The sequence below is a fragment of the Vibrio sp. MMG023 genome (assembly GCF_021654215.1).
GTDB classification, from domain to species: Bacteria; Pseudomonadota; Gammaproteobacteria; order Enterobacterales; family Vibrionaceae; genus Vibrio; species Vibrio jasicida.
Window position 1 is genome coordinate 1 of sequence record NZ_JAKFZP010000011.1, and the last position, 57,671, is coordinate 57,671.

At 45.9% G+C, this 57,671-nt stretch carries 58 protein-coding genes (1 of these 58 running past the window's edge); 32 read left to right on the forward strand and 26 right to left on the reverse strand.

What is annotated here, in order from left to right; translation table 11 throughout:
- Positions 1-278: 278 nt before the first annotated feature.
- From hemG to L1076_RS24150, 3 genes are read right to left on the reverse strand one after another with little or no spacing between them, the layout of a single operon-like run.
- Complete coding sequence (gene hemG, locus L1076_RS24140) at positions 279-806, reverse strand: menaquinone-dependent protoporphyrinogen IX dehydrogenase (RefSeq protein ID WP_045408442.1); 528 nt, start codon at positions 804-806, stop codon at positions 279-281.
- A gap of 9 nt (positions 807-815) precedes the next feature.
- A complete protein-coding gene (locus tag L1076_RS24145; protein WP_042602423.1) occupies positions 816-2,273 on the reverse strand; it encodes a TrkH family potassium uptake protein in 1,458 nt (485 codons plus the stop codon).
- Between the two features lie 46 nt (positions 2,274-2,319).
- Positions 2,320-2,943: a YigZ family protein gene (locus L1076_RS24150; RefSeq protein ID WP_237304637.1), complete on the reverse strand. Its 624-nt coding sequence runs from the start codon at positions 2,941-2,943 to the stop codon at positions 2,320-2,322.
- A 269-nt stretch (positions 2,944-3,212) separates the two neighbouring features.
- Here L1076_RS24150 and fadB point away from each other — a divergent pair, with 269 nt between their 5' ends.
- From fadB to L1076_RS24165, 3 genes are all read left to right on the forward strand, one after another.
- Entirely contained in the window at positions 3,213-5,384 is a 2,172-nt protein-coding gene (fadB, locus tag L1076_RS24155; RefSeq protein ID WP_237304638.1) for a fatty acid oxidation complex subunit alpha FadB, read from the forward strand.
- A 14-nt stretch (positions 5,385-5,398) separates the two neighbouring features.
- Positions 5,399-6,574 (forward strand): acetyl-CoA C-acyltransferase FadA, encoded by a 1,176-nt coding sequence (gene fadA / locus L1076_RS24160; RefSeq protein WP_102389341.1) that lies wholly within the window; start codon positions 5,399-5,401, stop codon positions 6,572-6,574.
- 266 nt (positions 6,575-6,840) lie between these two features.
- Positions 6,841-7,821 carry an MDR family oxidoreductase gene (locus L1076_RS24165; RefSeq protein ID WP_009708064.1) on the forward strand — a complete coding sequence of 327 codons (981 nt, stop codon included), beginning with the start codon at positions 6,841-6,843 and terminating at the stop codon, positions 7,819-7,821.
- 73 nt (positions 7,822-7,894) lie between these two features.
- Here L1076_RS24165 and L1076_RS24170 read toward each other — a convergent pair whose 3' ends face one another.
- Together L1076_RS24170 and L1076_RS24175 are read right to left on the reverse strand one after the other, a co-directional pair.
- Complete coding sequence (locus tag L1076_RS24170) at positions 7,895-8,836, reverse strand: LysR family transcriptional regulator (RefSeq protein ID WP_038870249.1); 942 nt, start codon at positions 8,834-8,836, stop codon at positions 7,895-7,897.
- A gap of 168 nt (positions 8,837-9,004) precedes the next feature.
- Entirely contained in the window at positions 9,005-9,187 is a 183-nt protein-coding gene (locus L1076_RS24175; protein ID WP_038870247.1) for a hypothetical protein, read from the reverse strand.
- A gap of 132 nt (positions 9,188-9,319) precedes the next feature.
- Here L1076_RS24175 and tusA point away from each other — a divergent pair, with 132 nt between their 5' ends.
- Positions 9,320-9,568: a sulfurtransferase TusA gene (gene tusA, locus L1076_RS24180; RefSeq protein ID WP_005426051.1), complete on the forward strand. Its 249-nt coding sequence runs from the start codon at positions 9,320-9,322 to the stop codon at positions 9,566-9,568.
- Between the two features lie 44 nt (positions 9,569-9,612).
- Here tusA and L1076_RS24185 read toward each other — a convergent pair whose 3' ends face one another.
- Both L1076_RS24185 and L1076_RS24190 read right to left on the reverse strand, forming a co-directional pair.
- A complete protein-coding gene (locus tag L1076_RS24185; RefSeq protein ID WP_038870244.1) occupies positions 9,613-9,873 on the reverse strand; it encodes a hypothetical protein in 261 nt (86 codons plus the stop codon).
- 159 nt (positions 9,874-10,032) lie between these two features.
- Positions 10,033-10,587, reverse strand: a complete 555-nt coding sequence (locus tag L1076_RS24190) for a TMEM165/GDT1 family protein (protein WP_237304639.1) — start codon at positions 10,585-10,587, stop codon at positions 10,033-10,035.
- Between the two features lie 485 nt (positions 10,588-11,072).
- Here L1076_RS24190 and glyQ point away from each other — a divergent pair, with 485 nt between their 5' ends.
- From glyQ to L1076_RS24215, 5 genes are all read left to right on the forward strand, one after another.
- On the forward strand, positions 11,073-11,990 hold the full coding sequence (glyQ, locus tag L1076_RS24195) for a glycine--tRNA ligase subunit alpha (RefSeq protein WP_005440855.1): 918 nt from the start codon (positions 11,073-11,075) through the stop codon (positions 11,988-11,990).
- A 13-nt stretch (positions 11,991-12,003) separates the two neighbouring features.
- On the forward strand, positions 12,004-14,070 hold the full coding sequence (gene glyS, locus L1076_RS24200; RefSeq protein WP_237304640.1) for a glycine--tRNA ligase subunit beta: 2,067 nt from the start codon (positions 12,004-12,006) through the stop codon (positions 14,068-14,070).
- Between the two features lie 217 nt (positions 14,071-14,287).
- A complete protein-coding gene (locus L1076_RS24205) occupies positions 14,288-16,372 on the forward strand; it encodes an alpha-amylase (RefSeq protein ID WP_237304641.1) in 2,085 nt (694 codons plus the stop codon).
- Positions 16,373-16,489: 117 nt separating this feature from the next.
- Entirely contained in the window at positions 16,490-17,170 is a 681-nt protein-coding gene (locus L1076_RS24210) for a response regulator transcription factor (RefSeq protein WP_186176098.1), read from the forward strand.
- 3 nt (positions 17,171-17,173) lie between these two features.
- Positions 17,174-18,556, forward strand: coding sequence for an ATP-binding protein (locus L1076_RS24215; RefSeq protein WP_054757014.1), 1,383 nt, complete (start codon positions 17,174-17,176; stop codon positions 18,554-18,556).
- Here the strand turns inward: L1076_RS24215 and L1076_RS24220 are convergent.
- From L1076_RS24220 to L1076_RS24285, 14 genes are read right to left on the reverse strand one after another with little or no spacing between them, the layout of a single operon-like run.
- Positions 18,553-19,188 carry an OmpA family protein gene (locus L1076_RS24220; RefSeq protein ID WP_237304642.1) on the reverse strand — a complete coding sequence of 212 codons (636 nt, stop codon included), beginning with the start codon at positions 19,186-19,188 and terminating at the stop codon, positions 18,553-18,555. The genes L1076_RS24215 and L1076_RS24220 overlap by 4 nt on opposite strands.
- A gap of 11 nt (positions 19,189-19,199) precedes the next feature.
- A complete protein-coding gene (locus tag L1076_RS24225; RefSeq protein WP_054824655.1) occupies positions 19,200-20,525 on the reverse strand; it encodes a pilus assembly protein TadG-related protein in 1,326 nt (441 codons plus the stop codon).
- 1 nt (position 20,526) lies between these two features.
- Complete coding sequence (tadF, locus tag L1076_RS24230) at positions 20,527-21,096, reverse strand: tight adherence pilus pseudopilin TadF (RefSeq protein ID WP_237304643.1); 570 nt, start codon at positions 21,094-21,096, stop codon at positions 20,527-20,529.
- Positions 21,071-21,556, reverse strand: coding sequence for a hypothetical protein (locus L1076_RS24235; RefSeq protein ID WP_009708052.1), 486 nt, complete (start codon positions 21,554-21,556; stop codon positions 21,071-21,073). The genes tadF and L1076_RS24235 overlap by 26 nt, the downstream gene beginning before the upstream one ends.
- A complete protein-coding gene (locus tag L1076_RS24240; RefSeq protein ID WP_237304644.1) occupies positions 21,546-22,310 on the reverse strand; it encodes a secretion protein in 765 nt (254 codons plus the stop codon). Before L1076_RS24240 ends, L1076_RS24235 begins: the two co-directional genes overlap by 11 nt.
- A complete protein-coding gene (locus L1076_RS24245) occupies positions 22,303-23,190 on the reverse strand; it encodes a type II secretion system F family protein (RefSeq protein ID WP_237304645.1) in 888 nt (295 codons plus the stop codon). Before L1076_RS24245 ends, L1076_RS24240 begins: the two co-directional genes overlap by 8 nt.
- Positions 23,190-24,107, reverse strand: coding sequence for a type II secretion system F family protein (locus L1076_RS24250; protein ID WP_237304646.1), 918 nt, complete (start codon positions 24,105-24,107; stop codon positions 23,190-23,192). Before L1076_RS24250 ends, L1076_RS24245 begins: the two co-directional genes overlap by 1 nt.
- Positions 24,108-24,110: 3 nt before the next feature.
- Positions 24,111-25,394, reverse strand: a complete 1,284-nt coding sequence (locus tag L1076_RS24255) for a CpaF family protein (protein ID WP_009708048.1) — start codon at positions 25,392-25,394, stop codon at positions 24,111-24,113.
- Between the two features lie 13 nt (positions 25,395-25,407).
- Positions 25,408-26,631, reverse strand: a complete 1,224-nt coding sequence (locus L1076_RS24260) for an ATPase (protein ID WP_009708047.1) — start codon at positions 26,629-26,631, stop codon at positions 25,408-25,410.
- Positions 26,632-26,649: 18 nt separating this feature from the next.
- Positions 26,650-27,120, reverse strand: a complete 471-nt coding sequence (locus L1076_RS24265; protein WP_237304647.1) for a hypothetical protein — start codon at positions 27,118-27,120, stop codon at positions 26,650-26,652.
- Positions 27,117-28,445 carry a pilus assembly protein N-terminal domain-containing protein gene (locus tag L1076_RS24270; protein WP_237304648.1) on the reverse strand — a complete coding sequence of 443 codons (1,329 nt, stop codon included), beginning with the start codon at positions 28,443-28,445 and terminating at the stop codon, positions 27,117-27,119. The genes L1076_RS24265 and L1076_RS24270 overlap by 4 nt, the downstream gene beginning before the upstream one ends.
- An 8-nt stretch (positions 28,446-28,453) precedes the next feature.
- On the reverse strand, positions 28,454-29,260 hold the full coding sequence (gene cpaB, locus L1076_RS24275; RefSeq protein WP_237304649.1) for a Flp pilus assembly protein CpaB: 807 nt from the start codon (positions 29,258-29,260) through the stop codon (positions 28,454-28,456).
- Between the two features lie 7 nt (positions 29,261-29,267).
- Positions 29,268-29,705 (reverse strand): A24 family peptidase, encoded by a 438-nt coding sequence (locus tag L1076_RS24280; protein ID WP_237304650.1) that lies wholly within the window; start codon positions 29,703-29,705, stop codon positions 29,268-29,270.
- A 4-nt stretch (positions 29,706-29,709) separates the two neighbouring features.
- Positions 29,710-29,928, reverse strand: a complete 219-nt coding sequence (locus L1076_RS24285) for a Flp family type IVb pilin (RefSeq protein ID WP_009708042.1) — start codon at positions 29,926-29,928, stop codon at positions 29,710-29,712.
- 327 nt (positions 29,929-30,255) lie between these two features.
- Between L1076_RS24285 and L1076_RS24290 the strand changes: the two genes are divergently transcribed.
- Positions 30,256-31,509 (forward strand): valine--pyruvate transaminase, encoded by a 1,254-nt coding sequence (locus tag L1076_RS24290; RefSeq protein ID WP_009699313.1) that lies wholly within the window; start codon positions 30,256-30,258, stop codon positions 31,507-31,509.
- Positions 31,510-31,659: 150 nt separating this feature from the next.
- Here L1076_RS24290 and L1076_RS24295 read toward each other — a convergent pair whose 3' ends face one another.
- From L1076_RS24295 to dnaA, 5 genes are all read right to left on the reverse strand, one after another.
- Positions 31,660-32,097, reverse strand: a complete 438-nt coding sequence (locus L1076_RS24295; protein WP_005440850.1) for an Hsp20 family protein — start codon at positions 32,095-32,097, stop codon at positions 31,660-31,662.
- Between the two features lie 468 nt (positions 32,098-32,565).
- Complete coding sequence (gyrB, locus tag L1076_RS24300) at positions 32,566-34,983, reverse strand: DNA topoisomerase (ATP-hydrolyzing) subunit B (RefSeq protein ID WP_038875180.1); 2,418 nt, start codon at positions 34,981-34,983, stop codon at positions 32,566-32,568.
- A 13-nt stretch (positions 34,984-34,996) separates the two neighbouring features.
- The gene (recF, locus tag L1076_RS24305) at positions 34,997-36,076 is read right to left on the reverse strand and encodes a DNA replication/repair protein RecF (protein WP_038870208.1); all 1,080 of its coding nucleotides are present in this window, start codon (positions 36,074-36,076) and stop codon (positions 34,997-34,999) included.
- 9 nt (positions 36,077-36,085) lie between these two features.
- Complete coding sequence (gene dnaN, locus L1076_RS24310; protein WP_038870207.1) at positions 36,086-37,186, reverse strand: DNA polymerase III subunit beta; 1,101 nt, start codon at positions 37,184-37,186, stop codon at positions 36,086-36,088.
- Positions 37,187-37,249: 63 nt separating this feature from the next.
- Entirely contained in the window at positions 37,250-38,656 is a 1,407-nt protein-coding gene (dnaA, locus tag L1076_RS24315) for a chromosomal replication initiator protein DnaA (RefSeq protein WP_038870205.1), read from the reverse strand.
- 430 nt (positions 38,657-39,086) lie between these two features.
- Between dnaA and L1076_RS24320 the strand changes: the two genes are divergently transcribed.
- The 22 genes from L1076_RS24320 to L1076_RS24425 all read left to right on the forward strand — a co-directional run.
- Positions 39,087-39,848, forward strand: a complete 762-nt coding sequence (locus L1076_RS24320) for an amino acid ABC transporter substrate-binding protein (protein ID WP_038875186.1) — start codon at positions 39,087-39,089, stop codon at positions 39,846-39,848.
- A 105-nt stretch (positions 39,849-39,953) separates the two neighbouring features.
- On the forward strand, positions 39,954-40,625 hold the full coding sequence (locus L1076_RS24325; RefSeq protein ID WP_038870202.1) for an amino acid ABC transporter permease: 672 nt from the start codon (positions 39,954-39,956) through the stop codon (positions 40,623-40,625).
- Entirely contained in the window at positions 40,622-41,359 is a 738-nt protein-coding gene (locus L1076_RS24330) for an amino acid ABC transporter ATP-binding protein (protein WP_237304651.1), read from the forward strand. The genes L1076_RS24325 and L1076_RS24330 overlap by 4 nt, the downstream gene beginning before the upstream one ends.
- A gap of 242 nt (positions 41,360-41,601) precedes the next feature.
- The gene (gene rpmH / locus L1076_RS24335) at positions 41,602-41,736 is read left to right on the forward strand and encodes a 50S ribosomal protein L34 (protein ID WP_005378825.1); all 135 of its coding nucleotides are present in this window, start codon (positions 41,602-41,604) and stop codon (positions 41,734-41,736) included.
- Positions 41,737-41,782: 46 nt separating this feature from the next.
- Complete coding sequence (gene rnpA, locus L1076_RS24340; protein WP_009699098.1) at positions 41,783-42,106, forward strand: ribonuclease P protein component; 324 nt, start codon at positions 41,783-41,785, stop codon at positions 42,104-42,106.
- On the forward strand, positions 42,073-42,330 hold the full coding sequence (gene yidD / locus L1076_RS24345) for a membrane protein insertion efficiency factor YidD (RefSeq protein WP_005451046.1): 258 nt from the start codon (positions 42,073-42,075) through the stop codon (positions 42,328-42,330). Before rnpA ends, yidD begins: the two co-directional genes overlap by 34 nt.
- 2 nt (positions 42,331-42,332) lie before the next feature.
- Complete coding sequence (yidC, locus tag L1076_RS24350) at positions 42,333-43,955, forward strand: membrane protein insertase YidC (RefSeq protein WP_039977916.1); 1,623 nt, start codon at positions 42,333-42,335, stop codon at positions 43,953-43,955.
- Positions 43,956-44,087: 132 nt separating this feature from the next.
- On the forward strand, positions 44,088-45,449 hold the full coding sequence (mnmE, locus tag L1076_RS24355; RefSeq protein WP_237304652.1) for a tRNA uridine-5-carboxymethylaminomethyl(34) synthesis GTPase MnmE: 1,362 nt from the start codon (positions 44,088-44,090) through the stop codon (positions 45,447-45,449).
- Positions 45,450-45,548: 99 nt separating this feature from the next.
- On the forward strand, positions 45,549-45,989 hold the full coding sequence (gene mioC / locus L1076_RS24360) for an FMN-binding protein MioC (RefSeq protein ID WP_038870197.1): 441 nt from the start codon (positions 45,549-45,551) through the stop codon (positions 45,987-45,989).
- Between the two features lie 469 nt (positions 45,990-46,458).
- Positions 46,459-48,354, forward strand: coding sequence for a tRNA uridine-5-carboxymethylaminomethyl(34) synthesis enzyme MnmG (gene mnmG / locus L1076_RS24365; RefSeq protein ID WP_237304653.1), 1,896 nt, complete (start codon positions 46,459-46,461; stop codon positions 48,352-48,354).
- A complete protein-coding gene (gene rsmG / locus L1076_RS24370) occupies positions 48,355-48,990 on the forward strand; it encodes a 16S rRNA (guanine(527)-N(7))-methyltransferase RsmG (RefSeq protein WP_038875192.1) in 636 nt (211 codons plus the stop codon). It begins immediately after the preceding gene.
- A 10-nt stretch (positions 48,991-49,000) separates the two neighbouring features.
- Entirely contained in the window at positions 49,001-49,774 is a 774-nt protein-coding gene (locus tag L1076_RS24375; protein ID WP_038870193.1) for a ParA family protein, read from the forward strand.
- Between the two features lie 23 nt (positions 49,775-49,797).
- On the forward strand, positions 49,798-50,679 hold the full coding sequence (locus L1076_RS24380; RefSeq protein ID WP_038875194.1) for a ParB/RepB/Spo0J family partition protein: 882 nt from the start codon (positions 49,798-49,800) through the stop codon (positions 50,677-50,679).
- A gap of 189 nt (positions 50,680-50,868) precedes the next feature.
- Positions 50,869-51,258 carry a F0F1 ATP synthase subunit I gene (locus L1076_RS24385; protein ID WP_038870191.1) on the forward strand — a complete coding sequence of 130 codons (390 nt, stop codon included), beginning with the start codon at positions 50,869-50,871 and terminating at the stop codon, positions 51,256-51,258.
- A gap of 8 nt (positions 51,259-51,266) precedes the next feature.
- Complete coding sequence (atpB, locus tag L1076_RS24390; protein WP_020195196.1) at positions 51,267-52,079, forward strand: F0F1 ATP synthase subunit A; 813 nt, start codon at positions 51,267-51,269, stop codon at positions 52,077-52,079.
- Positions 52,080-52,134: 55 nt separating this feature from the next.
- Positions 52,135-52,392, forward strand: a complete 258-nt coding sequence (gene atpE, locus L1076_RS24395; protein ID WP_005372317.1) for a F0F1 ATP synthase subunit C — start codon at positions 52,135-52,137, stop codon at positions 52,390-52,392.
- A 56-nt stretch (positions 52,393-52,448) separates the two neighbouring features.
- A complete protein-coding gene (gene atpF / locus L1076_RS24400) occupies positions 52,449-52,919 on the forward strand; it encodes a F0F1 ATP synthase subunit B (RefSeq protein ID WP_005451032.1) in 471 nt (156 codons plus the stop codon).
- A gap of 14 nt (positions 52,920-52,933) precedes the next feature.
- On the forward strand, positions 52,934-53,467 hold the full coding sequence (gene atpH, locus L1076_RS24405) for a F0F1 ATP synthase subunit delta (RefSeq protein WP_042602391.1): 534 nt from the start codon (positions 52,934-52,936) through the stop codon (positions 53,465-53,467).
- A gap of 13 nt (positions 53,468-53,480) precedes the next feature.
- The gene (gene atpA / locus L1076_RS24410) at positions 53,481-55,022 is read left to right on the forward strand and encodes a F0F1 ATP synthase subunit alpha (protein WP_038870189.1); all 1,542 of its coding nucleotides are present in this window, start codon (positions 53,481-53,483) and stop codon (positions 55,020-55,022) included.
- Positions 55,023-55,066: 44 nt separating this feature from the next.
- On the forward strand, positions 55,067-55,933 hold the full coding sequence (atpG, locus tag L1076_RS24415) for a F0F1 ATP synthase subunit gamma (protein WP_038870188.1): 867 nt from the start codon (positions 55,067-55,069) through the stop codon (positions 55,931-55,933).
- 35 nt (positions 55,934-55,968) lie between these two features.
- Positions 55,969-57,372 (forward strand): F0F1 ATP synthase subunit beta, encoded by a 1,404-nt coding sequence (gene atpD / locus L1076_RS24420; protein WP_038870187.1) that lies wholly within the window; start codon positions 55,969-55,971, stop codon positions 57,370-57,372.
- An 18-nt stretch (positions 57,373-57,390) separates the two neighbouring features.
- Positions 57,391-57,671: the 5' portion of a F0F1 ATP synthase subunit epsilon gene (locus L1076_RS24425; protein WP_005429758.1), read on the forward strand. The gene runs 142 nt beyond the window's last position; only the first 281 of its 423 coding nucleotides appear in the window; the start codon lies at positions 57,391-57,393; the stop codon falls past the right edge of the window.

Here is a 57,671-nt window from a genome sequence, read left to right on the forward strand (position 1 = left end):
TCCTATTGAGCTTTGCTCAAATCGGACGGCCATTTTAGCGAGTTAAAGTTTAGTGTCAATCACTTTTTTCAAACTTTTTTCAAGCGTTTCCGCTTGGCTAATTGGCTTGCTAACTTGGCTTCTTACTTTCGAAACCTAAGCTTCGAAGCGTTGCCGTGTCAGCGAGGTGGCATTATAGAGATTGCGATCACATTGGCAAGCCCTTTTTCTCGTTTTTTTTGATTTTTTTATCGTTCGGATAAATTTGCGTCAAAAGCGGTCAAAAGAGCACGTTATTTCTACAGTTCTTTGAATTTATCTGCGAAAAGAGCCACTTTTTCCCAATTGGTGTATTCCACTTCTTTGGTCGTATCGGTTTCACCACCTGTCATCGACATAATGAACTTAATCATCGTTTTGTCGAACCATCCGTAACGTGGGTAATAAAGAGCGCCAGCAAAAACACCAATTAAGGTTGGTTTCCAAGGCGACTTCATTAGGAACTTGCGAATGTAAGCGCTGCCTTCTGGCGTATCCTTTCCTTGGTCTTCTTTACGAGCGGTTAGGTTTACGCAGAAAAATGCCACTTTACTTTGTTCAAGCTGATTGAGGTTTCGGTCAATAAACTGGTACAGCTTCTTATTAAGATGACCATAACGAATAGACGCTCCAATCAATACCCTGTCGTATTGGCTAAAATCAATCGTCTCAACATTATGTAAATCCACCAGCTCGCATTCGAAGTCTGTTAGCTTCTCATCTATATAGTGGAGAATTTTTTTTGTCTGCCCTTCACGGGAGGAATATAGAAATAATGCTTTTGCCACGATTTCCCCTTAGCTACGCCAAAACGTCGGCGTAAGTAGAATAAGTAAGGTAAAGATTTCCAAACGTCCAAACAGCATAGAAACAATCAATACCCATTTTGCTTTGTCGTTCACATCGCCAAAGTGAAGCGCAACTTCACCCAAGCCTGGACCTAAGTTGTTGAGCGTTGCTGCAACCGCAGAAAACGCGCTTAGCTCATCCATCCCTGTAGCAATCAAGCCCAACATACAAACCACGAATACCAAAGCGTAAGCAGAGAAGAATCCCCAAACCGCATCAACGACTCTTTGCGGTAGCGCACTGCCACCCACTTTGATGGTGTATACGGCACGAGGATGCACCAAACGCTTCAGCTCACGCGCACCTTGTAAGGTCAGTAGCAGAATACGGATCACTTTCATGCCGCCGCCAGTCGAACCAGCACAACCACCTATAAAAGAAGAGAACAACAACAGCACTGGTAAGAATAATGGCCAATCAGCAAAGCCGGTTGTGGTAAAGCCTGCCGTAGTTGAGATGGACACGGTCTGAAAAAGCGCTTGATCGAATGCATCATAGGTTGAGTCGTAAGAATGGTGATTCAACAATAATAAGAAGCACACCAAGAACAAAACAGCTTGTATAAAGATGAACGCGCGGAACTCTGGATCTTTCCAATAGTATTTAGGATGCACGCCGCCAGACGCAAACGCAGCGAAGTGCAAAGAATAGTTACATGCTGAGATTAACAAGAAGACAACAGTAATCATGTTAATCGCATAGCTATCGAAATAGCCCATGCTGGCATCGTGCGTAGAGAAACCACCGATGGCAATAGTTGAGAAGCTATGGCTAATAGCATCAAATGGCGTCATACCGGCCAACCAAAATGCCACGGCACATGCGATCGTCAGACTTAAATAGATATACCATAGCGCTTTAGCCGTTTCGGCAATACGCGGCGTCATCTTAGTATCTTTGACTGGCCCTGGGATTTCTGCACGATAAAGCTGCATACCACCGATACCAAGCACTGGTAGGATTGCAACGGCTAATACGATGATCCCCATTCCTCCAAACCACTGTAGGAGCTGGCGGTAAAACAAGATTGCTTTGGGTAATTCATCAAGTCCAACGATAACTGTCGCGCCAGTGGTCGTTAAAGCGGAGAAGGATTCAAAAAAGGCGTCAGTCACAGATATATTTGGGTTATCTGAGATAAGAAAAGGGATCGAGCCTGCGCTGCCTAGTACTGTCCAGAAAAGAACAACAATAAGAAAGCCATCACGTGCTTTTAACTCGTGTTTATACCTGCGGTTTGGGAACCAACATATCCCACCACACAATAGAAGTACGAAGAAAGTCGTGACAAAAGGTACACCCGCACCATCTCGATAGATGAGTGCGACCAATGCTGGCGCGAGCATTGTGACACTAAAAAGCGCGAGCAATAGCCCGACGATTCGAATAATTGAACGAAATTGCATGGATTAATTGACTAGCGAAGCTGTCCCTGTGGCTTCCTATATTTCATTATTGTCCGTCTATAGGGGTGACAATTGCCTTTGCACCGCTTTTGTTGATGATAGTTTGGGTAAAGGCGCTCACTTCACGTAGCTCAATTTCCAACACTAATACCACCTGATCGCTGTACTCAGCTTCAACTTCAACCGCACCAAACTGGGGCATGATCGACTGTGCGATAGGCATAAAACCATAGTCTAACTCTAGACGGAGTTTTGTGGTTATTTTTTTCTCAATTGTTTGAAGCAGCTTGAGCGCTTGTTGCACACCGCCACCATAAGCTTTCACCAAACCACCCGTGCCTAACTTAATGCCACCAGAATATCGAGTAACAACAGCTGTGAGTTCTCCTACACCAGAACCAGACAATTGAGCTAGGATCGGTTTTCCGGCTGTCCCCGATGGTTCTCCGTCATCGCTAAACCCCCACTTCATCGAATCTTCTGGTCGACCCGCAACAAATCCCCAGCAGTTATGCCTTGCATCAGAGTTCTTGCTTTTGATCTGCTCTACGAACGCCTTTGCAGCCTCTATGTTCGGCGTATGAGCCAAATAGGTAATAAAGACGCTCTTTTTGATTTCTTCTTCAAATTGAGCAGGAGCGGCAGGGATAAGATAAGGCTGGTCATTCATAGGATTAGGTCACTTTTCTCTTTGTCCAAAGTCTATCACGAGACGGAATTGTGAGTCGCATAAGATCTGCACCAGCGCACAATGTTAAACACTTGTTTAAAAAATGTATTGAAATTAACCAATGCGAGGTCCAAACTAACCTCACTGGTCAAACCAGAACAACAAATATAACGACTTTCCTCTATATCAATTTGCTGCCCTATACGGCGCTCAGCCCGCATCAAATCGGTATACAGACAATCCAAGATTGTATGTCATGGAGATAGACAATGATTTACCAAGCCGAAACCCTACAGGTAAAGGAAGTACAAGATGGCATTGCAGAGCTTAGCTTCTGCTCTCCAAAATCCGTTAACAAGCTCGACCTAGCGACACTAGAGTCACTCGACAAAGCCCTTGATGCACTAAAAGCGCACCAAGGACTGAAGGGCTTGATGCTCACCTCAGATAAAGACGCGTTCATTGTTGGCGCTGATATCACCGAATTCTTAGGTCTTTTCGCTAAGACAGACGCTGAACTCGATCAGTGGCTGCAATTTGCTAACAGCATCTTTAACAAGCTAGAAGACTTACCGGTCCCGACTATCTCGGTACTAAAAGGTCACACGTTAGGTGGCGGTTGTGAGTGCGTACTTGCAACTGACATGCGAATTGGTGACAAGACCACCAGCATCGGTCTACCAGAAACAAAATTAGGTATCATGCCGGGCTTTGGTGGTTGTGTACGTCTGCCACGAGTTATTGGTGCCGATAGTGCGATGGAAGTGATCACTCAAGGTAAAGCGTGTCGTGCGGATGAAGCGTTAAAGATTGGTCTTCTTGATGCGGTTGTTGATAGTGACGCACTTTACGAGTCAGCACTCAAGACACTGACCTCGGCAATCAACGAGAAGTTGGACTGGCAAGCTCGTCGCAAGCAAAAGACATCACCTCTAACGCTAAGTAATCTCGAATCAATGATGAGCTTCACTATGGCGAAGGGTCTGGTGGCACAAAAAGCGGGTCCTCATTACCCAGCTCCAATGACAGCCGTTATTACTATTGAAGAAGGCGCTCGCTTTGCTCGTAACGAAGCACTCGACATTGAACGCAAGCACTTCGTAAAACTGGCTAAGTCTGAAGAAGCAAAATCACTGGTTGGTTTGTTCCTTAACGACCAATACATCAAAGGGCTTGCTAAAAAATCGGCTAAATCAGCGAGTAAAGACACGCAACGTGCAGCTGTGCTTGGTGCGGGTATCATGGGCGGCGGCATCGCTTACCAATCTGCACTCAAAGGCGTGCCGGTGTTAATGAAAGACATCGCGCAACCTTCACTCGATTTAGGCATGACTGAAGCATCTAAGCTGCTAAATAAACGCTTATCTCGTGGTCGCATTGATGGCTTTAAGATGGCTGGTATTTTAGCGTCTATCACACCAAGCCTTCATTACGCAGGCATCGAAGAATCAGACGTGATTGTTGAAGCCGTAGTAGAAAACCCGAAAGTAAAAGCAGCAGTGCTGAGTGAAGTCGAATCGCATGTCGGTGAAGACACGGTTATCACCTCAAACACCTCGACAATTCCTATCAACCTGTTGGCAAAATCGCTGAAACGCCCAGAAAATTTCTGTGGCATGCACTTCTTCAACCCAGTGCACCGTATGCCTCTTGTTGAGATCATCCGTGGTGAGCACACCTCTGATGAAACCATCAATCGTGTTGTTGCGTACGCAGCGAAAATGGGCAAATCACCAATTGTCGTTAATGACTGCCCTGGGTTCTTTGTAAACCGCGTCTTGTTCCCATACTTTGGTGGTTTCAGCATGCTACTTCGCGATGGTGCAGACTTTACGAAAATCGACAAAATCATGGAACGTAAGTTTGGCTGGCCGATGGGACCGGCATACTTGCTCGATGTTGTTGGTATTGATACTGCTCACCACGCACAAGCTGTTATGGCGCAAGGTTTCCCTGAGCGTATGGGTAAACAAGGTCGTGATGCGATCGATGCACTATTCGAAGCAAGCAAATACGGTCAGAAGAATGGCAGTGGCTTCTACAGCTACACCATAGATAGAAAAGGTAAGCCTAAGAAAACCTTCTCTGAAGAGATCTTGCCAGTACTCGCTGACGTTTGTGCCGATAAGCAAGACTTTGACGATCAGACCATCATTCAACGTATGATGATTCCAATGATCAACGAAGTGGTATTGTGTCTACAAGAAGGCATCATTGCCACTCCACAAGAAGCGGACATGGCACTGGTTTACGGTCTTGGTTTCCCTCCATTCCGCGGCGGCGTATTCCGCTACCTAGATAGCGTAGGTATTGCTGAGTTTGTTGCAATGGCAAAACAATACTCAGAGCTTGGTGCTATGTACCAAGTACCACAGATGCTGATTGATATGGCGGCGAAAGGTGAAAGCTTTTACGGTGCACAACAGCAAGGTTCTATCTAAGGAGGGATTCTAAAATGACTAATCAAACAAGAAATGTTGTCGTAGTCGATTGTCTACGTACTCCAATGGGTCGCTCTAAAGGTGGTGCTTTCCGTCATACACGAGCAGAAGATCTGTCTGCGCGCCTAATGAAAGGTATTCTTGCGCGTAACCCACAGGTAAACCCAAGCGAGATTGAAGATATCTACTGGGGCTGTGTACAACAAACACTAGAGCAAGGCTTTAACGTTGCTCGTAATGCGGCGCTACTTGCTGGTCTACCAATTGAGATTGGCGCCGTGACGGTTAACCGCCTGTGTGGTTCATCAATGCAAGCGCTACACGATGGAACACGTGCCATCATGACTGGCGATGCTGAAATCTGTCTAATTGGTGGCGTCGAACACATGGGACACGTACCAATGAATCACGGCGTGGACTTCCACCCAGGTATGTCAAAGACGGTAGCAAAAGCTGCAGGCATGATGGGATTAACCGCTGAAATGCTTGGTAAGCTACATGGCATTAGCCGTGAACAACAAGACGAGTTTGCCGCGCGTTCTCATGCTCGTGCACATGCAGCAACCGTAGAGGGTCGTTTTAAAAACGAAATCCTACCGATTGAAGGCCACGCAGCAGACGGCACGCTATTCACTCTAGATCACGATGAAGTGATTCGTCCTGAAACATCCGTTGAAGGCCTATCTCAACTTCGTCCAGTATTCGACCCTGCTAACGGCACAGTAACAGCCGGTACATCATCGGCTCTGTCTGATGGTGCATCAGCGATGTTGATCATGAGCGAAGAGAAAGCCAATGAGCTTGGTTTGAAGATTCGTGCACGCATCAAAGGCATGGCCATTGCGGGCTGCGATCCTTCAATCATGGGGTATGGTCCTGTACCAGCGACACAAAAAGCGCTCAAGCGTGCTGGTCTTTCAATTGAAGACATGGATGTGGTTGAGCTAAACGAAGCATTTGCCGCTCAATCTCTGCCATGTGCTAAAGACTTGGGTCTGCTTGATGTTATGGATGAGAAGGTCAACCTTAACGGTGGTGCGATTGCATTGGGTCACCCACTTGGTTGTTCTGGCTCACGTATCTCGACGACGTTGATCAACTTAATGGAAGCGAAAGACGCAAAATACGGCCTAGCAACCATGTGTATCGGTTTAGGTCAGGGTATTGCAACGGTATTTGAACGACCATAGTTTGTCTAAGAGAAACTAGGTTGTAGTGATCAATCCAACAATCACGAGCAAATGAACCAATACTGAAAATTTTTAGTATTACACTTAAGGGCGGCATCTGATGTCGCCCTTTGTTTTACGCCAAATATTGCTTACATGCACAAAAAGCATACATTAAATGCTCAAGTTTCATTTTATTCATAGACAAAGAAGACATACACTTAGCAGCAGTTGATATCTTGCTGCATGTGACCCAGAGTCACGCTACCGCACAATCGGAGAACCTTATGTTTAATGCTCTAGTTCTAAATCAAGAAGACAAACGTACTATCGCTAGCATCGAGCAAATCGATGAAACACAACTGCCTGAAGGCGACGTTCTGATTGACGTTGATTACTCATCGTTGAACTACAAAGACGGCCTTGCAATTACAGGTAAAGGTAAAATCATCCGTAACTTCCCGATGGTGCCGGGTATTGACCTAGCAGGTACGGTAGTAAGCTCAGAAGACGACCGCTACCAAGCAGGCGACAAAGTTGTTCTTACGGGTTGGGGCGTGGGTGAAAACCATTGGGGCGGTATGTCTCAACGTGCTCGCCTAAAAGCGGATTGGCTAGTACCACTACCAAAAGGTCTAGACAGCAAGAAAGCAATGATGGTTGGTACTGCTGGTTTCACTGGCATGCTATGTGTTCAAGCACTGCTTGATGCAGGCATCAAACCTGAAAACGGCGAAATCCTAGTAACTGGCGCAAGTGGCGGTGTAGGCTCAGTAGCAGTAACGCTTCTAGCACAGCTTGGCTACAAAGTTGCTGCAGTGACAGGTCGCGTAGAGAAAAACGGCCCACTACTAGAAAAACTTGGTGCTAGCCGCATCATCGACCGCGTTGAATTTGAAGAGCCAGCACGTCCGCTTGAAAAACAAGTATGGGCAGGTGCGGTTGATACCGTAGGCAGCAAAGTACTAGCAAAAGTATTGGCGCAAATGGATTACAACAGTGCAGTTGCAGCTTGTGGTCTTGCAGGTGGCTTCGATCTACCTACTACAGTAATGCCGTTCATCCTGCGTAACGTTCGTCTACAAGGTGTGGATTCTGTTTCATGCCCATTTGAAAAACGTACTGCAGCATGGGAAAAATTGGTTGAGCTACTACCAGACAGCTACTTCGAGCAAGCTTGTACTGAGGTAGAACTAGCTGAAGCACCAAAATACGCTGAAGACATCACAAACGGTCAAGTAACTGGTCGCGTGGTTATCAAGCTATAAGCGTTAACCCTTCGATAGAATAAATGAAGCCGGGTCATTGCCCGGCTTTTTGCTATTTCGATTATCGGAAAAATTAGTCTAATCCCATATCTTCAATTCGCTTAGCAATAAGACGACTACATTCTTCACGAACCACTGCACGCAACCATTCTTGAGCGGGAGAGTGTTCGCAACGTGCGTGCCAAATCATCGAATATTCAAACGGCGTGAATTGGAATGGTAATGGCTTCACTACTAAGTCATAGCGATCAGCAACCAAGTACGCTAAATCGGCAGGAACCGTAATAATAATGGGTAAAGTATCAATGATCGCCAGTGCAGCCTCTAAATGGTAGGCACGAAGCACCATTTTACGTTTTGGCTTTTCCATCAAGGCTTGTTCAATCAGCGCCTTTACCCCATCACTGATAGCAATCATTGCATGCGGGTAACTTAAGTAATCGTCTAAGCTCATCTCTTCATTCGCCAAAGGGTGTTGCTTAGAAAGCATACATAACACACCCACTCGACCAAGTACTTCACTTCGCAAAGGCTCTACTGGGCCAGTTGGACGACAAATCGCTAAGTCCGCGCCTTCATAAGTTAACTGATCAGACAAACGGTCGTGCTGCATCGGCAAAAAGTTAAATGAAACATTCGGCGCTTCTTGATAGATACGTGGCAGAGCAAAAGGCAGAATGGTCTGCATCGCATAATCCGTCGTGGCAATATTAAAAGTTTGATCACAGCTACGCGGGTCAAATTCTCGTGGAGACAGTAATTGGCGCAGTGATTCCAAAGGCTCTCCCAAAGAGCGATCGATTTCCAACGCCTTTTGCGTCGGTATTAAGTGCTGGCCTTGCCGTGTAAATAACGGATCGTCAAGCAAATCACGCAATCGACCGAGTACGCGGCTCATAGCTGATTGGCTTAAATTGAGACGCGTTGCTGCCTTGCTAACACTGCTTTCTTCGATCAACACACGTAATGCGACCAATAAATTCAGATCTCGACGATAGATGTCTTCTAATTCCACGATTTGCCACTTAACATGTAGGGGATTTAGGTAAATTGTACTCTTCAGGCAAAAAAAATCCCGCCTTTCAGCGGGGAAGCCCAAGAAAAATGGGGATAGTGTCGGAATGAAGTGTCGTTAAACTTGGTGAGCGTATATATCAATAGGTTTCGATTACAGCAAGAAGTGCTAATTTTCTTGCTCTGATGCACCTGACCATTTGTGCATCTCAATCCAAATCCCGATAATCGTTGCACTCATGCCTACAAGAGGCATCAATGAGGTTTCAGCTGGCGTTCTAAGCACTAATGCACAAAACGAGATGAAGCATAAAACCGAATAGATAGTCAGTCTGTCTAACGCTGTTAACATCGTCTCTCCTTGCCAGTTGTTACCGAATTGTTAATTTAAAGTAAATCAAAAAATTCGGTTTGCCAAGTGGTTATTGAATATTTTTTCAACGAAAGTAAAATTCACCGCTCAGTTAGTTACGAGAATCACATTATGAGTTTTAATCCTGAACTGGCGACAAAAACCTTAGAGGCGGAAGGATTACGCTGCCCAGAGCCAGTGATGATGGTCAGGAAGACAATTCGAAACATGCAAGATGGTGAAGTATTGCTAGTGAAAGCAGACGACCCATCAACAACTCGAGATATCCCGAGCTTCTGCCGATTCATGGATCACCAGTTGATAGCGGCACAAACGGAACAGCTTCCATACCAGTACCTGATTAAGAAAGGTTTGGAATAATCTCAGCAAGATCAAAAACGGCAGCCAAAAGGCTGCCGTTTGTTTTATTCATCGTATTCTAAAGTGCGAACTTCTGATTGTAGCTTATTCAATTGTTGCTTCATCGCACGCATTTCTTCATGCATAGGAATAATGTGAGCTACCCGAATCCACGCTTCCACCGTCAAACCAGTGAGAATGAAGGACCCTGCCACAATTGGCAACCACATATCAGTCAGCACCATAGCTAACAAGCACAGCGCTAAACCAAAGGTGAATAAATAACTCTGACTCTTTGGGGTCATACCCATGTAACGTGTAAGCATAAACTTGCCCTCTCGCTATCATTCACACCATTAAATTACCATGACAAGTATGACACTAATATGTCATCCGTCACGGTCCTGAATGATTTTGAGCCAGAGTTTGAACTTGTGCATTACTCGACTAGTTATTGATAATTCACACCATTTACAGACAAGAAATCAGAATAACGCGGCACCAATAGCCAAAGCAACAAATAGGAATGCAGTTACTTTACGAATGGCTCTAAGAGGCATCTTGTCGGCGGATAATTTACCAATCAAAACAACAGGCACATTGGCCAATAACATACCGATCGTCGTACCCAGAATTACCCAGCTCAATGCATCGGCGTACTGCGCGCCTAAAATAGAAGTGGCAATCTGAGTTTTATCGCCAATCTCAGCAACAAAGAAAGCAATAAAGCTGGCAATAAATGGGCCGCGATTGGATATCTGCTCATCATCATCCAATTTATCTGGGATCAACACCCACGCCGCCATGGCGACAAAACTGACCACCAGCACCCATTTGAGAACTTCAGGCGAAAGATAATCGGCCACCACCACACCTAACCATGCAGCCAAAGCGTGGTTGGCAATGGTTGCCAAAAAGATTGCTGCAATAATAGGGATTGGCTTGCGGTAACGACTGGCAAGTAATAGAGATAGCAATTGGGTCTTATCGCCAATTTCTGCTAACGCTACAGTAGTAATTGAAATAGCTAAAACGCTCACGACATGCTCATTGGGGCGGGATAATTATTTTTAACCTAAGACAAATCTCACGCCCCACCCCGGTTCATGATGATTTGTCTAAGGTCTTGCTAAACTCATCAGGCTGATGAGTCTCGGACGCCATGGTGATTTTGCACCAATTATGTTGACGAACGAACTGGATGAAACAGACATTTCATCGAGTAAGCTACTCCCCAAAGACAGGCGCAATTCTAGCCATGTTTCCTCATCACCTCAAGAGTGAAAGTCAGTGAAAACTCCCTTTTAGGAAAAATTCAGCAGATAAAGCGGTAAAAATCCATTAAAGGAGAAAATTGCCCACGAATTAATCAAGATTAGCTCTACTCCCATGCTCAATATCTGGGTATACTTGATTGTTAATTTATTCAACCGTAATTACTTTGAATCGCTATTGTTGAGGCAAGAAAACCCAACAAAAAAGAGACGAATTCACAAGTAATAAGAGAATCGCGCGAACCTGACTTATGCAAAAATACGATATCAAAACCTTCCAGGGAATGATCCTCGCGCTGCAGGATTATTGGGCTCAAAATGGTTGTACCATTGTTCAACCACTAGATATGGAAGTTGGTGCGGGTACCTCTCACCCAATGACCTGTCTACGAGCACTTGGCCCAGAGCCAATGTCTACAGCTTACGTACAACCTTCACGTCGTCCTACTGATGGCCGTTACGGTGAAAACCCTAACCGTCTTCAGCACTACTACCAATTCCAAGTAGCGCTAAAACCATCGCCAGACAATATCCAAGAGTTGTACCTAGGTTCTCTAGAGGTTCTTGGTGTCGACCCACTTGTTCACGACATCCGTTTCGTAGAAGACAACTGGGAAAACCCAACACTAGGCGCATGGGGTCTAGGCTGGGAAGTTTGGCTAAACGGCATGGAAGTGACTCAGTTTACTTACTTCCAGCAAGTTGGTGGTCTTGAGTGTAAGCCAGTAACCGGTGAGATCACTTACGGTATCGAACGTCTAGCAATGTACATCCAAGAAGTAGACTCTGTTTACGACCTAGTTTGGAACATCGCACCAGACGGCAGCAAAGTGACTTACGGTGACATCTTCCACCAAAACGAAGTAGAGCAATCGACTTACAACTTCGAGCACGCAGACGTTGAATTCCTATTTGGCTTCTTCGAACAGTGTGAGAAAGAGTGTAAAGAGCTGCTTGAGCTTGAAAAGCCACTGCCACTGCCTGCTTACGAGCGCATTCTAAAAGCTGGTCACGCATTCAACCTACTAGACGCGCGTAAAGCGATCTCAGTAACTGAACGCCAACGTTACATCCTACGCATCCGCAACCTGACGAAAGCAGTTGCAGAAGCATACTACGCATCGCGTGAAGCTCTTGGCTTCCCAATGTGTAAGAAAGAACAAGCGTAAGGGGTAGAGTAACATGGCAAAAGAATTTCTAATCGAGCTAGGTACAGAAGAGCTACCACCAACGCAACTTCGCACTCTAGCTGAAGCATTCGCAGCAAACTTCGAAGCAGAACTAAAAGGCGCTGAGCTTGCTCACGAAGGCGTTAAATGGTTCGCGGCGCCTCGTCGTCTTGCACTTAAAATCGCAGCACTAGCAGACAGTCAGTCTGACAAAGTTGTTGAAAAGCGTGGTCCTGCGGTTTCTGCAGCGTTTGACGCGGAAGGCAACCCAACAAAAGCGGCTCAAGGCTGGGCACGCGGTTGTGGCATCACGGTTGACCAAGCGGATCGCATGGTTACAGACAAAGGTGAATGGCTACTGTTCAAACAAGAAGTGAAAGGTCAGCCAACGTCTGAGATCGTAGTTGAACTTGCAGCGAAAGCACTAGCAAACCTACCTATCGCAAAACCAATGCGCTGGGGTAACAAAACGACTCAATTTATCCGTCCAGTTAAGACGCTAACCATGCTAATGGGCAGCGATCTAATCGAAGGCGAGATCCTTGGTGTCGCTTCAGACCGCACTATCCGTGGTCACCGCTTCATGGGTGAGCAAGAGTTCACTATCGATTCTGCTGAACAATACCCTGCGATCCTAGAAGAGCGCGGTAAAGTAATGGCAGATTACGAAGCGCGTAAAGCAATCATCCTAGCTGACGCACAAAAAGCGGCAGCAGCGGTTGGCGGTATCGCTGACCTAGAAGATGACCTAGTAGAAGAAGTAACGTCTCTGGTTGAATGGCCAGTGGTACTAACAGCGAAGTTTGAAGAAGAGTTCCTAAAAGTGCCTTCTGAAGCGTTGGTTTACACCATGAAAGGTGATCAAAAATACTTCCCTGTTTACGATGAAAACAAGAAGCTACTACCTAACTTCATTTTCGTATCGAACATCGAATCAAAAGAGCCTCGTTACGTAATCGAAGGTAACGAGAAAGTGGTTCGCCCTCGTCTTGCTGACGCTGAGTTCTTCTTCAACACAGACCGTAAGCGTCCGCTTATCGACCGTCTGCCTGAACTAGAGCAAGCGATCTTCCAAAAGCAACTGGGTACGATCAAAGACAAAACAGACCGCATCACTGAACTTGCTGGCTACATTGCTGAGCAAATCGGTGCTGACGTTGAGAAATCAAAGCGTGCTGGTCTACTAGCAAAATGTGACCTAATGACCTCAATGGTATTCGAATTCACGGATACTCAAGGTGTTATGGGTATGCACTATGCTCGCCACGACGGTGAAGCAGAAGAAGTTGCAGTAGCACTGAACGAGCAATACATGCCTCGTTTCGCAGGTGATGAACTGCCATCAAACGGTGTTTCAACTGCAGTTGCAATGGCAGACAAGCTAGACACTATCGTAGGTATCTTCGGTATTGGTCAAGCACCTAAAGGTTCTGATCCATTCGCACTACGCCGCGCATCTTTAGGTGTACTCCGTATCATCGTTGAATACGGCTACAACCTAGATCTTGTTGACCTAGTTGCGAAAGCGAAGTCACTGTTTGGCGACCGTCTAACCAACGACAAAGTTGAACAAGACGTTATCGAATTCATGCTTGGTCGTTTCCGTGCTTGGTACCAAGACGAAGGCTTCAGCGTAGACATCATTCAAGCAGTTCTAGCGCGTCGCCCGACGAAACCAGCAGACTTCGACCAACGTGTTAAAGCGGTTTCTCACTTCCGTGAACTAGAAGCGGCAGAGTCTCTAGCAGCAGCGAACAAACGTGTAGGTAACATCCTAGCGAAATTCGACGGCGAACTAGCAGCAGACATCGACCTAGCACTTCTACAAGAAGACGCAGAGAAAGCACTAGCAGAAAGCGTTGAAGTAATGACGGAAGCGCTAGAGCCAGCATTTGCTACAGGTAACTACCAAGAAGCCCTAAGCAAGCTAGCTGACCTACGTGAACCAGTTGATGCGTTCTTTGATAACGTAATGGTAATGGCAGACGACGAAGCACTTAAGAAGAACCGTCTGACACTACTGAACAACCTGCGTAACCTGTTCCTACAGATCGCAGACATTTCTTTGCTTCAAAAGTAATTCATTACTCTCAGAAGTGATTAAGAAATAAGTAAAAGGGAAGCAGATGCTTCCCTTTTTTGTTGCTTTCAAACCGATGAAGGTGACGCTTATTATTCATTTTGTGAACAAGACTAAAATTTGTAGGGTGAGACGCGTTTAACTTGTTGGTGTAGAGCTCGGATTGTAGAGGCACAGTTTTGCTATAACTGGACTGTTTATTCGGGGGAAGGACACAATGAAAAAAACAATTCTCGCACTCTCTATCGGTCTACTGAGCGCCTGCAGCCAGATTCCAGAAAATGCCATCGTATTAAGCGTTGGTGATGACACCGCTGTTTTTGAGGAAAACTCACAAGGCTTACTTGTCGCCGAGCAAAAACTCGAAAAAGGCAGTTATAGCTTTACCATTGCTGACAGCAAGCAAAGCTGTGGCAGTAGCTTTGCCCTAGCAGAAGAAGATCGCATCAAGTTCAATCGTCCACTAAAAATGGATAACTGCGCCACTGACGCACAAATGCCGCTGCGCATCTTCAAAGCCAATACCTATCAATTTACGCTCAACCCAACCACCAATGAGCTGACGGTCAAAATCAAACCAAAACAGACTCAGGACATCACCTACTCTTGCCCTGTCGCAACTGACGCGCCAAAAACCATCAATGTTGCTCAAACCTTTAATGATGGCACTGTCGTTCGTGATGCCTTAACCGGACAAGAAGCCACTGTCACCAATGGCAGCGTCACCATGCAGCCGGGTCCTATGAGCCAAGGTCTGTTGTTACTAGAAGAGGTTGAGCAACAAGCCAATAAACCGTTCAGCTGGGATAACGCGACGGTGTACTTCGTCATGACCGACCGCTTCTACAATGGCAACCCAGACAACGACAACAGCTACGGTCGCAGCAAAGACGGAAAATATGAGATTGGTACCTTCCACGGTGGTGACTTAGCGGGTCTAACGAAGAAACTCGATTACATCGAATCACTTGGTGTGAATGCTATCTGGATAACCTCACCACTGGAACAAATCCACGGCTGGGTTGGCGGTGGCGATAAAGGCGACTTTAAGCACTACGGCTACCACGGCTACTACCATCAAGATTGGACCAAGCTTGATGCCAACATGGGTACCGAAGATGAACTCAGAACCTTCGTCGATACCGCCCACAAGAAAGGCATCCGCGTGATTTGGGATGTAGTCATGAACCACACAGGTTATGCGACATTAGCAGACATGCAGGAATTCGGATTTGGTCAGCTTTACCTTGATGACCAAGAAGCCAAAGAAGTCCTTGGTGAAAAATGGACCGACTGGCAGCCAAAATCAGGACAAAGCTGGCACAGCTTCAACGACTACATCAAATACGGTGATAGCGAAGCGTGGGATAAATGGTGGGGCAAAGATTGGATCCGCACCGACATTGGCGACTACGATGCTCCGGGCTACAACGACATCACCATGTCTTTGAACTACCTACCGGATCTAAAAACCGAATCGACTCAGAAAACCGGATTACCAAACTTCTTCCGCAATAAAGACACCAATGCGCAAGATGAGTTACAAACACCACGTGAACACCTGATTACTTGGTTATCCGATTGGGTACGTGACTACGGCATTGACGGCTTCCGTGTCGACACCGCTAAACACGTTGAAATGGAAGCGTGGGCAGAGTTGAAAGCCAGCACCACCCAAGCGCTTGCTCAATGGAAGCAAAACAATCCGGACAAAGCCTTGGATGACCTACCTTTCTGGATGACCGGTGAAGTGTGGGCACACAGCGTGGTGAAGAGCCCGTATTTCGATAACGGCTTCGATTCCATCATCAACTTCGAGTTCCAATCTGATGTGGCACCAAAAGCACTGAAGTGTTTCGCTCAACTTGATAATGATTACCGCCGCTATGCAGAGCGCATCAATACCGACCCTGAGTTCAACGTGTTGAGCTACCTGTCTTCACACGATACACAGCTGTTCTGGTCAGCTCGCAGCCGCAGCTTTGATGACCAAGCACGTGCAGCAAATGCTCTGATGCTGGCTCCCGGTGCAGTACAGATCTATTACGGTGATGAGATCGCTCGTGATTTTGGCATTACTGGTTCAGACGCCCACCAAGGCACACGCTCAGATATGCCATGGGATAAGATTCATGGCGAGCGTGAAGATCTACTGCAACATTGGCAAAAGTTGGGCGAATTCCGTAAACGCCACCCAGCGGTTGCTCAAGGTAAGCACATCACTCGTAACCAAGAAGGTTACTACGCGTTCGAACGCCAATACCAAGACGACAAGGTACTGATTGTTTACACCGGTGAGTAACTTGCTCAGCAACAAGAATGTGGTGAATTAACAAGGTTTAAAGGGAGGCATCGCTTCCCTTTTTTTTGTTGAATGCTAAGGTTAATCCAATTATGAAATCCATTGATTAGGTTGTTCATGTTAGTCGTACTGGTCGAAGACAACGAAATTCTCAATCACCATTTAGCTTCGCAGCTCAAAGATCGTGGCAATACGGTATATGCCGATAAAACCGCATCCGCTTGCTTGCAAACCATTCAAAAACACCCCAATGCAGATGCCATGATCATTGACCTTGGCTTGCCAGACTTTGATGGGATTACGTTAATAAAACAGATCCGCCGCAAAGAGATTAATGTACCGATCTTAATATTGACCGCTCGTGGCGATTGGCAAGATAAAGTGGAGGGGCTGAACTCTGGTGCTGATGACTACCTCACCAAACCATTTCAGTTTGAAGAATTAATGGCTCGCTTAGAAGCACTTGTCCGTCGTTATCAAGGCTTCTCCACCAACACCATAAATGCAGGTGAGGTAACGTTAGATACTCAGGCGAAAAGCATAAGCTATGCAGACAACGTACTGGATCTCACCGCGTTGGAATATCAAATCTTTGAGTATCTAATCCGTCACCGCCAAAAAGTCATATCCAAAGAGCAGATTGCTGACTCACTCTACGATGCCGGAGAAAGTGTACAACTGAACAATATTGAAGTGATCATCTCGCGTCTGCGTAAAAAACTTGCTGCACACACCGAAGAAAAAATCATTAGTACCATTCGGGGCCAGGGTTATCGCTTTGAGCTAGAGGCAAAGTAGTCAATGAAACGTTTGATATCCAGTACATTTCGTCGACGCGTTTTATTCATCACCTCTGTTGTAGGAATAAGCTACTTATTAACGATAAGTGCATTTGTCTACCACCTCGAAAAAGATAAATTATTCGAAGAGTATGCGTTAGATGTCGCTAGCCATGTACCTGCTATTACGAATGAAATAATAGCGTCAGGGCAAGTAACTCCCTTAGAAAAATGGAATGAAGAGTTTCCTTTACACTCCTCCCATTTCTCTATGTTCATCTGCGATGAGAACAATAATGAACTTTGGCGCTCCATGAATGAAGAATCTCGACAACGGCTCATCAAGAGAGGAATAAAAACGCCAAAAATAGAAAACTTCTGCCTAGACCCATTATTACCAACCAAAATTAATCAATTTGAGTTAGTTCAAACAAAGCAAGGTTCTGCTTTCATAGCTCATGTTCTGCCCTTAGACAAAACACCTTATAACCCTCAAGGAAGGATCGTATTGCTAAGACGTATGGAAGACAAGGTCGCTTCATTGAATCAACTCAAAGTAAATGTAGCGATATTTTCCATTATTGCCTCACTCATTATTATGTGGCTAATTTTTCTTATTTATCGTTGGAGTTTTAAACCATTCAAAATTCTCGAAAAGGAATTAATTGACGTAAAAGCGAACAGAAAAGAGAAGCTAGCATACTCATATCCAGAAGATTTAATGCCAATCACAGGAGCCCTCAATGAGCTGATGTTCCAGCAAAAAGAAAACGAGCAGCGCTATCGCCGTGCATTAAACGACCTCGCACATAGCTTGAAAACACGAGTCGCAGTATCCCAAGCACTGTTAGATGATATTGAAGAAGGCAAAATTCACGATATCAACCAACAGTTATTAGAAATGGATGATGTGATTCAAGGCCAACTTAAGCGAGCATCATTGGGTGTGAAAGGGATTGTAGAGAATACTACTCCAATCAAACCTATCCTCAACAGCCTCCTGCTGATGTTTGATAAAGTCCACATGGATAAGGGTATTCGCGTCGAACAGTTTATCAATAATGATCAGACTCTGCCGATGAGTAAAGCGGATGTGATGGAAGTGTTTGGCAACATCTTGGAGAACGCGTACCGCTATGCCAATAAGCGTATCGATGTGTTCATCAACAATACCGAAGAAGGCATTATCATTACCTTTAACAACGATGGTCCCGCCGTGGATGAGTCGATAAGCGACACTTTATTTAAACGCGGTGTGCGTGCTGATGAGCAAAACCCAGGAACAGGATTAGGTTTGGCGTTGTGTGATGAGATTGTACACAGCTACAAAGGTGCTATTTGGTTTGAAACACCAACTGACCCATCCATGGGTGCAAGCTTAAAGATACTATTACCTTACCGTTAGCCTTGCGTTGGCAAGCTAATATCAACACGGCGATTTAACTCGCGCCCGTGAGTATTTGCATTACTGCTCACTGGGTGCGTTTCGCCATCAGAGCGTGAAGTGGACACCACTTCATCATACCCTTCAAGATATTGACCCACAGCGTTCGCACGCTTTAAGCCAAGCGTTAGGTTATACCCATTACTCCCCTTCGCATCCGTATTGCCAACCACCAACAATGAAGATTGAGGTCGTTGTTTCAGTTGCTGATTCAACTCAGTGAGAATGAACTTCGATTGAGCATTTAAACTCGCTTTATCAAACTCAAACAGCACTCGGGCAGCAAACTCGCCCTGCTTATTCTCTGTTAGTTGTGCACGGCTCAATAGGTAGGTCGCGCAGGATTTATCAATACCAGCCTGCTCCAATTGAGACAATAACATGGGTTCAAGAGCACTCTGTTCATCATTAACGGTAATCTGCATAAACGGACCTTGATGGTATTTCACTTCCGTTTGATGCCCAAAAGACACCGATTCTTGATACTGATCCTGCCCTTGCTGGCAATAGTAATACAGCGCTTGATTAGTGTTATCTTGTGCGAATGATGGCATAGGTAAGCTCACGACTAATGCCAGAATTAACTTGTTCATTGTATTGATCTCTACAAGGTTAGGTGACCGACTTCTTCGGTGATCAGCGATAAGATTTGATTCAATATGTCGTCGGTATTTTCTGCTTTGTAGACGTTATCCACCCCGACACAATTACGTAAGCCAACATTGGCATCCAGCTCATAATCAAAACCAATAACCGACATACTGGCCGTCATTTGCTCGCCATCTGGCGTCTTCATTCCTTGACTAACGCCATTCACAACATTGATGGAGTCACTAGTATTATCTGCCGTCACTTTGCCGCCATTAATCATATTGAGGATGTTGGTACACATACCTTTTTCAACAAGCTTTGGTGTTTGTTCAGCATAATGATTCCAATCTTCACCATCGGATAGAATAATAATTAGTTGCTTTGGCCTTTTTGCTAGCTGAGTAACAATCTGCCCAGCTCTGATGATTCCCTGTAGCGAAGCAGTACCGCCGTTGGCCTTAAAGCCTCTAACGTCCTTTACAAATCCATCAAACTTATCTGTATAGAAAATGTCATAAAATTCAGCCTCGTCGTCCCCATTTGGTACTCGTTTAGCTGCTCCCTTGACTTTAAATTGTTGTTCTATCGTTTTGTTAAAGTTAACCACGTCATCCTTATCGTATTCACCCATTTTGGTAGTGATACGCTGATCTCGAATAATCAGTTTGTTGTTATTGCCAGTATTGATCGTTCGACGGTTGTACCCTGTGATTGCAACTCTGTGTGTTTGTTCTGGGTTTAACGCATTGTATTGCTCTAATTCATCGGTCACTTTTTCGATGATGTCTTTCAGATCTTCGATTTTAGTTTTCTTACCACCACTCCAGTTTTCATTCATCGAGCCAGAGAAATCAACGATAAAGGTAATGTCAACAGGCTGACCTTGATAACGTCGTGCTTTCGAGCTTCCAGTAACATCGAACGTTTCACCAAAACCAACAATCACACCCTGTCCAGGAAACCAAGATTCATGGCGAGTTTGCCCCGCAACACGATATTCAAAATAACGCGCTTGCCCTTTTGATAACCCAGCTTGGCAATCCGGCATGTCTTCACACGACAAACGCTGCACATTTAGGTTCTCAATACCCTCAACGTCATACACATAGTGCTCAATGTAGTTTTGCGCCAATGTGTGATTTTCTGAATCTTCTGCAGAAACCGCTAGCACCGCAGCTTCTGCCGCCTCTTCTAAACGGGCTTTAGTTTGTAATGCCCTCGCTCCGTCTGAGCCCAGCATGAAGACACCAAAAAGGATGGGAATGATCATGGCGAATAACATGCCGACATGACCGCTTTGTTTTTTCAAACTAGAGTGTCTTTGAATACTATGTGGCATGTTACCTCCCGATCACGACAGCATCAGATTCAACTCGAGTGAACTCAACACCCAACAAACTGCCAATCCAATTGTCGGTTTCATAGCAAACAGAAACACGATACAGCGGCATTTGACGACCTCGGTTACTCACCACAGACAATGAACTCAATGAACTGATGTCTTCCCCAACTTGGCAATCTATCGCGCCACGTTTTTCAATAATCACTGGGTTGGGTTTATCCACAGCGGCGAAGCTTAACTCTTCAACTTGTAAGCCATACTGACTGGTTTGAAAGTTCCCGAACGTACGCTCCAATGAATGGCGAATGATGGTATCGACATCGTCAGCTTCTTCTTTTGAAAGCTCATAATCCGCACCATAAAGCTGGGTACGCTCTTTCACCACATTCACTAGCGAATAAGTCAATCGGTCCAACTTCCCTTTTACCGACAGCTTAATAATTACATCACCACTAAACGCCAACAGTAGGCTGAAGAAGATACCAACAATGGCAAACTCAATACTGAAAGTGCCACGTTGCTTGCTCTGCCCTCGACAGTAATTAAATTGCAAATTGGGAGCGTTCATATTCTTGTACCACCACCATTTCTCGGCTCATCGTGCTTTGTAAGCCCAGGAAGTAACTAAAGATTGGTTGAAAGTTGTAATCGATGTGATAAACAGCCAAGGCTGCATTCTCTGCATCACCGCATTCTCTGCTGGCTTGCTCCGGTGCTAACTCGCATTGCTCGGTATAAGCCGTGAGAGATTCGATGTTATCGAGGTATTGGATAGAAACGCGAAAGCGCTCCACATCCACCGCGGTATTCCAAATACTGCCCTCTCGATTCAGCACGGCTTGCACTGTTTGCATGTAGTCGTCATTACGTTTTTTAGCGGTGCGTGAGATCTCTGAAATGGTCAGATCGTTGATGGCTGAAATGTAAGACATATAGCTCATTTCAACCCACGCCATGCACATCAGCCAGAAAGCGAAGAACCCAATGGCAAACTCAATACTGGCAACACCACGTTGCTTAGCTTTCACGGGTAACCTCTGTTAGAGCTCGCTTTTTCTGTTTCGCTTTCAACGGGTCATAACCGCGCAAAGCACGATAAATATTGTCGATCTGGTGGTTACTGTACTTCTCACTCAATACTTGTTTAACGAACTCATACTGACCTTCTTTGGCCATACTCAACGTCAGGTTGGCCATCACTTGCTCATCCGCTTGACCGTTTTTGTAAAGAGGTAGCAGACGCTGAATCGCCTGTTTGTATTGCCCCTCTGCAATATCAAGGACCGCAAGATTATTGTTGACCGTTACTCCATCAAAGAAGTGTTCGCGTGAACGTTCGAAATAACGGCGAGCCAAGTCATATTGGTAGTTATAGCCGTAGTAAGTACCAAGCAAGTTTTCTGCTTCCGCATTGGTCTCTTCAAGCGCGAGTGCCGCTTTTGCACTGCCAATCGCAGCAGGGTATTGCGCCAATTCACCATAGGCTTGTGCCTGGATTAGCAAGGTATCGACACTCGTTGCTGATTTATTGGTTAATGGCTTGATATAAAACAACGCTGATTCGGCATCACCAAGTGCGAGATAGCTTTGCGCCAGCTTCTCACGCACCTGCGCATCATCGCTTTGTTGAAGCTGCTGTTTGTACAAGGTCACTAATTGAGTGTGATTGTTGGTTTTCTGGTAAATCGCTTCTTTCGAATCTTGTTGTTGCCACGCTTGCTGGGTAGAACTGCACGCTGCGAGCATGGCTGGTAACAAACAAATCAGAATTTTTTTAAACATGGGACATCATCCTCATCACCCCAGGAGCGGTGATTACAAAAACAAGTGGAATCAAGATGAAAACAATCAACGGAATCGACATCTTGGCCGCCAACTTCCCTATTTGCTCTTCAAGCTCCAACATCTGTACTTCACGAATATCGCCGGACAATGTCGTCAACATGGTGTAGATAGATGAGCCGTGCTGCATGCTTTGAGTTAACGTCAGCATAAAACTGCGCATCTCAGACGATGGCACTTGCTGATACAACTCTTGTAACGCACGCTCCATACCCACAATGCGGGCACGCTGGTTGGTGTTATCCAATAACTTGCCCAACTCAGGGTTAAAACTTTGAATCTCTATCGCCAAGTATTTCAACGACGCTTCAATCGACATGCCGGTCTGAACACATATCGCCATGAGATCGATTAAATAAGGCAAGCTGCGGCTGATACGTCGTTGGCGATTGGTCTTACGAACTTCAAGCCACATATCAGGCAATAGAATCACTGCCATCGCCCAAGCAGCAGCAACAGCAACCCAATAGTTGGTTACGATATCTAACGTGAAGACCAACACGGTAATCAACAACTCCCCAAGCAGCAAAGCCGCATACTTTAATGGCGCAAACCAAGTGGCAGCATTGGGGTTATCAATCCCAGCGAGGTGTAAACGCTGTGACAAACTCGCATCTCGCTTCTCTACTAAGTTCGATAACGGGGATAGGATCGACTCTAGTCTTGATGCTTCTTGCTGATCACCTTTGTGTTGGCGCACGATTCTTGCCACACGTCGTTGATAGCCGAAATGGTTAAGCATCCAGTAAATAAGCAGGAGTACGCCGAAACTGACACCAACGAGAGAGAAAAACAGCCAAAACATCGTTTGAGTCATCATTACTTCACACTCTTCATTAGTGCCCAAATGATCGCCATACCAATCGCTTCACTGCTCACCAAGTAATAAAGCAGCGGACGGCCTTCTGGGTTAAACATCACGAACTCAAAGTTCTCTGGACTTAAAAACTGCAAGATAAACAGAAAGAAAAATGGCGTCGCCGAAACGATTTTTGCTGAAATTCGCGCTTCTGACGTCAGAGCAAATTTCTTTCGCTCGACGGCTCGAGCTTCAAACATCTGGCGATTCAAACGCGTCATGATTTCTTTCAACTGACCACCGCGCTGCATATTGGCTCGTAGCGTAATCACGAAGAAATGGAAGTTCGGGTTTGGAAAACGCAGACAAGACTTGCGGAACACTTCATCGATTGACTCACCCATTTTTAACCGCTCCCCCATCAACTTGAATTCACGTCCGACTTCACCCTCGAGATTGTCACTCACGTACATGATGCCGCGGCCAATGCTCTCTCCTGCACTGATGGCGCTTGCCAGCATATTCAATGCATCCGGAAAGGTTTCATCAAACTGCTTTTGCTCACGCTTCTGTAGCCATTGATAACCAAACCACCAGCCAAATAGCACCGCAAAGGGCAATAGCTCATAAGCAGCAAATCGTGTAAATGTGCTATTCACAACCAAAGCCAGCACAATAACCAACATGGTGTAGAGCGCTATTTTAAGCAGAGCTAAACGGCCCAATTGGCGCTTTAGGTTATCCCAGCGTGTTTTCAAACCTTGGCGTAAGCTTCTGTCTGACAAACTGGCAACGTTCACCGCTTGGCGAGTAAGCCTTGTCTCAACACGATCACGTTTTTGATACTGGATGAGATAACTATCAAGATGCTTGTTCTTTTCACTCAACAAGGCGACAGCGACTAAAGCAATGCCACCGATTAAAATGAACCAATACATGCCTTACCCCACTGCTTCAATCGCACTGATGGTGTCAGCGAGATCTTTGTCCACTCCGTAGAAACGTGCTTTTTCAAACAAAACTGAGCGGCTCATAACACCCGTCGTTTCATAACGGCCGGTAATTTTGCCTTCGTAATGATGCGGATCAGATTGGAAGCAAAACAGTTCTTCAAGCACAACGTTTTGCCCTTCCATACCAATCACTTCCGTAATACTCATCACTTTGCGAGAACCATCATGAAGGCGATTGACCTGTATAATGAGGTCCACTGCACTTACCAAAGAGCGGCGTATCGCCTCTAGTGGCAGGTTATTGGTTGCCATCATGACCATGGATTCCACTCGGGCAAGGGCGTCACGTGGGCTGTTAGCATGCAGCGTCGACATCGAACCATCGTGGCCTGTGTTCATCGCTTGCAACATTTCAAACGCTTCAGCACCACGGCACTCACCAACAATGATGCGATCTGGACGCATACGCAGCGAGTTAATCATCAGATCGCGTGAGTTCACTTCACCAGAGCCTTCTATACCTGCTGTTCGAGTTTCCATACGAACCACATGAGGCTGAAGCAGTCTCAGCTCCGCAGTGTCCTCAATCGTCACTACTCGTTCACCTTGCGAGATGTATTGAGACAATGCATTCAACAACGTTGTTTTGCCCGATCCTGTACCACCGGCGACAAGAATGTTCAGGCGACAACGCGCAGCCAATTGCAGCAACTTAGCCATTTCAGGACTCAATGCGCCAAATTCAACTAAGTCAGCAAAGCCAATGCTTTCCTGCCGAAACTTACGAATCGATATTGCAGTGCCATCAATGGCAATTGGCGGCAGGACGATATTTACGCGGCTGCCATCTTCTAAGCGCGCATCACACGTAGGTGACGATTCATCAACACGACGACCGACACGACTGGCAATACGTTTCGCGATATCTGCGAGTTGCTTTTCATCGAGAAAATGCACATCCGCTTGTTGTACTAAACCAAAGCGCTCGACATACACTTGCTGGTGGCCATTGATCATGATGTCGGTAATGGTGTCGTCATCCATCAGGACCTGAAGCGGTCCCAAGCCTACTAACTCGTGAATCATGCTCACGACATATTCGCTTCTCGCCAGAGAAGAAACTGATAGCTGGTCGCGACTGACCAACATATCGACCGCATTACTTAACTGACGTTCTAGGTCACTTTTCGATAAGCTTTCTAGTACTGATGCATCCAAAGCATTAAAAATTTGGTCACGCAGGTGGATGTAGGTTTGTTTAGAATGTTGCATTCCCTACTCCTTTTTAGCGACTAAACAGTTCTTGTACCCAAGAACGTTTTTGTTGTGGCTTATCACCCACCAGCAATGCGACTAAATCACTCAAGCCTTGCTGCATTTCTGATTTGGTATCAATCAGTTGATGACCTTGAAGTAGGTAATGGTTCGCTTTGTGGTCAAACTCTATTTTGCAATCGGCTTTGCGACCGAAATACTTGCTGACATCAGACATACTGATTGAGGCCGCATTGTCTGGACGCGATTGATTCATCACGGTAAGAAGCGGCAGCTCTGGATAGCGCGTTTCTAGCTCAGACACTACGCGGTTTAATTCTCGTAGCGACGACACCGTGGCATCAAACACCACCACTAACGTATCAATCTCAGCCACTGCACGATCGAACTCTTCATTTGTGGTGACGGTATGTGAATAGTCTTCAATCACAAATGAATGGTTCTTAACCACTTGCTCTTTGAGCGCTTGGGTATATTCATGCAGCTCAGCACGCGTAAACGCATCCGACTCCAAACCTAAAATCGCAAGGTTTCGTTCCAAACGTTGTACTAAGCTAGTGGCGAAATCACCATCAATGCTCGATACCAAAGTACCTTTTCGTACACTGCGTTTACTGAATTTCTGCAAACCTAAAAGCACATCGATATTACTGCCGGTGTAGGTGTGATCAACCAACAAGGTAGGCGTTTTATGATGACGCCCCAATGAACGTGCTACTTCACTGGCGATCAAAGACGTTCCAACACCGCCTTTCACACCAAGAAACGCCACTTGTTTTGCTTTTCGATTCGAAGCCACACCACTTTGCTGCTGACGGTTACGACGTACACCATGGTAAAACTCCATGATTTCTTTGTCGGTCGCAGGCCAAAATAGGTAATAGAAACCAAGCTGTTTTAATGCACGAATCGTTGAGATCGCATCTTCGCTGCCAACGACCACAACCGACACATGTGTAGGCAGTTGATGGGCAATGTTTTTTGCATCTTCAACCACGCTTTGGCTTTTATTCAGCTCAACAATCACCACTTCCACACTTGAGTGCGTATGCAATTCTGGGTAGTTTTTTTCTTGGTTGTTCACCGTAATTGGCTCGACTAAGCCTTCAAAGCGAAACGCCTTATGAACTAAGTCTTTGCACGCAGCGGTTTGATACAAGAACGCACACTTATTTTCTTTTTGTTGAGTGTGATTTGGCGTGCTCTTACTCAACTTATCCACTAAATCAAACATGATGAGTGTCCCTCAATATCAAAGCGCATTCTGCGGATTAACCATCGACTGCCAACGGCTGCCATCGGTATAACAACCTAGGTGACCCAAACCGTAACCACCGATAACCTCTTGGTGGCATACCTCAAGCTGAGCTTGAAGCTGAATCACCGATACTTGCACATCAAAGCGATGAGACTCCGGGCGATGTTCGAGCACTAACTGTTCAGCCGCCACGCCTTGCTGCAACAGTACGATGCGGTAATGCTGCGCCAACTTTTTACCTTGGGCGTTGTAGCTCGTGATTTGCCATTTACTGCCCGCTTGATTCGGATACTTACGAACAAACTGAGTGAGCTTATTCATGGCATAAACTTGGTCCTGACTTTGTACCGCAAAGTTAAATTCTGTCGGTTTAAGTGCAATGCTGGTCCCGCGAGGTTCAACAATATGGTCGGCGCAGCCGGATAGTGCTGTAATCGCAAATAGCGCTAACATCCAGTTTTTCATTGACGGAAACCTCCCGCGTTAAGAACCTCACCAGCCCATTGGTCTTGAGCTTTGTCATAACTACCATCAAGTGCAAAAAAGCGTCGTAACGAGCTGGTTTTTTCCATGGTTGGTAGCTGGATTTGATTGGCTTTCACTGGTTTCACCAAGTTGACGGTTGCCACAATAATCAGCTCGGTTTTGTTGCGTTCTGTTCCTGTGTGACGAAACAGCGCTCCTAAAACAGGAATGTCACCAATAAAAGGAATTCGTGTCAGCGATTCACGCTCCTCACTATTAAGCAAACCACCCAGAACAAAGCTTTGACCATCACCTAATTCAACGGTGGTTTGTGCACGACGAGTTTTGAAAGCCGGTAAATCAAACACTTCGCTGGTGTAGGTGCTATCCAAAGAACTTACTTCTGGTGACAGTGCCAATTTGATTTTGTCGTCACGCAGCACTTTAGCCATCAGGTCTAATCGCACGCCGAACTCCTTGTAATCGACATCACTGGCACCGTCGACCACCGTTACTACAGGCATTTCACCACCAACTAAGAAGCTTGCTTGCTCGCCAGAAATAACCGACAGATTTGGCTCTGCCAGCACTTGGCCTACCTTGTCAGAACCGACAGCTGAGATAACAGAAACAATGTCATCGGCACTAAAGCTGGTTAACTGATCGACAAAGATGCCAACATCACCGCCAGAGCCCATCTTGATACCAAAATCTTGAATAAAGCTGTGGGAGACTTCTGCAATGGTCAACTTGACGTTAACTTGCTTCGTCGCGGTGACTTCAATGTTGTTCACCACACCTTGATAGGTAGGGCGAGACATAAAATCCACTTGAAGGTCGTCAGTCGAACTATCGAGTTCTGGCATTTCAAAATCATGGTTACTGGAAGACTTACCCAACAACTCACCCACCAAGGTGTAGATGTTGTCGCGTTCATTGTCTGAAACGGCACTACCACTCAATACAACATTGCTACCAATACCGTTAACTTGAACATCAGAGTATGGATACTGCACTTGAATTTGCTGCTCAATATTGCGGTAGCTTTTGCTGACAATCAGGGTTTGGTTGATAAGCTCAAAACCATCACGGTCAAACACGATGAACGATGCTTCACCTTCTGATTTACCCAGTAACACCACCTTGTGAGCATCGATAACTTGGTAGTCCGCCACTTTTTGGTTAGAAACAAACACCGAATCAACTTCAGCTTTAAACGATAGGGTTCTTGCGCCACCAGCCGAAAGCGTCGTTATGCCCTGAGCCTGTAAAGCCGTGGAAACAAGCATTAAGCAATAGATGCTAAATCGAGTTATGGTTTTCATCTTGCCTCCTAGTTGAATCGATATTCTTTGATCGATTGGGTTTTCGTGGTTTGCCTTTCATCAGCAAAACGAATCACATCGCTTGAGTTCGCATGCAGTTCATCCACAAACTGCTCACCAATCGATTTATGTACCGTAATTTCTGCAATGCGTTTTGCTACCGACAACTTAGCCAACTGACGGTTAGTTACTTGCAACACTAAAGTGACATCAGTGGCTTTCTGGTCGGTCAAGGTGCTAACTGAACGCTGCTTTGAGGTCATGTACAATACGGGCACTTGAGCAATTAGTGGTGTCATGGTCAGGTGTTTAATATCCGACACGGTGTTGTCTGCCGAGAGATTTTGATCCATGGTAGAAATCACCGAGATATCGACCAAGTCACCAACGGCAATCGTCCCTCCTACCACATCATCACCCGGCACCGTGATATTGAACGGCGCGTAACCAGGCTTAGCCATAGTAGAGAGGTAATCGCTTTCTCCCGGCGAAGTCAGCCTCTCTTGCGTCACCCATTCACCTCGCTTCAGGGCTTCAACCGCAATTAGGCGCTTGCTCCAATCGAGCTTAATATCGCGATCAATCCCTTGTTGCGCCGCTTGTGACTCGGTTAAGTATTCAATCACCAAATCTCGACGTTGTAGTGGTTCACCTCGTTTTAGGTCGCGCTTTAACGTCCAGACTTTAAATTTTTTCTCTTCTTTCTTCGGCTGTTGTGTTTGTACAACCGGAGCAGTTGGCTGTGATTGAGTCACGCCATAAAGCCCGACCGAAATGGCAATCGCCGCCAAAACAAGAATGACTTTTGAATTCATGGTTCACCTATAAAGATGCAGCGATGCCAAACAGGCTTCCGAGACAAATGGGCACACCATAAGGCACGCCTCTTTCCATCCCAGCAGGATGATTACCGACTTGGCTAACGAGCCACTGCGTCAGAGCAAGCACTCCGCCCAAAGTGACAATCAACCAAATCGTCAACGGCAAAAACTGCGGTGCAATCATCAGTGCAAATGCAGCCAGTAATTTGCTGTCCCCCGCTGCGAGGATTCGTAGTTGAAACAGCACAGCACCTATCACCAATATCACCATTGAAGACAGTGCGTGACTGTACTCCCCTTTACTCAAGACAAAAAAAACACCCAGCAAAGCAACACTTAACGCCACTCCATTGGGTATTTTTCGGTATTTGATGTCTTGATAACTGGCTATAAAAGCCATGGTGGCAAGGGGAAGCAGCCACCATAGTTTTCCCAACAAGCTATTAGCCAGCAGCGGGAGCAGAGTTCGCAGCCGTGATGTTGCTTGAAATAGTATCGATAGCACCTTGTAGAGATTCACGTAGTGCATCGTTAAATACTGCTAGTACGATTGCAGACATACACACGCCTAGGATTGCGTATTCAATTGCTGTTACGCCGCGCTCGTCGTTTTTGAATGATTCGATGAACAGTTGTGTTTTTACAAATAGGTTAGTAAACATTTTGACTCCTCAATTTTTCTAACACGTCAAAAAGATGACGGAGGAGATAGTAAGAATTGAGGGGATTTTGAGCAAACCTAGACGATGGTGCCTGACACTGCTCTGACAGATAGTGAGGTTTCATTCAGGTTGGATTCAGTTTCCGAATAAGAAAACGTTTACTTAATCACAACAAAAATCATTGTGGTCCGATTTTTTCTTTTTCGGCTTAATTCACACTTTGCGTCGTATAGACATTAAGGTAAGGTCAAGGATTATCCTATTGACCAGTCAAAGACTGGCGTTAAGACACATAAAGCAATCACAATGAATTAGGTATAACGACACATGCAGTTCTCTAAGTTTGGTGAAAAATTTAATCAGTACTCCGGTATCACGCAGTTAATGGACGATTTAAATGATGGTCTGCGCACACCAGGTGCCATCATGCTCGGTGGAGGTAACCCAGCCGCCATTCCTGCCATGCTCGATTACTTTCGCCAAGCCAGTGAGGAAATGCTCGCCAGTGGAGAGCTCGTCGCCGCCCTCGCCAACTATGATGGCCCGCAGGGCAAAGATGCGTTCGTTAAAGCGCTGGCTCAGTTATTCCGTGAAACTTACGGCTGGGATATTTCCGAGAAAAACATCAGCCTAACTAACGGCAGCCAAAGTGGCTTTTTCTACTTATTCAACTTGTTAGCAGGTAAACAGCCAGACGGTTCGCACAAGAAAGTGCTACTGCCTATCGCGCCTGAGTACATCGGTTATGGTGACGCAGGTATTGATGAAGATATCTTTGTCTCTTACCACCCAGAGATCGAGCTGTTGGATAACGGTCTGTTTAAATACCACGTCGATTTTGAGCAGCTCACGGTCGATGACTCTGTTGCGGCAATCTGTGCGTCTCGCCCAACTAATCCAACAGGTAACGTACTGACAGACGAGGAAGTTCGTAAGCTGGACAAGCTAGCACGTGAGAACAACATTCCGTTAATCATTGATAACGCCTACGGTCTGCCTTTCCCGAACATCATTTTTGAAGATGTCGAACCGTTCTGGAATGAAAACACCATCCTGTGCATGAGCCTATCTAAACTTGGCTTGCCGGGCGTGCGTTGTGGGATTGTGATTGCGAGTGAAGAAATCACTCAAGCATTAACTAATATGAACGGCATCATCAGCCTAGCACCGGGCAGTGTTGGTCCAGCGCTGGCAAACCACATCATTGGTAAAGGCGATCTGCTTAAACTGAGCTCAGAGGTGATTAAGCCGTTTTACAAGCAGAAGTCGCAACGTGCGGTTGAGCTGCTCCAAGAAGCGATTACCGATGAGCGATTCCGCATTCACAAACCGGAAGGTGCTATCTTCTTGTGGCTATGGTTCGATGAACTGCCAATTACGACAATGGAACTGTACCAACGCTTGAAAGCGCGTGGGGTTTTGATTGTTCCGGGAGAATACTTCTTTATTGGTCAGAAGGACGAATGGGATCATGCACACCAATGCTTGCGTATGAACTACGTTCAAGACGATGAGATGATGCAAAAAGGCATTGCGATTATCGCAGAAGAAGTGGAAAAGGCTTACCGCGAAGGTAAATAGACCGATTGAACTCAGCCGCTTCTCTTTGAAATTGCGGCCTTGCAATAGTGGCTTTGAAAGCCCCAAACTAAAAAGAGCGCCCTTTTCCATAATGGAAGGCGCTCTTTCTCATTCTATAACCGTGTGGTTAGCTGAAATATCTTTAGCTGATTAGCTGTTTTCAATCAGGTTATTGCCACCAATAGCAATCTTACGTGGTTGCATTGCTTCTGGAATTTCACGAACTAAATCCACATGAAGCAGACCGTTTTCCATTGATGCACCGACAACTTTTACGTAATCCGCAAGTTGGAATTTACGTTCAAAGTCGCGCTCTGCAATGCCTTGGTAAACGTAGTTTTTACCTTCTTCGGCTTTACGCTCGCCCTTCACGATCAACATGTTTTCGTTTTGAGTCAAATCGAGCTGATCTTCAGCAAAACCAGCAACTGCCATAGTAATACGGTAGTTGTGCTCGTCTTTTTGCTCGATGTTGTATGGAGGGTAACCGCCAGAAGTATTCTTCGCAGAGCTTGCTTCCATTAGGTTGAACAGACGGTCGAAGCCAATTGCATTACGGTATAGTGGTGAGAAATCTACATTACGCATAATCTATCCTCTTTTAAGCAATAGTCTTAGCCCAGATGAAGGTCATCCACGTGGCGCATTTATGCAAGAAAACGCCGAGCTAAGGGATCCGATGATTCATTCCTCTGACCTACTCTTTAGGTGCGGGGACATGATGTCGAATCTAGGGTCAAGTTGTGTGCTAATACTGAGTATCCTCTCCTGAGCAATCTCGTTTAGCGATTCCAGAGGCGCTGTTCTTCTCTTGTTGAGCAAGTTAGCCATCCCTCTTCATAACTAGATATAAGGTCGAAAAATGGGCTTTCAAGGGCTCCGATGAAAATATTTTTAGATCCCCGACTCGGTCATTCCTCCCTCTCGAAGCGTTCCCATATTCATAGGGCACAGCCATTCTCGTATCTCGACTCTTTTATCTCGTTTCTACCCCCATAAAAAACGCCACCTCTTGCGAGATGGCGTTTTTAGTATGATTTGACTGAGTCTGTCCGACTACACGTCTAGGTTTGCTACTTTAAGTGCGTTCTCTTCGATGAAGTTACGACGCGGCTCAACTTGGTCACCCATTAGCGTTGTGAACAATTGGTCTGCGCCTACCGCATCTTCAATTGTTACTTGCATCATGCGACGTGTCTCAGGGTCCATTGTGGTTTCCCAAAGCTGATCTGGGTTCATCTCACCTAGACCTTTGTAGCGCTGTAGGCTTAGACCACGACGCGACTCTTTGATTAGCCACTCAAGTGCAGATGCAAAGCTTGTTACAGGCTGAGTACGCTCGCCACGTTTGATGTAAGCGCCTTCCTCAATCAGGCCATCTAATGCTTCCGAAAGCTCAGCTAGCTTGTTGTACTCTTTCGAGTTCAATAGGTCGATGCTTAGTGCGTAGTCATGCGTCACACCGTGAGTACGTACGATAATCTTAGGTAGGTTTAGACCTAGCTCTTCGTGTTGCTCAACTTCGAAGCTGTATTGGCTTGCGCCCACTTCTTTCGCGTTTAGCTGTTCAACTAGCTGTTTTGTCCACGCTTCTACTGCTGCAGCGTCGTGGCATTGCTCTGCCGTTAGGCGCGGCGTGTAGATTAGCTCATGAACTAGCGCGCTTGGGTAACGACGGCTCATGCGATCCGCCAGCTTGATACCTGCGTTGTATTGCTGAACTAGCTTCTCTAGCGCTTCGCCTGCCAATGCTGGCGCTTCTGCGTTTACGTGTAGCGATGCGTTATCAAGTGCCAAAGCCACTTGGTATTGGTTCATCGCGTCTTCATCTTTGATGTACTGCTCTTGCTTACCTTTCTTCACTTTATAAAGCGGTGGCTGAGCGATGTACACGTAGCCACGCTCGATAAGCTCTGGCATTTGACGGTAGAAGAAGGTCAACAGTAGCGTACGGATGTGCGAACCATCGACGTCAGCATCGGTCATGATGATGATGTTGTGGTAACGCAGTTTGTCCGGGTTGTACTCGTCACGACCGATACCACAACCTAGTGCCGTGATCAGCGTCGCTACTTCTTGAGAAGATAGCATCTTGTCGAAACGTGCTTTTTCTACGTTAAGAATCTTACCTTTTAGCGGTAGGATTGCTTGGTTCTTACGGTTACGGCCTTGTTTTGCGGAGCCGCCTGCCGAATCACCCTCCACTATGTATAGTTCAGAGAGTGCTGGATCTTTTTCCTGACAGTCTGCAAGCTTGCCTGGCAGACCAGCTAGGTCTAGCGCGCCTTTACGACGAGTCATTTCACGAGCTTTACGCGCTGCTTCACGAGCACGAGCAGCATCGATGATTTTAGAACAAACCATCTTAGCTTCTGTCGGGTTCTCAATTAGGAACTCAGACAGTTTCTCACCCATTGCTGATTCAACCGCTGATTTAACTTCTGAAGAAACCAGTTTGTCTTTAGTTTGGCTAGAGAACTTAGGATCTGGCACTTTAACCGAAACAACTGCAGTTAGACCTTCACGAGCATCATCACCCGACGTTGCTGTTTTCGCTTTCTTAGAGAAACCTTCTTTATCCATAAAGGTATTCAGCGTACGCGTTAACGCCGCGCGGAAACCAGCAAGGTGAGTACCACCATCGCGTTGCGGGATGTTGTTAGTGAAACAGTAGATGTTCTCTTGGAAGCCATCGTTCCATTGCATTGCCACTTCTACTGCAATGCCATCTTCACGTTCAAAATCGAAGTGGAAGATTTTCTCGATGATTGGTGTTTTGTTGGTGTTTAGGTGATCAACGAATGCTTGAATACCACCTTCAAACATGAAGTGGTCACTCTTGTCTGCTTCACGCTCATCAACCAACTTGATAGAAACACCAGAGTTTAGGAAAGAAAGCTCACGTAGACGTTTTGCTAGGATATCGTAATGGAATTCGATATTTGTGAAGGTTTCAGCACTTGGCCAAAAACGGATTTGTGTACCCGTTTGGTCTGTATCGCCCACAACCGCTAGTGGCGCCTGAGGTTCACCATGGTGGTAAGTTTGCGTATGGATATGACCGCCACGATGGATAGTCAGTACTACTTTTTCAGACAGTGCGTTTACTACTGAAACACCTACGCCGTGAAGACCGCCCGATACTTTGTATGAGTTATCGTCGAACTTACCACCAGCGTGAAGTACCGTCATGATAACTTCTGCTGCTGATACTTTTTCTTCTGGGTGCAATTCTGTTGGAATGCCACGACCATCATCCGTAACTGAAACCGAGTTATCCTCATGAATTGTCACAACGATGTCTTTACAGTGACCTGCCAACGCTTCATCAATTGAGTTATCCACCACCTCAAAGACCATGTGGTGAAGACCGGTGCCATCGTCCGTGTCGCCAATGTACATACCTGGACGCTTACGAACCGCATCCAGACCCTTTAGTACCTTAATACTCGATGAATCGTAATTTTCAGACATGAGTTTCTCTCTTCTAGTTTGACTCTATCCTGCCATGTTCCACATGAAACAATTTGCCCGTATCGTCCAACATATCGGCGATTTGGCTATCAGTGATAGAGCTTACAAATACTTGTGCGCCCGTCTCTTTTAAGCAGTCAGCAAGACGCTTGCGACGTTGGCTGTCTAATTCCGACGCAAAGTCGTCAATTAGGTAAATACATTGTTTTCCGGTCATCTCGGTAAGATGTTGTCCCTGCGCTACACGCAATGCACACACCATGAGTTTTAACTGACCGCGTGAAAGAACATCTTCTACTGGTGTTCCATTCACTTTAATTCGCAAATCAGCCTTATTCGGGCCACTAAAGGTGTACCCCAATGACTGATCACGCTCGAAATTCTTTTCTAGTATCTCATGATAGGGTGTGTCTTTATCCCATCCACGATAATACTTTAATTGGATCTCAAATTCTGGCAAAAATGTCTGGCAGATGGTTTCCGCTACAGTTTTCATCTGTTCGATGTAATGCGCACGCCATTGGCTGATATTTTCAGCCAACCTAGCCATCTCTTGATCCCAATAACTGAGCTCTCGATAACTGTTAGCGGTTTTTAACAGTGCATTACGTTGCTTGTTGAGACGTTTAAATCGCCCCCATGCATCATAAAAAGCGGGTTCCGTATGAAACACCCCCCAATCGATGAATGCACGGCGATGTTTAGGTCCATCCGTAAGGAGATCAAACCCTTCTGGATGTATCAACTGCAACGGCAGAACTTGTGCAAGCTGCGCCAGTTTTTGCCCAGATTGACCGCCTATTTTAACCTCTGTTGAACCATCACGCTGCTTATTAATGCCGATAGGTAGCTCAAATTGATCCGAGTTCAAAAAACGACCATGAACAAACAGTTCATCACACTCATTTTGGATGATTCGTCCGGTCAACGAGCTCTTGAAAGAGCGTCCGTGTCCGAGCAAGTAAATCGCTTCTAAGACACTGGTTTTACCGCTGCCGTTCGGTCCAATAAGAAAGTTAAAGCCTGTCGATAAATGAATATCACAGGCTTTAATGTTTCGAAATTGCTGAATGATAAGGCGAGAAAGTGGCATTCAGATGGCTTATAGACGAATTGGCATTACCACATACATGGCACTGTCGTCGTCTGCGTTTTCAATCAACGCACTGGCGTTGGCATCCGACATCGACACTCGCACTTTTTCACAGCGCAATGTATTAAGCACATCCAGCACATAGCTTACGTTGAAGCCGATTTCGATCGCGTCACCTTCAAAGGTTACGTCCAGCATCTCTTCTGCTTCTTCTTGCTCTGGGTTGTTCGCCGTAATGCGCATTTCACTGCCCGCAAGATTCACGCGAACACCACGGAATTTTTCATTAGAAAGAATGGCAGCGCGAGAAAACGCTTGGCGTAATTCATCACAGCTTGCTTCTAATGTTTTGTTGGTACTTTGCGGCATTACGCGGCGATAATCTGGGAAACGGCCATCAACGAGCTTAGAAGTAAAAATGAAGTTGTTCACTTCTGCACGCACATTTGAACTACCGATTTGTAGTACAACAGGTTGCTCTGGTGCATCCATTAGCTTAACCAGCTCTTGTACGCCTTTACGTGGCACGATGATTTGCTTTTGCGCAAAATCAGCACCCAGTTGTGTTTGAGAAACTGCCATACGGTGACCATCAGTCGCTACACTGCGTAGCGTCGTACCGTCGATTTCAAACAGCATGCCGTTTAGGTAATAACGAACGTCTTGGTTCGCCATTGAGAACTGTGTTTTTTCGATCAGTGTACGTAGATCAGACTGAGTCAGTGACACTTCAACTTCACTCTGCCAATCTTCGATGTTCGGAAAATCGTTCGCAGGAAGTGTGGCCAATGAGAAACGGCTACGACCAGAACGAACTTGTACACGATCGCCTTCCAGCACGAAGGTGATGATAGAGTCATCTGGAAGACCGCGGCAGATATCGAGAAACTTACGAGAAGGAACGGTAATGCTGCCTGCTTCAAAATCCCCTTCTAGAGTCACTTTGCTCACCAATTCCACTTCCAAGTCGGTCGCGGTCATGGATAACACATTATCTTCTACTTTAAGCAGTAGGTTACCCAGAATTGGTAGGGTCGGTCGGCCACCTAATGCGCCTGAAACCTGTTGTAGCGGTTTGATTAAATGACTACGTTCAATAGTAAATTTCATGCTTGGCTCTTTACGCTGTCAGCTCAATTAATGATTTGCTTGGAATACTGTCATTCTAACCGATTAAGAAGACAGGGTGCGAATCAAGTTAGAGTAATCTTCTTTAATATCGTGGCTCTCTTCACGCAGCTGCTCAATCTTGCGACAAGCATGCAGTACCGTGGTGTGGTCACGACCACCAAATGCATCGCCGATTTCCGGCAAGCTGTGGTTGGTCAGCTCTTTTGCTAATGCCATTGCCAACTGGCGAGGACGAGCAACCGAGCGAGAGCGACGTTTAGACAGCAGGTCCGCCACTTTAATTTTGTAGTATTCCGCCACCGTCTTTTGAATGTTGTCGATGGTCACGAGCTTTTCTTGCAGTGCCAACAAGTCACGTAGCGCTTCACGAACGAAATCAATCGTAATTGGACGACCCGTAAAGTTTGCGTTTGCGATAACGCGGTTCAGTGCACCTTCGAGCTCACGAACATTTGAGCGTAGACGCTTAGCAATAAAGAAGGCCACTTCATCCGCTAGGTGGATTTGATGGTCTTCCGCTTTCTTCATCAAGATCGCCACGCGCGTTTCAAGTTCTGGTGGCTCGATCGCAACCGTCAGACCCCAACCAAAGCGAGATTTCAGACGATCTTCTACACCGCTGATCTCTTTTGGATAACGGTCAGACGTTAGAATGATCTGTTGGTTGCCTTCCAATAACGCGTTGAAGGTATGGAAAAATTCTTCCTGTGAACGCTCTTTATTAGCAAAGAATTGGATGTCATCGATAAGAAGTGCATCAACACTACGGTAGTAACGTTTGAATTCTTCAATCGCGTTGTTTTGCAGTGCCTTTACCATATCTTGCACAAAACGCTCAGAGTGCATGTACACCACTTTTGCGTTTGGATTGTTATCCACAATCGCGTTGCCTACAGCGTGAAGCAAGTGCGTTTTACCTAAACCCGTACCACCATATAGGAAAAGTGGGTTGTAGGCTGCGCCTGGGTTATCTGAAACCTGACGTGCTGCCGCTAAACCAAGTTGGTTCGACTTACCTTCAACGAAGTTGTTGAACTTGTGTTTCGGGTTCACGTTTGAGCGGTGGTTGATGTTCGCGATTGCTTGAGCGTCGTCATCCCACGTTTTATGTACAGGTTTACGAGCTTGCAATTGTGCAGGCGCTGAAGACTCAGCGGCCACATCGGCCGGCGTACGTGTCGGTACCGGCTTAGGCGCTGCAACTGGGCGGCTGCCCACTTCAAAGCGCAAGCTAGGGACGTCGTTACCACAGTATTCTTGCAGTAAACGGTTGATGCTGTTCAGGTACTTGTCACGAACCCAGTCCAAAACAAAGCGGTTTGGGGCGAACAGAGTGAGAGTATTGTCATTGAGCTCCGCTTGTAACGGACGAACCCACATGCTGAATTCTGTAGCTGGTAGCTCTTCTTGAAGCTGCTGCAAACATTGCAACCAAAGCGAAGATGACACGGTGCCCCCACTGAGTATTTGAATTATCGGAAAAGACTGGCAATTTTACCTGTTGATAACCAAGATCGCCAGCAATTGATCGACGATCCAGTGAATAAGATCTAAGTTATTCACAATTATTTAGCTGAACATAGAGAGATCAACACATCTTGCCCCAAGATTGCCCACACAACGATCCACATTTGGGCAAAATCCGTCAGATCCAGTAATTGGTGATAACTCTGTGTATGAATTTTCCGTCACCGTTGTTTTTTGATCGCCACTCCTGCTCTTTTCGATCGTTTTTTCATCATTTATTGCTAATTTTTGCCTACTCTCTATACCAAATACGATCTTATTACTCTCAGGACTAGGTTATTGCACTTGGTTATTTATTTAATTGAGCTAACTGACAGTAGTATTTCCAACCATAAAAGTATGGAGATGTATTATGAAAAACTGGATTAAGGTTGCCGTTGCAGCCATCGCTTTGTCTGCTGCGACTGTTCAAGCAGCTGTCGACACTGCCGCTACTGAAGTAAAAGTAGGCATGTCTGGCCGCTACTTCCCATTCACCTTTGTGAAGCAAGATAAGCTGCAAGGTTTCGAAGTGGATATGTGGGATGAAATCGGTAAACGTAACGACTACAAGATCGAATACGTCACAGCGAACTTTTCTGGTTTGTTTGGCCTGCTAGAAACAGGTCGTATTGATACCATCTCGAACCAAATCACCATGACAGACGCACGTAAAGCGAAATACCTATTTGCAGATCCATACGTGGTAGATGGCGCTCAAATCACGGTACGTAAAGGCAATGACAGCATCCAAGGCGTGGAAGACCTAGCAGGCAAAACGGTTGCAGTTAACCTAGGCTCTAACTTTGAACAGTTGCTTCGCAGTTACGACAAAGACGGCAAGATTAACATCAAGACTTACGATACGGGTATTGAACATGATGTAGCGCTGGGCCGTGCTGATGCCTTCATCATGGACCGTTTGTCTGCACTAGAACTGATTAAGAAAACAGGTCTACCGCTGCAACTGGCGGGTGAACCATTTGAAACCATTGAAAACGCTTGGCCATTCGTTGATAACGAAAAAGGTCGTAAGCTACAGGCGGAAGTGAATAAAGCACTTGCAGAAATGCGCGCCGACGGAACAGTAGAGAAGATTTCAGTGAAATGGTTTGGTGCCGACATCACTAAGTAAAACTTTTCTTCTTTTAGGACGCAGAGCTTTATCTCGCGTCCTTTTTTAACTCAATGACAAGGTGGAACTTCGTATTCCACCTTTTCTTTTCTCAAGGTAAGTCGTATGGGATTTGATTTTAATTACATGTTGGAACTGCTGCCAATACTGCTCAAGTATCTTGGCACAACCATGGAAATGGCCACATGGGGATTGGTCTTTTCACTGATTTTAGCCATCATTTTAGCTAATATTCGCGTATTTAAGCTGCCAGTTCTCGATCAATTGAGCCAACTTTACATCAGCTTCTTCCGTGGGACCCCACTTTTAGTTCAACTGTTTTTACTTTACTACGGCTTACCACAAATCTTCCCGATCATGGTCGGTCTTGATGCCTTCTCAGCGGCAGTGATTGGTTTAACACTGCATTTTGCCGCGTATATGGCGGAAAGCATCCGAGCCGCAATCATCGGCATTGATCGTAGCCAAATGGAAGCGAGCTTATCGGTTGGAATGACAACCCCACAGGCCATGCGCCGTGTTATTTTGCCGCAAGCAACCCGAGTTGCATTGCCATCTTTGATGAACTATTTCATCGATATGATTAAGTCGACTTCCCTCGCCTTCACTCTTGGTGTGGCAGAAATCATGGCCAAAGCACAAATGGAAGCGTCATCGAGTTTCCGCTTCTTTGAAGCGTTTCTTGCTGTCGCCCTAATTTACTGGGGGGTGGTTGTAATTCTGACGCGAGTACAAATTTGGGCAGAAGCGAAATTGAATAAGGCGTACGTACGATGATCAAATTAGAAAACATCCACAAACGCTTTGGTGACACTGAAGTGTTAAAAGGCATTGATCTCGATATCCAACAAGGTGAGATCATCGTCATTATAGGGTCCAGCGGTACGGGTAAATCGACACTACTGCGCACGGTGAACTTTCTTGAGCAAGCGGATGAAGGTCGCATCACCATTGATGACATTTCCGTCGACACACAAAAGCATACCAAAGCCGAAGTATTAGCCCTGCGACGCCGCACTGGGTTTGTTTTCCAAAACTATGCCTTGTTTGCCCATATGAATGCACGTCAGAACATCGCAGAGGGCTTGATCACGGTACGCGGTTGGAAGAAAGACGACGCACTTCAGCGTGCTCAAGAGATTCTGGATGACATCGGTCTTGGTGATAAAGGCGAAAGTTATCCAGCGGCATTGTCTGGTGGCCAACAACAACGTGTGGGCATCGGTCGAGCGATGGCACTTCAACCTGAACTGCTGCTGTTTGATGAACCAACTTCTGCGTTGGATCCTGAATGGGTTGGAGAAGTTCTCTCATTAATGAAGAAGTTAGCTAACCAACATCAGACCATGTTGGTGGTCACACATGAAATGCAATTTGCGAAAGAAGTCGCTGACCGAGTGATCTTTATGGCCGAAGGCAACATTGTCGAGCAAGGTTCTCCACAAGATATCTTCGATAATCCACAAGATCCTCAACTGCAAAAATTCCTTAACCAAGTGGGGATAGAGTAAAGATCAAGCATCAAGATCAATCGATCCTTGAGATTTTACTCACACTACGTATAATCGCTCGGCCGGAATTTCGTACTCATGAGTCATTGACACATTATGTGAGTGTGATTACAATTCCGCCTCTTTGTTGAGAGGCGTCGGTTGCTTCTCTCTATATAAAGAGTTTCTTTATATAAGAAAGCATATTGCCCACGCCGGGTTTAACAAGAACCTAAAACTACTGATCAGTAAAGGTAATTATCATGAAACGCACTTTTCAACCTACAGTTCTAAAGCGCAAGCGTACTCACGGCTTCCGTGCTCGCATGGCAACTAAGAACGGTCGTAAAGTTATCAACGCACGTCGTGCAAAAGGCCGTGCGCGCCTATCAAAATAATCGCTAGTTTATTTTGAACACGTACGCGTTTAATCGGGAGTTACGCTTGTTAACTCCCGAGCATTATCAAAACGTCTTCCAGCAAGCTCATCGAGCTGGCTCGCCTCATTTCACCATCATTGCTCGCAATAACAAACTTTCTCACCCACGATTAGGTTTAGCTGTTCCGAAAAAGCAAATCAAAACTGCTGTCGGTCGAAACCGCTTTAAGCGTTTGGCTCGTGAAAGCTTTCGTAACAATCAACATCAACTTCCAAATAAAGATTTTGTTGTGATTGCCAAGAAAAGCGCGCAAGATTTAAGCAATGAGGAACTATTTAAGTTGTTTGATAAGCTATGGCATCGCCTGTCTCGCCCTTCACGTGGATAGCCATTGGGCTCGTTAATCTGTATCGCTGGTTTATCAGCCCTTTGATTGGTCCTCGTTGCCGGTTCACACCAACTTGTTCTACTTACGCACTAGAAGCTTTGAGAGCTCACGGTTTTGTAAAAGGATGTTGGTTATCAGGCAAACGTCTATTAAAATGCCACCCTTTGAATGAAGGGGGGTATGACCCCGTTCCACCAGTCCAAAAACAAGACAGAGATAACTAACGATGGATTCTCAACGTAATATCCTGCTCATCGCTCTGGCACTGGTTTCTTTCTTGCTATTTCAACAATGGCAAGTAGCAAAGAACCCAGCACCTCAAGCGGTTGAACAGGCTCAATCAAGCAGTACTCTACCTGCACCATCTTTTGCTGACGATCTAGACCCAGTTCCTGGTCAACAGCAAGCTTCTGCAAAAACTATCACAGTAACGACTGATGTTTTAACTCTGTCGATCGACACCGTTGGTGGCGATGTGGTACATGCCGACCTAAACAAATACGCTGCTGAACTTGATTCATCAGATCCTTTCGTTCTGCTTAAAGATACTAAAGGCCACCAGTTCATCGCACAAAGCGGTCTAGTGGGTCCTCAAGGTATTGACCTAAGCAGCACTAACCGTCCTCACTACAACGTGAGCGCAGACAGCTTTACTATGGCTGACGGTCAAGACGAACTACGTGTTCCAATGACTTTCACTGCGAACGGTATCGAATACACTAAGACTTACGTATTCACACGTGGCAGCTACGCGCTAAACGTAGAATACGATGTCGTGAACAACTCAGGTAACAATGCAACCTTTGGTATGTACGCTCACTTGCGTCAAAACCTAATGGACGCAGGCGGTAGCATCACGATGCCAACTTACCGTGGCGGTGCTTACTCAACTGAAGATGTTCGTTACAAGAAATACAGCTTCGAAGATATGCAGGATCGTAACCTGTCTATCAACCTAGCAGACGGCCAAGGTTGGGCAGCAATGATCCAACACTACTTCGCTGCAGCGTGGATCCCACGTAACGAACCAGGTACAAACCTATACACTCGCGTAATTGGTAACCTTGGCGATATCGGTGTTCGTATGCCGAACAAAACTATCGCAACAGGTGACCAAGCTCAGTTCGAAGCGACGCTATGGGTTGGCCCTAAACTACAAAATGAAATGGCAGCAGTAGCACCAAACCTAGACCTAGTAGTTGACTACGGTTGGTTATGGTTCATCGCTAAACCACTTCACTCACTGCTTGCTTTCATCCAAAGCTTCGTGGGTAACTGGGGTGTGGCAATCATCTGTTTGACCTTCATCGTTCGTGGTGCAATGTACCCACTAACGAAAGCGCAATACACATCTATGGCGAAAATGCGCATGCTACAGCCTAAACTGCAAGCAATGCGTGAACGTATCGGTGATGACCGTCAGCGTATGAGCCAAGAGATGATGGAACTGTATAAGAAAGAGAAAGTAAACCCACTGGGTGGCTGTTTACCTCTTATCCTACAGATGCCAATCTTCATCGCGCTATACTGGGCACTAATGGAATCGGTTGAGCTACGTCACTCACCATTCTTCGGTTGGATTCATGACCTTTCAGCGCAGGACCCGTACTACATCCTGCCACTTCTGATGGGTGCATCAATGTTCCTAATCCAGAAAATGAGCCCAACGACAGTAACGGATCCAATGCAGCAGAAGATCATGACCTTTATGCCGGTTATGTTCACCTTCTTCTTCTTGTTCTTCCCATCAGGCCTAGTTCTATACTGGTTGGTGTCGAACATCGTTACGCTGATCCAACAAACTTTGATTTACAAAGCGCTGGAGAAAAAAGGCTTACACACCAAGTAACCTTTTAGTAAAAGAATAAGAAAGGCGGCCAAAAGGTCGCCTTTTTGTTTTTGGCTGATTACAATTCAGCTAATTAATGGTTATGGCTCCCTAGGACTTCAAATCCTATAGCCCAGCTCAAAAGGCAAGATTATGACTACAGATACGATTGTCGCTCAAGCAACCGCACCGGGTCGTGGCGGTGTCGGCATTATTCGTGTTTCTGGCCCTAAGGCCAACCAAGTAGCACTAGAGGTAACCGGTAAAACCCTAAAGCCTCGCTACGCAGAATACCTGCCATTTCAAGCGGAAGATGGCACCGTGCTAGACCAAGGCATTGCCCTTTACTTCCCTAACCCACACTCGTTCACAGGCGAAGATGTGTTAGAGCTGCAGGGTCACGGTGGCCCCGTGGTAATGGACATGCTAATCAAGCGCATCTTGGGTATTGAGGGCGTTCGTGCCGCACGTCCTGGTGAGTTCTCTGAGCGCGCGTTCTTAAACGATAAGATGGATTTAACCCAAGCAGAGGCAATCGCTGACCTGATTGATGCTAGCTCTGAAGAAGCCGCAAAATCGGCACTTCAGTCGCTACAAGGTCAATTCTCACAGCGTATTCAAACGCTGGTGGAATCTCTTATTCATCTGCGTATCTACGTAGAAGCAGCTATCGACTTTCCTGAAGAAGAAATCGACTTTCTTGCAGATGGTAAAGTGTCTGGAGACTTGCAAGCTATCATCGACAACCTTGATGCCGTGCGTAAAGAAGCTAACCAAGGTGCGATCATGCGCGAGGGCATGAAAGTTGTCATTGCAGGTCGTCCTAATGCGGGTAAATCAAGCCTATTGAATGCACTGTCAGGTAAAGAGTCCGCCATCGTAACCGATATCGCAGGCACTACTCGTGACGTACTACGAGAGCACATCCATATTGATGGAATGCCACTGCACATCATCGATACTGCTGGTTTGCGTGACGCTTCAGATGAAGTAGAGAAAATCGGTATCGAACGCGCTTGGGACGAAATAGCACAAGCTGACCGTGTGCTTTTCATGGTGGACGGTACAACAACCGACGCCACCGATCCTAAAGACATCTGGCCTGATTTTGTCGATCGCTTGCCGAACAATATGGGCATGACAGTGATCCGTAATAAAGCGGATCAAACCAGTGAAAGTATGGGGATCTGCCACGTCAATGATCCAACCTTAATCCGCCTATCAGCGAAGACGGGCTCGGGTGTGGATGCTTTGCGCACTCACTTAAAAGAGTGCATGGGCTTTTCTGGTAACACTGAAGGTGGTTTTATGGCGCGCCGTCGACACCTAGATGCGCTAGAACGCGCAGCTCAACACCTTCAAATCGGCCAAGAGCAGCTAGAAGGGTACATGGCAGGGGAAATCCTCGCAGAAGAGCTACGCATTACTCAGCAGCACCTCAATGAAATTACTGGTGAGTTTAGCTCTGATGACTTACTCGGCCGAATTTTCTCTTCATTCTGTATCGGCAAATAATAAAATGCGCGGTGTTAGGCTTGAGCTTACCACCGCGTTTCTTTTTGTACTGACGCTCAGAGACCTACGGGCGTTGGTATGACTCAATAAGGAAGACACATGATCCACATTATTACAGGCAGTACTTTAGGTGGCGCGGAATACGTAGGAGATCACTTAAGTGATCTCCTCAACGCAAACGGCTTCGAAACAACGATCCACAACCAGCCAGAGTTGTCTGCTATCGAGAATCAAGGCACTTGGTTGGTGATAACTTCAACTCACGGCGCGGGTGAATATCCAGATAACATTCAGCCTTTTATTGCTGCATTACAAAACACACCGCCTAAGATGGCAGACGTAAAGTTTGCTGTGATAGCAATTGGTGACTCAAGTTACGATACGTTCTGTGCTGCTGGCCAACATGCTTTCGACCTATTAGAAGACATTGGCGCAACACCAATCACAGACTGCTTGAAGATTGATGTACTTAGCTACGACGTACCTGAAGACGCTGCAGAAGTGTGGTTGAAGGAAAATCTGGCTCGCTTTTCTGCTTAATTCCTCTATCACAGAGTCGCATTGCGGCTCTGTTTCTCCCCATTGTGAATAACTTCTCTCAAAAAATTTTGTTCAACCGCTCAAAAAACACCCAAAACATCTGTGGATAAGTATACTAAGATCCAGTGACTTTCCTTTAGTTATCCAAATAATAACTTTGATCCATTTTTACCCCTGTGTATAAGTAGCGATTTTGATCTCAGGTAATCCTCGATCAGATCAAATCATGATCACAACTTTTGATCCAAAGAAGATCCATGATCTTGTTGATCATTTTCTACTTATCCACAGAAATGGTCGATCCTAATAATAGATCCAATAAAAGATCATATATATAGATCTTATATATATAGTCTTGGAGACTAAAATTTGAAAAGCGAGAAAACGATTCTCTCTCACAGATAAAAAAGGTAAAATACCGCTCTTTTTTATCTGTCCATTAAATCCTTTGAATACCTGAGGTCAGTTCATGCTTTATCACGAAAACTTTGACGTCATTGTTGTCGGTGGCGGACACGCAGGAACGGAAGCCGCGCTCGCATCTGCACGCACAGGACAAAAAACGCTTCTCCTTACCCATAACATCGATACATTAGGCCAAATGTCTTGTAACCCAGCTATCGGTGGTATCGGTAAAGGTCACTTAGTAAAAGAAGTGGATGCTATGGGCGGTTTGATGGCACAAGCTATCGACCATGCAGGTATTCAATTTCGAACACTGAACGCCTCTAAAGGTCCGGCAGTACGTGCAACACGTGCACAAGCGGACAGAGCGCTGTACAAAGCGTATGTTCGCGATGCATTAGAAAACGCCCCAAACCTTACTTTGTTCCAGCAATCGGTTGATGATCTAATTGTTGAGCAAGATCGAGCGGTTGGTGTGGTTACGCAAATGGGTCTTAAATTCCGAGCTAAAGCGGTGGTACTCACCGTTGGTACTTTCCTTGGCGGAAAGATCCACATTGGTATGGAAAGCTCATCTGGTGGCCGTGCTGGGGATCCACCGTCGATCGCATTAGCGGATCGACTACGCGAACTACCGTTCCGTGTGGATCGTCTAAAAACAGGCACACCACCACGTATTGATGCACGCAGTGTTGATTTCTCAGTGCTTGAAGCACAACATGGTGATAATCCAACGCCTGTATTTTCTTTCATGGGTAATCGTGATCAACATCCACGTCAAATCCCATGTTTTATTACGCACACCAATGAGCAAACTCATGAGGTGATCCGTAATAACCTCGATCGTAGCCCAATGTATGCGGGTGTGATCGAAGGTATCGGTCCACGTTACTGCCCGTCTATCGAAGACAAGGTGATGCGCTTTGCAGATAAAAACAGCCATCAGATTTTCATCGAGCCAGAAGGTCTAACAACGCACGAGTTATATCCGAACGGTATATCCACCAGCCTGCCATTTGACGTACAAGTGCAAATTGTTCGTTCAATGAAAGGTTTTGAAAACGCACATATCGTTCGTCCAGGCTACGCGATTGAGTACGATTTCTTCGACCCTCGTGATTTGAAGCAAACGTACGAAACCAAATTCATCAGTGGTCTATTCTTTGCTGGGCAAATCAACGGTACGACTGGTTACGAAGAAGCTGCAGCGCAAGGTTTAATGGCTGGCCTGAACGCTAGTCTGCATAGTCAAGACAAAGAAGGTTGGAGCCCACGCCGTGATCAAGCTTACATGGGCGTGTTGATTGACGATTTGTCGACCATGGGTACCAAAGAACCATACCGCATGTTTACGTCTCGTGCTGAATACCGTCTGTTGCTGCGTGAAGATAACGCCGACTTACGTTTGACGGACAAAGCGCGAGAACTTGGTTTGATTAATGATGTTCGTTGGGCACGTTTCAATGAAAAAATCGACAACATGGAAACCGAGCGTCAACGTCTGAAATCGACGTGGATGAATCCGAATTCTGCAGGCATCGATGAGCTAAACAAGCTATTGAAAACGCCAATGGCACGTGAAGCTAGCGGTGAAGATCTTCTTCGTCGTCCTGAGATCTCGTATTCACAACTGACGCAACTTGATGCGTTCGCACCAGCACTCGACGATCAACAAGCATCAGAGCAAGTTGAAATTCAAGTGAAATACGATGGTTACATTAAGCGCCAGCAAGAAGAGATTGAAAAATCATTGCGTCATGAGCATACCAAGTTACCAACTGATCTGGATTACAAAGACGTGAAAGGTCTTTCTAATGAAGTTGTAGCTAAGTTGACGGAAGCAAAACCGGAAAGTATCGGGATTGCCTCTCGAATTTCAGGTATTACCCCTGCGGCAATTTCTATTTTGCTGGTTCACTTGAAAAAACACGGCTTGCTGAAAAAAGGCGAGGACGAGTAAATGAGCGCACTACGCACAAAACTGGATGCCCTAATCGAAAAAACCGATTTAGAGGTATCTGAAAAACAACGCGAGCAGTTGGTCGGCTATGTCGAACTGCTCGACAAGTGGAACAAAGCGTATAACCTCACATCGGTTCGTGATCCACTTGAGATGTTAGTGAAACATATTCTTGATAGCATAGTGGTTAGCGCTCACTTACAAGGCGAGCGTTTTATCGATGTGGGTACTGGCCCTGGTTTACCAGGTATTCCTCTGGCCATAATGAGTCCTGATAAAACGTTCTTCTTGCTAGATAGTCTAGGCAAACGCATTCGTTTTATTAAACAAGTGGTTCATACGCTAGGTCTGAAAAATGTGACGCCTATTCAAAGTCGTGTCGAAGAATTCCAACCAGAAGAAAAATTTGATGGCGTTCTGAGTCGAGCTTTTGCTTCAATGACGGACATGGTGGAATGGTGTCACCATCTGCCTAAACAAGATAACGGGGTGTTCCTAGCACTGAAAGGACAGCACCCTAAAGATGAAATGGATCAGCTTCCTGAATGGTGTAGTGTGACAGAGATCATATCTTTAGCTGTTCCTGAGTTGGAAGGTGATCGTCATCTAGTAATCTTATCGCGCAAGGAAAATTAGCGAGGTAATCGTGGGTAAAATAGTAGCAATCGCCAACCAGAAAGGTGGGGTCGGCAAAACAACAACGTGCATTAACTTAGCAGCTTCGATGGCGGCAACAAAGCGCAAGGTTTTGGTGATCGATCTCGACCCTCAAGGTAATGCTACTATGGCCAGTGGTGTCGACAAATACATGGTTGACGCCACGGCGTATGATCTTCTGGTTGAAGATACCCCGTTTGAACAAGTGGTTTGTACTGAAACCACTGGTAAATACGATCTTATCGCTGCGAACGGAGACGTTACCGCTGCGGAAATCAAATTGATGGAAGTGTTCGCTCGCGAAGTTCGTTTAAAAAACGCACTTGCGCCAGTTCGCGATAACTATGATTTCATCTTTATTGATTGTCCTCCTTCTCTAAACCTTCTTACAATCAATGCCATGGCCGCAGCCGACTCTGTGCTGGTGCCGATGCAATGTGAATACTTTGCGTTAGAAGGTTTAACTGCTCTTATGGATACAATCAGCAAGTTAGCGGCCGTGGTCAATGAAAACCTCAAAATCGAAGGTTTACTGCGTACGATGTACGATCCACGTAACCGCCTGTCTAATGAAGTATCCGATCAACTTAAAAAACACTTTGGTAGTAAAGTTTACCGTACCGTGATCCCACGTAATGTGCGTTTGGCCGAAGCGCCGAGCCACGGTAAACCGGCAATGTACTATGACAAGTACTCCGCAGGCGCCAAAGCGTATCTTGCTCTAGCGGGCGAAATGCTCCGCCGCGAAGAAATCCCAGTTTAACTCTAACCTAAGGAATTCATCCCATGTCTAAGCGTGGTCTAGGAAAAGGACTGGATGCGCTGTTGTCGACCAGTTCGCTGGCTCGTGAAAAACAGCATATTGCATCGCACAGCCAAGCATTGTCGGCAGATGGTGAACTGACGGATTTAGCGATCGGTCAATTGCAACCAGGTGTTTACCAACCGCGTAAAGATATGGCGCCAGAAGCCCTAGAAGAGCTAGCGGCTTCGATTCAATCACAAGGCATCATTCAACCTATCGTTGTACGTCAAGTCGCAGGCGGTCAGTTTGAAATTATCGCTGGTGAGCGCCGTTGGCGCGCTGCTAAGCAAGCAGGGTTGAAACGTGTTCCTTGCTTGGTGAAAAAGGTTGAAGACCGAGCAGCCATCGCAATGGCGCTGATTGAGAACATTCAACGTGAAGACTTGAATGTGATTGAAGAAGCGCAAGCGCTTGAGCGTTTGCAAGATGAATTCACGCTGACTCATCAGCAAGTGGCCGATGTAATTGGCAAATCAAGAACGACCGTCAGTAACTTATTACGTCTGAATCAATTAGAAATTGACGTAAAAGGTCTGGTCGCCAATAAAAAATTAGAAATGGGTCATGCTCGAGCATTGTTGGCTTTAGAAGGCGAACAACAAATTGAAGTAGCCCTGCAAGTCGCTAAGAAGCAAATGACAGTTCGCCAAACCGAACAGTTAGTAAAAAAGTGCTTAGCGCCACAAAATGAGCAAAAAGCGCAACAAGAAGATACCGAAGCGGAGCAAATGTCGCATAAATTGAGTCAACTGCTTGATGCTAAGGTTTCTTTGGTCCGTTCTGCAAACGGCAAAGCGAAAGTGACGATAAGTCTTGATGAGCCTCACAAATTGGATCAACTGATTGCCAAGCTAGAGGCCTAGATGAGATAATTGATTTAGGTCAATTAATCAATTTAATCGAATTTTGTGTGAAAGTTGTCGGATTGTAAACAAAACTGTAAGTTTTTGATGCAATATAATTGCATTCAATTGTTCTCACCGTATAATTTTCGCCAATTTCCCTGCACATAGAGTTTAGTGCGAAGTGGATATTACTAGAGGTACGAATACATGGTAGCTGCGTTAGCTAGACCAGGACGAGAGCTCGCAAAGCAATTGTTAATGATCCAGTCTGGCGCGGTTATTTTTGTGGCGGCAGGAATGGCGGTGGCCGTGAATCCTGAATGGGGATTTTCAGCGTTGGTTGGTGGTGGCATTTTTGTCGTTGCCAATGCAGTATTCGCGCTCTTTGCTTTTATGTTTAGTGGGGCTCGCGCTGCAAAGCGTATTGCAGCTTCATTTTTCACAGGCGAAGCTCTGAAAATTCTCATCACGGTTGCGCTATTCTACGTTGCCTACATGTATATGCAGGTGGAACTTGTTCCCCTCAAACTAACCTATTTGCTGGTACTAGGTATTAATATCTGTGCACCAGTGCTATTCATTAACAACAAAAAATAGGATGAGTTATGGCTGCGCCAGGTGAAGCGCTAACATCGTCCGGATACATTGCCCACCACTTATCAAACCTTTCTTTAGCTAAGTTAGGCTTGGTAGCGGATGAAGCAAGTTTCTGGAACGTACATATCGATAGCCTGTTTTTTTCTTGGTTTACTGGTTTAATTTTCCTCGGAATTTTTTACAAAGTAGCGAAGGGAACAACAGCGGGTGTACCGGGTAAGCTTCAGTGTGCTGTAGAAATGATCGTTGAATTTGTCGCGGAAAACGTCAAAGACACGTTCCATGGACGCAACCCACTGATCGCGCCTTTAGCACTGACTATCTTTTGTTGGGTATTCTTGATGAACGTGATGGACTTAGTCCCGATCGACTTCTTGCCTTACCCAGCAGAGCATTGGCTAGGTATCCCTTACCTTAAGGTTGTACCGTCTGCTGATGTGAATATCACCATGGCTATGGCTCTAGGCGTTTTCGCATTGATGATTTACTACAGCATCAAAGTGAAAGGTCTAGGTGGATTCGCAAAAGAACTTGCACTACATCCATTCAATCACCCACTAATGATTCCGTTTAACCTACTGATCGAAGTGGTATCGCTACTAGCGAAGCCTCTTTCTCTTGGTATGCGTCTATTCGGTAACATGTTCGCGGGTGAGGTTGTATTCATTCTTTGTGCGGCAATGCTACCATGGTACTTACAATGGATGGGTTCACTACCGTGGGCAATCTTCCATATCTTGGTTATTACGATTCAAGCCTTCGTATTCATGATGTTGACAATTGTTTACCTGTCAATGGCACACGAAGACGCTGATCATTAATTTTTTAAGCTTTTTATTTGGGCACTAAGCCAACAACTATAAATTGGAGATAGTAATGGAAACTTTACTGAGCTTTTCTGCAATCGCCGTAGGTATTATCGTCGGTCTTGCTTCTCTTGGTACAGCGATTGGTTTCGCACTGCTAGGTGGTAAATTCCTAGAAGGTGCTGCACGTCAACCAGAAATGGCTCCTATGCTACAAGTTAAGATGTTCATCATCGCAGGTCTACTTGATGCGGTTCCAATGATCGGTATCGTAATCGCGCTACTATTCACTTTCGCAAACCCATTTGTGGGTCAACTAGCAGGCTAATTAACAACTCTGTTAATTGTATTTTTGTAGTTGATTCTTAAAAGGGAGTAGCTGTTGTGAATATAAACGCAACTCTGCTAGGTCAAGCAATCTCGTTCGCACTATTTGTGTGGTTCTGCATGAAGTATGTATGGCCACCGTTGATGCAAGCGATCGAAGAACGTCAGAAGAAAATTGCTGATGGTCTTCAAGCAGCAGAACGTGCTGCAAAAGACTTGGATCTAGCACAAGCCAACGCTTCTGATCAGATGAAAGAAGCGAAGCGCACAGCAACTGAGATCATCGACCAAGCGAATAAGCGTAAGTCTCAAATTATTGATGAAGCTCGCGAGGAAGCTCAGGCAGAACGCCAGAAAATCCTAGCGCAAGCGGAAGCAGAACTTGAAGCTGAACGTAATCGTGCACGCGATGAGCTGCGCAAACAAGTTGCTACTCTGGCTGTAGCTGGTGCCGAGAAAATCCTTGAGCGTACTATCGATAAAGACGCTCAGAAAGATATTCTCGACAACATTACTGCAAAACTTTAAGTCTGGGGGCGCATATGTCTGATTTGACTACAATCGCACGCCCCTATGCTAAAGCAGCTTTTGACTTTGCTGTAGACAAAGACCAGTTGGACCAATGGGGCCAAATGTTGTCTTTCGCTACTGAAGTTGCCAAAAACGAACAAATGAATGAACTTTTAACCGGTTCTGTTTCCGCCGAGAAAATGGCAGAAATTTTTGTTGCAGTTTGCGGTGAACAAGTTGATGCGCACGGTCAAAACCTGATTAAGGTTATGGCTGAGAATGGTCGTTTAACGGCCCTTCCCGATGTTTGTGAGCAATTCTTCTTATTGAAGAAAGAACATGAGAAAGAAATCGATGTTGAAGTCATTTCAGCAAGCGAACTTTCTGATGAACAGCTAGCAAGTATTGGCAGCAAACTTGAAGTGCGTCTTGAACGCAAAGTGAAGCTGAATTGCAGCGTAGATGAGACCCTACTTGGTGGGGTTATTATTCGAGCCGGAGACCTAGTCATCGATGACTCAGCGCGAGGTCGTTTGAACCGCCTGAGCGATGCATTGCAGTCTTAATGGGGATTGGAGCATGCAACTTAATTCCACGGAAATTAGCGATCTAATCAAACAACGCATCGAATCTTTCGACGTTGTTAGTGAAGCTCGCAACGAGGGTACTATCGTATCGGTAAGCGATGGTATCATCCGCATCCACGGCCTAGCGGACGTGATGCAAGGTGAAATGATTGAATTACCGGGTGGCCGTTATGCACTAGCACTTAACCTTGAGCGTGACTCGGTTGGTGCGGTAGTAATGGGCCCATATGCTGACCTTAAGGAAGGCATGAAAGTTACAGGTACTGGCCGCATTCTTGAAGTGCCAGTTGGTCCAGAGCTACTAGGTCGCGTAGTAAACACGCTAGGTGAACCTATCGATGGTAAAGGTCCAATCGAAGCTAAACTGACTTCGCCTGTAGAAGTAATCGCACCAGGTGTAATCGACCGTAAATCGGTAGACCAACCTGTACAAACTGGCTACAAATCAGTTGACTCAATGATCCCAATCGGTCGTGGTCAGCGTGAACTTGTAATCGGTGACCGTCAGACTGGTAAAACAGCAATGGCGATCGATGCGATTATCAACCAGAAAGACTCTGGTATTTTCTCAATCTACGTAGCAATCGGTCAGAAAGCATCGACTATCGCTAACGTAGTTCGCAAACTAGAAGAGCACGGCGCGCTAGCTAACACTATCGTTGTTGTTGCATCTGCTTCTGAATCTGCAGCGCTACAATACCTAGCGCCATACGCAGGTTGTGCGATGGGTGAATACTTCCGCGATCGCGGTGAAGACGCACTGATTGTTTACGATGATCTATCTAAGCAAGCGGTAGCTTACCGTCAGATCTCTCTACTACTAAAACGTCCACCAGGCCGTGAGGCATTCCCAGGTGACGTATTCTACTTACACTCTCGTCTACTAGAGCGTGCAGCTCGTGTAAACGAAGAGTACGTAGAGCGTTTCACTAACGGTGAAGTGAAAGGTAAGACTGGTTCTCTAACTGCTCTTCCTATCATCGAAACTCAAGCAGGTGACGTTTCAGCATTCGTACCGACTAACGTAATCTCGATTACCGATGGTCAGATCTTCCTACAAACTGAGCTATTCAACGCGGGTGTTCGCCCAGCCGTTGACCCAGGTATCTCAGTATCTCGTGTAGGTGGTTCAGCTCAGACGAAAATCATCAAGAAGCTATCTGGCGGTATCCGTACTGCACTAGCTCAGTACCGTGAACTAGCGGCATTCGCACAGTTCTCGTCTGACCTTGATGAAGCAACGAAGAAACAGCTAGACCACGGTCAAAAAGTAACAGAACTAATGAAGCAGAAGCAGTACGCTCCAATGTCTGTATTTGACCAAGCACTAGTTATCTTCGCGGCAGAGCGCGGCTATTTAGCAGATGTTGAACTAAACAAACTGCTAGATTTTGAAGCGGCTCTACTATCGTATGCTCGCGGTCAATACGCTGAATTTGCAGCTGAGATCGACAAGTCGGGTGCGTACAACGATGAAGTTGAAGCTCAGTTGAAGAAGCTGACTGACGACTTCGTAGCAACCCAAACTTGGTAATTAGGTCGGTGGCAGTTTCTGCCACCAACTAACGGAGAGTAACGATGGCCGGCGCAAAAGAGATACGTAATAAAATCGGTAGTGTTAAAAGCACGCAGAAAATTACGAAAGCGATGGAAATGGTAGCAGCTTCAAAAATGCGTCGTTCTCAAGATGCAATGGAAGCTTCTCGTCCATACGCTGAAACAATGCGTAAAGTGATCGGTCATGTGGCAAACGCAAACCTAGAGTACCGTCATCCGTACCTAGAAGAGCGTGAAGCCAAGCGTGTTGGTTACATCATCGTTTCTACAGACCGTGGCCTGTGTGGCGGCTTGAACATTAACGTGTTCAAAAAAGCTGTGACAGATATGCAGGCTTGGAAAGAGAAAGGTGCAGAAGTTGAACTGGCAGTTGTTGGTTCAAAAGCGACAGCATTTTTCAAAAGCAGTGGCGCAAAAGTTGCTGCTCAGGTTTCAGGTCTGGGTGATAGCCCAAGCCTTGAAGACCTAATCGGTTCTGTAAGCGTAATGCTAAAGAAATACGATGAGGGTGAATTGGATCGCCTGTACGTAGTGTTTAACAAATTTGTGAATACTATGGTTCAGCAACCAACGATCGATCAATTGCTACCTTTGCCTAAATCGGACAGCGAAGAGATGCAGCGTGAGCATTCATGGGATTACATCTATGAGCCTGAACCAAAACCTCTACTGGACACACTTCTAGTGCGTTACGTAGAGTCTCAGGTTTACCAAGGTGTGGTTGAGAACCTTGCTTGTGAGCAAGCGGCTCGAATGATTGCGATGAAAGCTGCAACGGATAACGCGAGTGACCTGATTGAAGACTTAGAACTTGTGTACAACAAAGCCCGTCAGGCTGCGATTACACAAGAACTGTCTGAAATCGTATCAGGTGCTGCAGCGGTTTAAGCTTAGGTTAAACGAAATAGTTTAGAGGATTAACGATGGCTACAGGTAAGGTCGTACAGATCATTGGTGCGGTAGTCGACGTAGAGTTCCCACAGAGCAATGTACCTAGTGTATATGACGCTCTAAACGTTACGGACTCAAAAGAGCGTCTTGTTCTTGAAGTTCAGCAACAGCTAGGCGGTGGCGTAGTTCGTTGTATCGTAATGGGTAGCTCTGATGGTTTACGTCGCGGAGTTGAAGTGGTTAACACTGGCGCTCCAATTTCAGTACCAGTAGGTACTAAAACCCTAGGTCGTATCATGAACGTTCTAGGTGACGCGATTGATGAGTGTGGTGAGATCGGTGCGGAAGAGCTTTACTCTATCCACCGTGAAGCACCAAGCTACGAAGAGCAATCAAACGAAACTGCACTTCTAGAAACCGGTGTTAAAGTAATCGACTTGATTTGTCCATTCGCTAAGGGTGGTAAAATCGGTCTATTCGGTGGTGCAGGTGTAGGTAAGACCGTTAACATGATGGAGCTTATCAACAACATCGCACTTCAACACTCAGGTCTATCTGTGTTTGCAGGTGTTGGTGAGCGTACTCGTGAAGGTAACGATTTCTACTTTGAGATGCAGGAAGCGGGTGTTGTAAACATCGAGAAACCTGAAGAATCAAAAGTAGCAATGGTTTACGGTCAGATGAACGAGCCACCGGGCAACCGTCTACGTGTTGCTCTGACAGGTCTAACGATGGCTGAGCGTTTCCGTGATGAAGGTCGTGACGTTCTATTGTTTATCGATAACATCTACCGTTACACGCTTGCAGGTACAGAAGTATCAGCACTTCTAGGTCGTATGCCATCTGCGGTAGGTTACCAGCCTACGCTTGCAGAAGAAATGGGTGTACTACAGGAGCGTATCACGTCAACTAAGCAAGGTTCTATCACGTCTGTACAGGCGGTATACGTACCAGCGGATGACTTGACTGACCCATCTCCAGCAACAACGTTCGCGCACTTGGATGCAACGGTTGTACTTAACCGTAACATCGCAGCAATGGGTCTATACCCTGCGATCGACCCACTGGATTCTACATCTCGTATGCTAGATCCATTGGTTGTTGGTCAAGACCACTACGACACAGCTCGTGGTGTTCAGCAGACTCTTCAGCGCTACAAAGAGCTGAAAGACATCATCGCGATTCTAGGTATGGACGAGCTATCTGAAGAAGATAAGCAAGTTGTATCTCGTGCACGTAAGATTGAGCGTTTCCTAACTCAGCCTTACCACGTAGCGGAAGTATTTACAGGTGACCCTGGTGTTTACGTACCTCTTAAAGAGACTCTACGTGGCTTTAAAGGTCTACTAGCTGGTGAATACGATGACATTCCAGAGCAAGCGTTCATGTACTGCGGTTCGATTGACGATGCTATCGAGAATGCGAAGAAGCTATAAGGCTAACTAGGAGGCGATATGGCACCAATAACCTTTCACCTAGACGTAGTAAGCGCTGAGAAACGCATTTTCTCAGGTCGCGTTGAAACGTTTCAGGTGACCGGTAGCGAAGGTGAGCTGGGTATTTTCCACGGCCACACTCCGCTCCTGTCCGCTATTAAGCCTGGTATGGTGCGTATTGTGAAACAGCACGGCCACGAAGAGTTCATTTATGTCTCTGGTGGTATGGTCGAAGTTCAGCCTGGTACTGCTACAGTACTGGCTGATACAGCGATTCGTGGTGAAGATCTAGACGCAGC

Bases quoted from the DNA above. Each gene is read 5' to 3' on its own strand.
- L1076_RS24145 (WP_042602423.1), bottom strand. From the start codon at position 2,273: ATGCAATTTCGTTCAATTATTCGAATCGTCGGGCTATTGCTCGCGCTT.
- L1076_RS24150 (WP_237304637.1), bottom strand. From the start codon at position 2,943: ATGAATGACCAGCCTTATCTTATCCCTGCCGCTCCTGCTCAATTTGAA.
- fadB (WP_237304638.1), top strand. From the start codon at position 3,213: ATGATTTACCAAGCCGAAACCCTACAGGTAAAGGAAGTACAAGATGGC.
- fadA (WP_102389341.1), top strand. From the start codon at position 5,399: ATGACTAATCAAACAAGAAATGTTGTCGTAGTCGATTGTCTACGTACT.
- L1076_RS24165 (WP_009708064.1), top strand. From the start codon at position 6,841: ATGTTTAATGCTCTAGTTCTAAATCAAGAAGACAAACGTACTATCGCT.
- L1076_RS24175 (WP_038870247.1), bottom strand. From the start codon at position 9,187: ATGTTAACAGCGTTAGACAGACTGACTATCTATTCGGTTTTATGCTTC.
- tusA (WP_005426051.1), top strand. From the start codon at position 9,320: ATGAGTTTTAATCCTGAACTGGCGACAAAAACCTTAGAGGCGGAAGGA.
- L1076_RS24185 (WP_038870244.1), bottom strand. From the start codon at position 9,873: ATGCTTACACGTTACATGGGTATGACCCCAAAGAGTCAGAGTTATTTA.
- glyQ (WP_005440855.1), top strand. From the start codon at position 11,073: ATGCAAAAATACGATATCAAAACCTTCCAGGGAATGATCCTCGCGCTG.
- glyS (WP_237304640.1), top strand. From the start codon at position 12,004: ATGGCAAAAGAATTTCTAATCGAGCTAGGTACAGAAGAGCTACCACCA.
- L1076_RS24205 (WP_237304641.1), top strand. From the start codon at position 14,288: ATGAAAAAAACAATTCTCGCACTCTCTATCGGTCTACTGAGCGCCTGC.
- L1076_RS24210 (WP_186176098.1), top strand. From the start codon at position 16,490: ATGTTAGTCGTACTGGTCGAAGACAACGAAATTCTCAATCACCATTTA.
- L1076_RS24215 (WP_054757014.1), top strand. From the start codon at position 17,174: ATGAAACGTTTGATATCCAGTACATTTCGTCGACGCGTTTTATTCATC.
- L1076_RS24220 (WP_237304642.1), bottom strand. From the start codon at position 19,188: ATGAACAAGTTAATTCTGGCATTAGTCGTGAGCTTACCTATGCCATCA.
- L1076_RS24225 (WP_054824655.1), bottom strand. From the start codon at position 20,525: ATGCCACATAGTATTCAAAGACACTCTAGTTTGAAAAAACAAAGCGGT.
- tadF (WP_237304643.1), bottom strand. From the start codon at position 21,096: ATGAACGCTCCCAATTTGCAATTTAATTACTGTCGAGGGCAGAGCAAG.
- L1076_RS24240 (WP_237304644.1), bottom strand. From the start codon at position 22,310: ATGTTTAAAAAAATTCTGATTTGTTTGTTACCAGCCATGCTCGCAGCG.
- L1076_RS24245 (WP_237304645.1), bottom strand. From the start codon at position 23,190: ATGATGACTCAAACGATGTTTTGGCTGTTTTTCTCTCTCGTTGGTGTC.
- L1076_RS24250 (WP_237304646.1), bottom strand. From the start codon at position 24,107: ATGTATTGGTTCATTTTAATCGGTGGCATTGCTTTAGTCGCTGTCGCC.
- L1076_RS24255 (WP_009708048.1), bottom strand. From the start codon at position 25,394: ATGCAACATTCTAAACAAACCTACATCCACCTGCGTGACCAAATTTTT.
- L1076_RS24260 (WP_009708047.1), bottom strand. From the start codon at position 26,631: ATGTTTGATTTAGTGGATAAGTTGAGTAAGAGCACGCCAAATCACACT.
- L1076_RS24265 (WP_237304647.1), bottom strand. From the start codon at position 27,120: ATGAAAAACTGGATGTTAGCGCTATTTGCGATTACAGCACTATCCGGC.
- L1076_RS24270 (WP_237304648.1), bottom strand. From the start codon at position 28,445: ATGAAAACCATAACTCGATTTAGCATCTATTGCTTAATGCTTGTTTCC.
- cpaB (WP_237304649.1), bottom strand. From the start codon at position 29,260: ATGAATTCAAAAGTCATTCTTGTTTTGGCGGCGATTGCCATTTCGGTC.
- L1076_RS24285 (WP_009708042.1), bottom strand. From the start codon at position 29,928: ATGTTTACTAACCTATTTGTAAAAACACAACTGTTCATCGAATCATTC.
- L1076_RS24290 (WP_009699313.1), top strand. From the start codon at position 30,256: ATGCAGTTCTCTAAGTTTGGTGAAAAATTTAATCAGTACTCCGGTATC.
- L1076_RS24295 (WP_005440850.1), bottom strand. From the start codon at position 32,097: ATGCGTAATGTAGATTTCTCACCACTATACCGTAATGCAATTGGCTTC.
- gyrB (WP_038875180.1), bottom strand. From the start codon at position 34,983: ATGTCTGAAAATTACGATTCATCGAGTATTAAGGTACTAAAGGGTCTG.
- recF (WP_038870208.1), bottom strand. From the start codon at position 36,076: ATGCCACTTTCTCGCCTTATCATTCAGCAATTTCGAAACATTAAAGCC.
- dnaN (WP_038870207.1), bottom strand. From the start codon at position 37,186: ATGAAATTTACTATTGAACGTAGTCATTTAATCAAACCGCTACAACAG.
- L1076_RS24320 (WP_038875186.1), top strand. From the start codon at position 39,087: ATGAAAAACTGGATTAAGGTTGCCGTTGCAGCCATCGCTTTGTCTGCT.
- L1076_RS24325 (WP_038870202.1), top strand. From the start codon at position 39,954: ATGGGATTTGATTTTAATTACATGTTGGAACTGCTGCCAATACTGCTC.
- L1076_RS24330 (WP_237304651.1), top strand. From the start codon at position 40,622: ATGATCAAATTAGAAAACATCCACAAACGCTTTGGTGACACTGAAGTG.
- rpmH (WP_005378825.1), top strand. From the start codon at position 41,602: ATGAAACGCACTTTTCAACCTACAGTTCTAAAGCGCAAGCGTACTCAC.
- yidD (WP_005451046.1), top strand. From the start codon at position 42,073: ATGGCATCGCCTGTCTCGCCCTTCACGTGGATAGCCATTGGGCTCGTT.
- yidC (WP_039977916.1), top strand. From the start codon at position 42,333: ATGGATTCTCAACGTAATATCCTGCTCATCGCTCTGGCACTGGTTTCT.
- mnmE (WP_237304652.1), top strand. From the start codon at position 44,088: ATGACTACAGATACGATTGTCGCTCAAGCAACCGCACCGGGTCGTGGC.
- mioC (WP_038870197.1), top strand. From the start codon at position 45,549: ATGATCCACATTATTACAGGCAGTACTTTAGGTGGCGCGGAATACGTA.
- mnmG (WP_237304653.1), top strand. From the start codon at position 46,459: ATGCTTTATCACGAAAACTTTGACGTCATTGTTGTCGGTGGCGGACAC.
- rsmG (WP_038875192.1), top strand. From the start codon at position 48,355: ATGAGCGCACTACGCACAAAACTGGATGCCCTAATCGAAAAAACCGAT.
- L1076_RS24380 (WP_038875194.1), top strand. From the start codon at position 49,798: ATGTCTAAGCGTGGTCTAGGAAAAGGACTGGATGCGCTGTTGTCGACC.
- L1076_RS24385 (WP_038870191.1), top strand. From the start codon at position 50,869: ATGGTAGCTGCGTTAGCTAGACCAGGACGAGAGCTCGCAAAGCAATTG.
- atpB (WP_020195196.1), top strand. From the start codon at position 51,267: ATGGCTGCGCCAGGTGAAGCGCTAACATCGTCCGGATACATTGCCCAC.
- atpE (WP_005372317.1), top strand. From the start codon at position 52,135: ATGGAAACTTTACTGAGCTTTTCTGCAATCGCCGTAGGTATTATCGTC.
- atpH (WP_042602391.1), top strand. From the start codon at position 52,934: ATGTCTGATTTGACTACAATCGCACGCCCCTATGCTAAAGCAGCTTTT.
- atpA (WP_038870189.1), top strand. From the start codon at position 53,481: ATGCAACTTAATTCCACGGAAATTAGCGATCTAATCAAACAACGCATC.
- atpG (WP_038870188.1), top strand. From the start codon at position 55,067: ATGGCCGGCGCAAAAGAGATACGTAATAAAATCGGTAGTGTTAAAAGC.
- atpD (WP_038870187.1), top strand. From the start codon at position 55,969: ATGGCTACAGGTAAGGTCGTACAGATCATTGGTGCGGTAGTCGACGTA.